The sequence below is a fragment of the Citrobacter sp. Cpo045 genome (assembly GCF_030332875.1).
In the GTDB taxonomy this organism is placed as follows: Bacteria; Pseudomonadota; Gammaproteobacteria; order Enterobacterales; family Enterobacteriaceae; genus Citrobacter; species Citrobacter portucalensis.
This window is the reverse complement of sequence record NZ_JAOWGZ010000107.1, coordinates 1-57,671: the sequence shown is the minus strand read 5'-3', so window position 1 is coordinate 57,671 and position 57,671 is coordinate 1. Positions and strand designations below refer to the sequence as shown.

Genomic DNA, 57,671 nt, shown 5'->3' with positions numbered 1-57,671 from the left:
GATGGTCATCCTGAGCAGGTGTTATATGCCTTTGGCGATGGGGAGAGTCTGGTCTTCGGCATGCAAAAAAACAAATGGGATTTGTTAGCTGTTGCCACGCTACCTGAAGGATTCACTAAGGATAAATTGCTGCAGGCGGTAGCGAATCAGCAACTGGGCTCAGCCCCCAGAATCTGGCGGGATATCACTATTGATGGCAAAAGACTGCCGATGACTTATTACACCGAGTGAGTGTGTTGCCGACATCGTTTTTGCCGGATGGCAGCGCGAACGCCTTATCCGGCCTACGACAGTTTTTCCGTAGGCCTGATAAGCGCCGTGCCATCAGGCAAGACAGTGATTAATGCACCTGGGGATCGGCAGGGGAGGCATTGCTGCGGATCTCAGCAATATCCATGGCGTTAAACAGATAGTGACTACCGCAGTAATCGCAGTGCATATCGATCTCGCCTTCTTCCGCCAGAATGCTGTCCACTTCTTCGTCCGGCAACGTTTTCAGTGCGCCTGCGCAGCGTTCGCGTGAACAGGTGCATTTGAACTCAACGTCCTGCGGATCGTAGAGAGTAACCTCTTCTTCGTGGTACAGGCGCCACAGCACTTCGTTGGCAGGCAGCGTCAGCAGCTCTTCGGCTTTGATGGTTTCGGTCAGGGCTGTCAGGTGATCGAAATCATCTGCCTGCGCGTTTTGCGCCGGCATTACCTGCAGCAGCATTCCGCCAGCAGCGGGTTTGCCATCAACGTCGCCAGTGCGGATGAACAGGCGTGTCGGCAGCTGTTCAGAACGCATGAAGTAATCTTCCAGACACGCTGCCAGCGTGTCACCTTCCAGACCGACCACGCCTTGATAACGCTCGCCTTCTTCCGGAGTAATGGTGATCACCAGGTAACCGTTGCCCACCAGCGTTTTCAGATCGGCATCTTCAGGAATATCACCCTGCATGCGGGCCACGCCGCGCATCTGCTGATTGTTGTTGCCGTTGATGACGGCCAGGCTCAGCGGACCATCACCCTGCAACTGCACAGTGATATCACCGGCAAATTTCAGCGTGGCGGTGAGCAGGCTGGTGGCAACCAGCAGCTCAGCCAGCACGTTTTTGACCGGCTGCGGGTAAGTATGATTTTCGAGGATCTGTTGCAGGGTTTCCGATACGGTCACCAGCTCGCCGCGCACGGCAAAGTTTTCAAACAGATAACGATGTAATTGGTCATGTTGCGGCATAATCATCTCTCTTGCAGGTGACAGTCACTCGCTGTCGCCGTGTTTAAATCGTAACAGGTCGCGGCGCTCTTTCTTGTCCGGTCGTCTGTCCGGGTGCGGCATGGTTAACGCGTTAAGTTTACGCGCCAGCGCCATTTTTTCGCGTTTTTCCACGCTTTCCGCGGTTTCTTCATACAGCGTAACGGCTTCCGTTGCCGGGCGACGCTGCTCGGTAATGGCCTTGATAATGACTGTTCGTTCGTCATTTCCCTGGCGAAGGGTGAGGGTGGCGTTCAGCTCGACAATCTTGCTTGGCTTACTGCGCTGGCCGTTGTAGTGCACCTTACCGCCTTCAACCATTTCGCGGGCTAGCGCACGCGTTTTGTAAAAGCGTGCAGCCCACAGCCATTTATCCAGCCTGACTTCAGCAGAGGGCTTTTCTTTCATGGCGTCTCCTTCACATCAGTGAGGGGATCAGTCGGCGGTAGTCATTCAGTGACGGATGGCGTGCGTACTGTTTTTCGGCGATGCCGGAGTCGGGATTGGTCACGCCGAGGCAGTAACGAATACCGTACAGAGCAGCGGCGTCGAGAATAGGTTCGCTGTCGTCAATAAACAGCGTCTTCTCTGCACTCATTCCCGTTTCTTCAGCCACAGCGTGCCATAACCGCTGATCCTCTTTGGGATAACCAAATGTGTGGGTGGAAAGTAATAAATCAAGGTGTGAGGCCAGACCGGTATGCTCAAGCTTCACCGCCAGATTATGCGGATGCGCGTTGGTGAGCAGAATACGGCGTTTGCCGCTGGCTTTTAAGGCATCAAGAAACGGTACGGTATCTTCGCGCAAAACGGCGCGCGGTCCCTGTTCCGTGGTCATGGCGCAAATATCCAGATCCAGGCACTCGCTCCAGTAATCAAGGCAATACCAGTTTAGCGTATGCTGCACGGCATGATACTGCTGACGAATATAGTCCTGAGCTTCCTGAGGAGAGATACCCTGCTTCGCGCCATAGGTTTCCGGCACCAGTTTTTGCCAGAAATAGTTATCGAATGCCAGGTCGAGCAGCGTGCCGTCCATATCTAACAACACGGTGTCGACATCCTGCCAGGCAATATTGATATGCATGGAAACTCCCCAGAAGAAAACATGATGCGCGACAGGGTAGCATATCCTGTCGCGCGAGCGTGTTATCGAATCAGGCTTTCCGGGTTATCAATCAGTGTTGGATTCAGACAACTTTCATAGTAGCTCTGAATTTCCGCGATGCGGGTGCGGTGACGCTGGTAGCGTCTGAATGCCTGTATGCTGTTGTAGATAGCGCATCCGAGCATGGAGAACATCAGCAGCGTCGTGCCAAGGTAGCGCCATAAACCTGAGCGGTCCGGGATACGGTGCAGTCCAATGTGCTGGGTGCCATTGGCGTCAGTCGAAATATTGGTGACGATCCCCTCCGCGCGAAACGGCGTCTGCATTAGCATCTGCGCCAGGCGCTGGAAGGCGTTCCACTGTTCCTGAGGTGGATAGTCATATAGCGAGGTCGTCGGCCACGGCTGATCGACCAGATCGCTGCCTTCATCGCTGATAATCAGGAAACCGCCAGGGGCAGGGCTATTCAGCGCCTGGGCTGCTCGCGCAGTCTCGCGTGCAATAAACGGCGCCGTAGAGGTATTTACCAGATTATCCAGTGACTCTGCGCTTACCGGACGCAGCAGCACGTTCACGCCATCCAGTTTGCCTGCGTTTGCCCGTTTCACCAGCGCGGCCCAGTCTTTACTGTTACCGAGGTTAACCAGTGCATTTTTTAAGCGCACACATTCATCTTTGGCTGCACACAGATCGGCCGTTTTCAGGACAATCTCACCAAAATCGTCCAGTAATACCATGCCGGACTTTTGGATTGCTGAGCGTAGCGATACGCTGACGCGAGAGTCATCGTCAGGTTTGGGATGCAGCTGACGGCTCACTGCCTGCGTGAGGGCGGTAGCCTTATTCACCAGGTCAGACTCAGGCAGCGGCAATGCGCGCGCGTCATTCCAGATAATTTGCGAGCAATCGAAAGGCATAAACGGCGTGGCAGGCTGCGCATTCCAGCTTCCTTGGGTATGAATGTTACACATACCCGTACCACTCAGGTGCAGCGTGTCACCCACGCGAACGCCCGCGTTTTCGAGCTGTTTAACGCTGGTGGCTTCGATAGTTTGCGCGCCCTTCATCCAGGAGAGCGTGACCTTTATCGGCATATCCAGCGGGATCCAAAACAGCAGCATCAGCAGTACCAGTAACGAGCCGCCTGCGATGACGGCGTTGCGCAGCCAGTGCTGTAACGGGAAGTTTTTCACTTCATCGTGCAGAGATAAAAAACGCCCCTGGCGGGCAACGTGGCGATCGAGATAAATATCGATATCCGTTTGCTGGCCAAGGTCTTGGGCGATGTAAGGTTGCCAGTGAGGTGGGTAGATCAGATCAATAATACCCAGCGAGATATTATTAATTTGTTCCTGGTCGTTTTCGCCAAATAACCCCCAGCGACGTGGCGTACCGCGCAGACAATGAATTTCCCGCAGGGCGCTTTTGGACGGCGGGGCGAACAATCCCCACAGACCCGCAGCTAACAGCAACACCGCGCCACCAACTGCCCACGGAACAAACGTATTCGGGATAACCAAACAGAAAAAGAACAGCAGGAATGAGGCGGTTATCAGTAACGCCTCGCGCAATCCCGAAGGGCGGCTGAGCGCATATTCTTCATGGGTTTCCTGGCGAATATTCAGCAGTTCAATCTGCTCACTTTCTTCACCACGAATGGACGCCTGGGTAGAAGCGGTGTGCTGTAACGCATAACCTCGCGCTTCCTGCATATATTCCTGCAGCGTATGGCCGTTCAACGAGATAACCAGCGGTATCGTATTGGTGTGGATTATCTCAACGCTGTTTTCGTCGTTGATGTATTGTTCCCAGAAAGGGGGAAGATGTACCTCAACGGAATCAAGATAGTAGCGCCATTTGTTAGGATCGTCGGTGGTAATGCCGTAACGTGTAATCGAACGAGTAAGCACGATGACGCTATTACTTTGGGCATTCAACGTTAATGAGACCGGTGCAGCACTGGCTCCCGTTGGACCAGGTACTTGCTGAATTTGACTAAGGCTTTCGAGATAGTTTTCGACTGCGCTGCGTTCTTCAGGTGTGAGTTTACGTTTCGAGGCGTCTGAGAAGACGCTGCTCAAGGGTAAATTTTTCTGCCTGGATTTTGATTTGAGTAGCCATCCTGCAAGCAATGAGCAGGCCAGCAAAGCAGCTAAAAAAATCAGAATGGTGCTCATGCTTTCCCCATCTTACTTAGTCTGTCAGGCGTGGTCAGTCGCACCCTGTTCAATATTCGTGATTCTGTGGTTGGCTATCGGCAAGTGTGGAGTCGAGCTTGAGCATCTTTAAGTACAGCCCAGTAAATGCGAATCATAGCAAAATCACCAAAAATGGAATATCAGCAAATTCCTGGAGTTATTTCAACCTATTGACTTTTAATTTGAAATAGGGATTAACTTTTAGTACGTTACATAAATGTAAATAAACGGCAATTCACATTGCCGAAACCGTGCGGTATATCGCACAATAACCCCAGATTTCACAGCAAAGATCCTCACAATGAGCAAATCATTACAGAAACCCACGATTTTGAAAGTGGAAACCATCGCCCAATCCCGGCTGTTTAAGGTCGAAAGCGTGGACCTTGAGTTCAGCAATGGCGTACGCCGCGTTTATGAACGTATGCGTCCATCCACGCGTGAAGCGGTAATGATTGTGCCGATTGTTGACGACCATCTGATCCTTATTCGCGAATACGCGGTCGGGACCGAGTCCTACGAACTGGGTTTTTCCAAGGGATTAATCGATCCTGGCGAAAGCGTGTTTGAGGCGGCGAATCGGGAGCTGAAAGAAGAGGTGGGGTTTGGCGCAAAAGATCTGACGTTTTTAAAGAAACTCAGCATGGCGCCATCTTATTTCTCCAGCAAGATGAACATCGTGGTGGCAGAGGACTTATATCCTGAATCGCTGGAGGGTGATGAACCTGAGCCATTACCGCAGGTGCGCTGGCCGCTGGCGCATTTGATGGACCTGCTGGAAGACCCTGATTTTCACGAAGCGCGTAATGTCAGTGCGCTGTTCCTCGTCCGTGAATGGCTGAAAGGGCAGGGACGGCTTTAATTACGATTGCCAACTGATACCTTATCCAGCCTACAAAATTCCGGAAGATCAAATAATTGTACCGAAATTGTAGGCCGGATAAGCGAAGCGCCATCCGGCAATCGATCAGAACAGTTCGTGTGTCTCACCATTATCGATAATGGTTGTCCCCACCTCATGCACCGCCTGTTGCGTCGGCTGAGTGCCTTCAATGAAGTACTCAGCGCGGCTATTGCCACCGTTCGCCAGTTGTCCTGTGCTGCGATCGATATTAACCGTCACGATACCCGGCGGTGGCGTCAGTGGCTGTTCAGGCACACCTTCCAGTACGGATTTCATGTAAGCATCCCATGCAGGCTGCGCACTCTTCGCACCGCCTTCGTAGCCGGAGATTTGGTCTTTGATCGCGCCGGAAGCCGTTGTATGACCAAGGTTGCGGCGATGGTCATCAAAGCCGATCCATACCGACGTTACTACCCCTGGTCCGTAACCGGAGAACCACGCATCTTTAGAGCTGTTGGTAGTCCCGGTTTTCCCGCCGATATCATGACGCTGTAAATCGCGACCTGCGCGCCAACCGGTTCCCATCCAGCCTGGTTCACCAAAGATATTGGTGTTCAGCGCGCTTTTAATCAGGAAGGCCAGCGGCGTGTTGATCACGTGCGGAGCGTACTCTTGTGTTCCGCTTTGCGCGACCAGTGCCTGGTTCGCCTGCTCAAGCTGCGGCATAGGCACGGCGGCATTCTGCTGTTCCTGCGAGACGGCGACATCTTCTACGTTACTGTTTTCCAGCACGTTAGATTTCTGGGTATCGCCGTAAATCACCGGAATATCGCATTCCGGGCAGGCAATTTTCGGCTTCGCTTCGAAGATAACGCCGCCCATATCGCTTTCGATCTTACTGATGAAATACGGATCGACCAGGAAGCCGCCATTAGACATCACCGCGTAACCGCGCGCCACCTGCAACGGCGTGAACGAAGCCGAACCCAGCGCCAGTGACTCGGTATGCACAATGTTCTGTGCCGGGAAACCGAAACGTTGTAGATACTCTGCCGCGTAATCCACGCCCATAGCGCGCATGGCGCGTACCATCACCACGTTTTTCGACTGACCCAGCCCCTGACGTAAGCGGATAGGACCGGCGTACTGCGGCGGGGAGTTCTTCGGCTGCCAGTCAGAACCAGCACCGGCATCCCAGCGGGAGATTGGCACGTCGTTGAGCATGCTCGCCAGCGTCAGACCTTTATCCATTGCGGCGGTATACAGGAATGGCTTGATGTTGGAGCCCACCTGGCGTAACGCCTGGGTTGCACGGTTAAACTTGCTCTGGTTGAAGTCAAAACCACCAACCAGCGCCAGCACCGCGCCGTTTTGCGGATTGATGGAGACCAGGGCGGAGTTGACATCCGGCACTTGCGCCAGCCACCAGGCATCGCCCACCTGGCGTACCCAGATTTGCTGGCCAGTCTGTACTACGTCGGTCACTTTACGCGGCGTTGGGCCTTGTTGAGTATCCGAACGGTAAGGACGCGCCCAGCGCATACCATCCATCCGTAATGACACTGATGTACCATCCGCCAGCGCGGCAATGGCTTCCTGTGGATTGGCGCTGGTAACAACCGCCGGCAGCAGGGGGCCATAAGTCGGCAGCGCTTTCAGCGTATCGGTAATTTTCTTGCTGTCCCAACTGCTTTCGCCCACTTTCCACAGCACGTTCGACGGGCCGCGGTAGCCGTGGCGCATGTCGTAATCCATCACGTTGTTACGTACTGCCTGCTGAGCTGCCTGCTGTACTTTGCGCGTAATGGTGGTGGTGATGCGATACCCGTCTTCATAGGCTTTCTCGCCATAACGGTTATACATCTCCTGGCGCACCATTTCAGACAGATACGGTGCAGAGAAAGCGATTTCCGGCGCGTGGTAGTTAGCGTCAATGGCCTCGCCGCGCGCCTGATCGTACTGGGCCTGCGTGATGTAGTTTTCGCTCAACATACGCGACAGTACAACGTTACGTCGCGCGGTTGCACGGTCCATCGAATAGAGCGGGTTGAAGGTTGACGGCGCTTTTGGCAGACCGGCAATCACCGCAATTTCACTTAAGCTGAGTTGATCCACCGTCTTACCGAAATAGACCTGCGCGGCAGCACCCACGCCATAGGCGCGATACCCCAGATAGATCTTGTTCAGATACAGTTCGAGGATCTCATCTTTACTCAGCAGTTGTTCAATGCGGATCGCCAGGAACACTTCTTTGATCTTACGCATCAGCGTACGTTCCGGGCTCAGGAAGAAGTTTCTCGCCAACTGTTGGGTAATGGTACTCGCCCCTTGCGACGCGTGACCAGAGAACAATGCGACGCTGGCCGCACGGAAGATCCCCACCGGGTCTACCCCATGGTGCTCATAAAAGCGGCTGTCTTCTGTGGCGATAAAGGCTTTAACCATTACCGGCGGCATCTGATCCAGCGTGACCGGGATTCGACGTTTCTCGCCATATTGCGCGATTAGCTCGCCGTCAGCGCTGTAAACCTGCATCGGGATCTGTAAACGCACATCTTTGAGCGTCGCGACGTCAGGTAATTGCGGCTCGATATAGCGATAAAGGCCATAAATCGAGCCTGCTCCCAGCAGGATGCAACATACTGCAAGGATTAATAAATACTTTACGAACTTCACTGGAGATTTCCCATTTAGTGGCATTTGGGCAGTTTATAAACAAACGCGCGGTAGTATAAAGGCAAGCCAGACGCATTGATATACCCGTTAAAGCGACGGGTGATAAGGAGATCATCAGCAATGGCTTTCAATATCTGGAAAATTGGTCTGCATATTCAGCAACATGAAGTGCTGGCTGTCGCTATCGTTCGCGAAGCATCAGGTTGGTATCTGCAACGCTGGTGGCGTATACCGCTGACGCCTCAGGTTATCGTCGATGGCCACATTCGCGAGCCTGAACAGCTGGTCGCCGCGCTGCTGCCGTGGAGCCGGGAGCTTCCTCGCCGACACCATATTCATCTCTCTTTTCCCGCCAACAGGACGTTACAAAAAAAGTTTCCTCGTCCGACAATGACGTTACGCGAGCCAGAGCAAACCGCATGGTTGTCTGGTTCGATGGCGCGTGAACTGGATATGGCGCCGGATGCGCTGCATTTTGATTATAGCGAAGACACGTTGAGCCCGGCGTTTAACGTCACTGCTGCGCAAAGCAAAGAGATTTCAGCGCTTCTGACGCTTATCCAAACCCTGAAGGTGCAGGTTACGGCGATTACACCGGATGCCAGCGCGTTACAGCGATTTATTCCCTTCTTGCCAGAGCATCAGCAGTGTCTGGTATGGCGTGATGACGCCCAGTGGTTATGGGCGACCCGTTCGGCATGGGGACGTAAATCAACGGGCGATATTGGCAGTATTGATGAGCTTGCCGCGACATTGTCTCTTCCCCCGACAGCCATTGCGCAATGCTCCCCTGGCGGCTTCGATCCTTTGAGCGCCGTGTCTGTACGCCAGCCGCCCATTCCAACGCAAAGTCATCACTTCGCCATTGCGCTGGGACTCGCTATGGGAGGCGCGTACCGATGATAGCGACCATTAATCTTCTGCCCTGGCGTCAGACTCGGCGTTACGCTTGCCTGCGCTTCTGGGGCATCTTATTTAGCGCTTCGCTACTGCTTAGTATTGGCGTGTTGTTGCGCTATTACAGCGTGTTGAGTGTAGAAAATCGGGCTGAATTGTTGCTGGCAGATGCCGAAAAGACGCGTGTCGAGGCCTTAATGGCGCTAAAGCCGCGTATGCAGCAGCGCCAGCAACGATGGCAACAGGTGCAGGCACGGAACAAACAGCGTGAGCAGACCCGAAGCTGGCAGTCGGTTTTGCAAGAGCTGGCGGAATTACTGCCTGAGCAGGCGTGGTTAACAAAAATGGTATGGCAGCAGGACACGCTGGAACTGACGGGAAACACGCTGAACTTTGCCGCGCTGAAGACTCTGGAAGCGCAATTACGCCAGCAGCCATTATTTCAGTTGAGCAGCCCCGGTGAAACGCAGCAGGATGCGCAGGGACGTTGGCAATTCCACTATCGACTGACACGGAGCGGCGCGCATGATAACGCTCTGTGATGTCTGGTTAGCGCAGTCGCCGCGCTTTCGACTCATCTGCTGGTGCGGCTGGATGTTGGGGCTACTCATACTGGTGACGTTATGTCTTTATCCCGTAGCGCGGGAGCGGACGATGCAACGCGAGACGCTGGTCCAGCAACGTGCAGCTATTCAGATGCAATGGCGAGATGTCTATCTGCTGGCGGCATCACCAGCAGAGCCGGAAGAGAAACTGACCCTGTTCTCTCCACTACTGTTTCAGACTTCACTTACTCGTCTTATCCACTGGCAACCCTCCGCGCAAGGCGGAGAGATGGCGCTGATATCGGCCTGGGATGCTATCCCGCAGACGTTTGTCCAGTTGGCGGATCAGGGGATGAGCGTCAGCCGATTTTCGCTTAGCGCAGAAGACACAGAGCTGCTGCTAACGCTACAGCTGGAGTGTCTGAATGACGGTTGAACGCTGGCTGTTGATATGCGTAAGCGTACTGATGCTCACCGGTATGCGTAATCCCTTCCTGCCGCCGGAGGACCGTTGCCAAATTGCTGAGCTGTCGACATGGCGTTTTCAGGGCATGGTGAGCCAGGGCACGCGACCCATCGGCATCGTTCAGGATAGCCAGAAAAAATGGCGGCGGGTTAAGCCAAATGACGTCCTGAAAAACGGTTGGACGATTACGCAGATAACGGCCCAGAACATAACCCTCGACACAGAAAAAAACTGCGAACCGCCGCGGTGGCAGTGGCAACGACAAGGAGCGGTAAATGAAGCGATGGATAGCGTGGATAGTAATAGCGCTGGCGGTCGGGATAACGAGCGCGCTGGCGACGAAACCGCAAAACGTGACGCTGGTGGTCGATGATGTGCCGGTTACTCAGGTATTGCAGGCGCTGGCTGAACAGGAACAGAAAAACCTGGTGGTTTCGCCAGATGTCAGCGGTGTGCTGTCGCTGCATTTGACGGATGTCCCCTGGAAGCAGGCATTGCAGACGGTGGTAAAAAGTGCCGGACTGGTATTACGCCAGGAGGGAAACATCCTGCATGTACATTCTGTTCAATGGCAGAGTGAAAATGCGGCCCGCCAGGACAATGAACAGGCGCGGATTCAGGCCAGTATGCCGCTGGAGCAGCGCAGCATTATTTTGCACTATGCCGATGCTGCCGAGCTGGCAAAAGCAGGAGAAAAGCTGCTCAGTGCCAAGGGAAGCATGACGGTGGATAAACGGACCAACCGCTTACTGCTGCGTGATAATAGCGTTGCGCTTAACACCCTGGAAAAGTGGGTATCGCAAATGGATTTGCCGGTGGCCCAGGTCGAACTGGCGGCGCATATCGTCACCATAAATGAAAAAAGTTTGCGCGAGCTGGGGGTGAAGTGGTCGCTGGCTGACGCACAACAATCGGGGGCGGTTGGGAATGTCACGACGCTCGCCAGCGACCTTTCTGTAGCCACCGCCACATCCCGTGTGGGATTTAATATTGGCCGCATTAACGGTCGTTTACTGGAACTGGAGTTGTCTGCGCTGGAGCAAAAACAGCAGTTGGATATCATCGCCAGCCCACGATTACTGGCATCTCATCTGCAACCTGCCAGTATTAAGCAGGGCAGTGAGATCCCTTATCAGGTCTCCAGCGGTGAAAGCGGTGCGACATCCGTCGAGTTCAAGGAAGCGGTACTGGGGATGGAGGTAACACCAACGGTGTTGCAGAAAGGGAGAATCAGGCTGAAACTGCATATCAGCCAGAATGTTCCCGGACAGGTTCTACAGCAGGCAGATGGCGAAGTGCTGGCTATCGACAAGCAGGAGATTGAAACGCAGGTCGAGGTAAAAAGCGGCGAGACGATTGCGCTTGGCGGGATTTTTTCACATAAGAATAAATCCGCAGCCGACAGCGTGCCGCTATTAGGCGACATTCCCTGGCTTGGCTCTCTTTTTCGCCATGATGGTAAAGAAGACGAACGGCGCGAATTAGTGGTCTTTATTACGCCCAGACTGGTTTCAACGGAATAACTTATGCATGAAAAGCCGTTGTTTTTGCACTGAACACGTTTCAGGGATTTGACGTGAGGGTGTATTTAGCATACAAGGAGTACCGATTTGAGCGTCGGTACTTTTCTTTACTTATGCGGCAGTGAATACGCTTTGCCTTTCCGGTGGTGTGCCATAGGCTTATTGGGTGTCATTTGACTGCGCGATACGTCGCCAGGTCTGATGTTTGCAGGGTAGCATGCCTGCCACGACCAGAAATGCGTTAGGTTTGGTGATTTATTCAGTTGCCAAACCCGCTTGAGTATTGAGATAATTTTCAGTCTGACTCTCGCAATATCTTATGAGGTTTCAGTTCATGTCCTGCTGCGCTGGGTGTCTGCGAAGCGGGTTTACCATTAACGAATAGTCTTAGTAGTACCGAAAAAATGGCAGAGAAACGCAATATCTTTCTGGTTGGGCCTATGGGTGCCGGAAAAAGCACTATTGGGCGCCAGTTAGCTCAACAACTCAATATGGAATTTTACGATTCTGATCAAGAGATTGAGAAACGAACCGGAGCTGATGTGGGCTGGGTCTTCGATGTAGAAGGTGAAGACGGCTTCCGTGATCGCGAAGAAAAAGTCATCAACGAGTTGACGGAAAAACAGGGTATTGTGCTGGCAACTGGCGGTGGCTCTGTAAAATCACGTGAAACACGTAACCGTCTTTCCGCGCGTGGCGTCGTGGTCTATCTTGAAACGACAATTGAAAAACAACTTGCACGTACTCAACGTGACAAGAAACGCCCGCTGCTGCAGGTAGAATCACCGCCTCGTGAAGTTCTGGAAGCGTTGGCTGACGAACGCAATCCTCTGTACGAAGAGATTGCTGACGTGACCATTCGCACCGACGATCAGAGCGCAAAAGTCGTAGCAAACCAGATTATTCATATGTTGGAAAGCAACTAATTCTGGCTGAATACACACTCGTCTGCGGGTACAAGTAACTAAGGTGGATGTCGCGTAATGGAGAGGATCACAGTCACTCTCGGGGAACGTAGTTACCCTATCACCATCGCGGCTGGTTTGTTCAATGAGCCAGCTTCATTCTTACCGCTGAAATCGGGCGATCAGGTTATGTTGGTGACCAACGAAACCCTGGCTCCCCTTTATCTCGATAAGGTTCGCGGCGTACTTGAACAGGCGGGTGTTAACGTTGATAGCGTTATCCTTCCCGATGGCGAGCAGTATAAAAGCCTGACGGTTCTGGATACGGTTTTCACCGCGTTACTGCAAAAACCGCATGGTCGTGATACCACGTTAGTTGCCCTTGGCGGCGGCGTGATTGGCGATCTGACCGGTTTTGCGGCAGCCAGCTATCAACGTGGTGTTCGTTTTATTCAAGTCCCGACAACTCTGTTGTCGCAGGTCGACTCCTCCGTTGGCGGCAAAACCGCCGTAAACCATCCCCTCGGTAAAAACATGATTGGCGCGTTTTACCAACCGGCCTCCGTGGTGGTGGATCTCGATTGTCTGAAAACGCTTCCTGCGCGTGAGCTGGCATCGGGGCTGGCGGAAGTGATCAAATACGGCATCATTCTTGACGGTGAATTTTTCAGCTGGCTGGAAGACAATCTGGATGCGTTACTGCGTCTGGATGGTCCGGCAATGGCGTACTGTATCCGTCGTTGTTGTGAGCTGAAAGCAGAAGTTGTCGCAGCAGACGAGCGTGAAATGGGCTTACGTGCTTTACTGAATCTGGGACACACGTTTGGCCATGCGATCGAAGCTGAAATGGGTTATGGCAATTGGTTACATGGTGAAGCAGTCGCAGCAGGTATGGTAATGGCTGCCCGTACGTCAGAACGTTTGGGTCAGTTCACCTCCGCTGATACGCAGCGCATCATTACGCTGTTACAGCGAGCAGGCTTACCGGTGAATGGGCCGCGTGAAATGTCCACCGAGGCTTATCTGCCGCACATGCTGCGAGATAAAAAAGTGTTAGCGGGAGAGATTCGTTTGGTGCTTCCGCGAGCGATAGGGAAGAGTGAAGTGCGCGGCGGAGTGTCGCACGAGGTGGTTCTTAACGCTATTGCTGATTGCCAGCAGGCGTAACAACAAGAAAGGTCAGGCTTACGTTGCGAAACGTAGGTCTTTTAGCTTCAGGTTATGTGCAAAGTCGTAAGCATTAACCTTTGAGTGGGGTGTTAAATGGATGAATTCAAACCAGAAGACGAGCTGAAACCCGATCCCAGCGATCGTCGTACTGGTCGTTCTCGTCAATCGTCTGAACGCGATAATGAGCCGCAAATCAATTTTGATGATGTTGATCTGGATGCTGACGATCGCCGTCCTGCACGTGCACGCAAAGAGCGTGAAGAAGAGCAGGACATTGAAGAAGAGTATGAATCTGATGACGATGCCGTGGATGAAGAGCGTGTAGAACGTCGTCCGCGCAAGCGTAAGAAAGCCGCCAGCAAGCCTGCCTCCCGCCAATATATGATGATGGGTGTGGGTGTTCTGGTACTGCTGCTGCTGATTATCGGCATTGGTTCTGCGCTGAAAGCCCCCTCATCTTCTTCCAATGAGCAGGCAGCATCTGGTGAGAAGAGCATCGATCTTTCTGGCAGCAATGCAACGGATCAGGCGAGCGCAACGGCTCCTGCAACGGGCACTGAGCAGACCGCTGGCAATACCCAGCAGGATGTTTCCCTGCCACCGATTTCCTCTACCCCGACTCAAGGTCAGGCACCTGCGGCAACCGAAGGCCAGCAGCGTGTTGAAGTGCAGGGCGATTTGAACAATGCTCTGACACAACCGCAGGGTCAGGAGCAGGTTAACAACGCCGTGGTTAACTCTACGCTGCCGACCGAACCTGCGACCGTTGCGCCGATGCGTAATGGTAATGCTGCGCGCCAGACGGCGAAAACGGAAACGACTGAGCGTCCTGCTGCTACGCGCCAGGAACGTAAACAGGCCGTTATTGAGCCGAAGAGCAAACCGCAAACTACGGTGAAAGCGACGCCGACAGAGCCGAAACCTGTTGCTCAGGCAAAACCAACCGTAACTGCTACCGCGCCGACCACCACAACTAAAGCACCTGTGGTAACCGCTACGCCGAAAGCGACCGCTGAGCCGAAAGCAACTGCGACGCCAACGCAGACCGCAACGCCTGCGCCAACGGCGACAGCAACAACGACAACGCCTGTTGCTGGCGGAGCGAAAAGCGCAGGTAATGTTGGAGCGTTAAAATCTGCGCCGTCCAGCCATTACACGCTGCAGCTCAGCAGTTCTTCTAACTACGACAACCTGAACGGTTGGGCGAAGAAAGAAAACCTGAAGAACTACGTGGTGTACCAGACGACGCGTAACGGTCAACCGTGGTATGTTCTGGTGACAGGCGTGTATGCGTCTAAAGAAGACGCGAAACGTGCAGTGTCTACGTTACCCGCTGATATTCAGGCGAAAAACCCGTGGGCAAAACCGCTGCATCAGGTTCAGGCCGATTTGAAGTAAGATAGGATATGTTCTGCAATGGTTTGATGTTTCGCCCAATTGCGGGACAAAGACTAAAGCGCAGGATGCTGTCGGAGCTTTCTCCACAGCCGGAGAAGGTGTAATTAGTTAGTCAGCATGAAAAAAAATCGCGCTTTTTTGAAATGGGCAGGGGGGAAATACCCCCTGCTTGATGATATCAAACGGCATTTACCTCAGGGTGAGTGCCTGATTGAACCTTTCGTGGGTGCCGGGTCGGTGTTTCTCAACACCGACTTTTCTCGTTATATTCTTGCCGATATCAACAGCGACCTTATCAGTCTCTATAACATCGTGAAGACGCGTACCGATGAGTATGTGCAGGCTTCGCGTGAGCTGTTTATGCCTGAAACCAATCAGGCTGAGGTGTACTATCGGTTCAGAGAAGAATTTAATGCCAGCGAGGATCCGTTCCGCAGAGCAGTGCTGTTCTTGTATCTGAACCGCTTTGGTTACAACGGATTGTGCCGTTATAACCTGCGCGGCGAGTTTAACGTCCCGTTTGGGCGTTATAAAAAACCTTACTTCCCGGAAGCCGAGTTGTACCATTTTGCTGAGAAAGCGCAGAATGCGGAGTTCCATTGCCTCTCCTATGAAGAGTGCATGAACCGTGCGGATAGCAACTCTGTGGTCTATTGTGACCCGCCTTATGCACCGCTTTCGGCGACGGCAAATTTCACTGCGTATCACACCAACAGCTTTAGCCCGAAAGAGCAGGCGCATTTGGCCGAGATGGCAGAAAAGCTGGTCAGTAAGCAGATCCCGGTGTTAATTTCGAACCACGATACGCCCGATACCCGTGAATGGTACCGAGCGGCGAAACATTTTCAGGTCAAAGTGCGGCGCAGCATAAGCAGCAATGGCGGCACGCGTAAAAAGGTGAACGAACTGCTGGCACTGTATAAACCAGGAGTCGTAACGCCTGCGAAGAAATAAATCTCAAGGAGAAGCGGATGAAACAGTATTTGATCGCCCCCTCAATTCTGTCGGCTGATTTTGCCCGCCTGGGTGAGGACACCGCGAGAGCGCTGACTGCCGGTGCCGATGTCGTGCACTTCGACGTCATGGACAATCACTACGTACCGAACCTGACCATCGGACCGATGGTACTGAAATCGCTGCGTAAATATGGCATCACCGCCCCGATTGATGTTCACCTGATGGTGAAACCAGTCGATCGGATTGTCCCGGACTTCGCCGCCGCTGGCGCCAGCATCATTACTTTTCATCCGGAAGCCTCCGAGCATGTCGATCGCACTTTACAGCTGATCAAAGAGCATGGCTGTAAAGCGGGCCTGGTGTTCAACCCGGCAACACCGCTGAGCTATCTGGACTACGTCATGGATAAGCTCGATGTGATCCTGCTGATGTCCGTAAACCCAGGCTTTGGCGGACAGTCCTTCATCCCACAAACGCTGGATAAGCTGCGCGAAGTGCGTCGTCGTATTGATGAATCTGGCTACGATATCCGCCTCGAAGTGGATGGTGGCGTCAAAGTGAATAACATTGGTGAAATTGCCGCGGCAGGCGCAGATATGTTTGTTGCAGGCTCCGCCATTTTCGACCAACCAGACTACAAAAAAGTCATTGATGAAATGCGCAATGAACTGGCGAAGGTAAGTCATGGATAAGTTTCAGGATATTCGGGGCGCTGCATTTGACCTCGACGGCACGCTGGTCGACAGCGCGCCGGGATTAGCCGCAGCGGTGGACATGGCGCTGTATGCGCTGGAACTGCCGGTTGCCGGAGAAGAACGCGTTATCACCTGGATTGGTAACGGTGCAGATGTACTGATGGAGCGCGCGCTGGCGTGGTCCCGTCAGGAGCGCGCAACATTACGTAAAACGATGGGTAAACCGCCCGTTGATGATGATATTCCCGCCGAGGAGCAGGTACGTATTTTGCGTAAACTGTTCGACAGATACTACGGCGATGTCGCAGAAGAGGGGACATTCCTGTTCCCTGATGTTGCCGACACGCTGGGCGCGCTGCATGCGAAAGGATTGCCGCTGGGTCTGGTGACCAACAAACCGACCCCGTTTGTCGCGCCATTGCTCGAAGCATTAGATATCGCCAAGTACTTTAGCGTGGTCATCGGTGGTGACGACGTGCAGAATAAAAAACCGCATCCGGATCCGCTGCTGCTGGTGGCAAGTAAGCTTGGCATCAAGCCTGAGCAAATGCTCTTCGTAGGGGATTCACGCAATGATATTCAGGCGGCAAAAGCTGCTGGCTGTCCGTCCGTTGGCCTGACCTATGGCTACAACTACGGCGAGTCGATCGCGCTGAGCCAGCCCGACGTTATTTACGACCGTATTAATGAACTACTGCCCGCTCTCGGGCTTCCGCATAGCGAAAATCAGGAATCAAAAAATGACTAAGCCCATCGTTTTTAGTGGCGCACAGCCCTCAGGTGAATTGACCATTGGCAACTATATGGGTGCGCTGCGTCAGTGGGTGAGCATGCAGGATGACTACCATTGCATCTACTGCATCGTTGACCAACATGCCATCACCGTTCGTCAGGATGCTCAGCAGCTGCGTAAAGCAACGCTCGATACGCTGGCGCTGTATCTGGCATGCGGTATCGATCCTGAAAAAAGCACCATTTTCGTGCAGTCTCACGTACCGGAGCATGCACAGTTAGGTTGGGCGCTGAACTGCTACACCTACTTCGGCGAACTGAGCCGTATGACCCAGTTCAAAGACAAATCCGCGCGCTATGCGGAGAACATCAACGCCGGTCTGTTTGATTATCCGGTACTGATGGCGGCAGACATCCTGTTGTATCAGACCAACCAGGTACCGGTTGGCGAAGATCAGAAACAGCATCTGGAACTGAGCCGCGATATCGCCCAGCGCTTCAACGCTCTGTATGGCGACATCTTCAAAGTGCCTGAGCCGTTCATTCCTAAATCCGGCGCGCGCGTGATGTCGCTGCTGGAGCCGACGAAGAAAATGTCCAAGTCGGATGACAACCGCAACAACGTGATCGGTCTGCTGGAAGATCCGAAATCTGTGGTTAAGAAAATCAAACGTGCGATGACCGACTCCGAAGAGCCGCCGGTTGTACGCTACGACGTGCAGAACAAAGCGGGTGTTTCCAACCTGCTGGATATTCTCTCCGCCGTCACCGGTAAGAGCATTCCGGAGCTGGAACAGCACTTCGAAGGCAAAATGTATGGTCATCTGAAAGGTGAAGTCGCAGAGGCCGTTTCCGGTATGCTGACTGAGCTTCAGGAGCGCTATCACCGTTTCCGTAACGATGAAGCTTTCCTGCAGAAAGTGATGAAAGAAGGTGCGGAAAAAGCCAGCGCCCGCGCATCTGTTACGCTGAAAGCCGTTTACGAAGCGATTGGTTTTGTCGCCAAGCCGTAATGCGCTCTGTGTTGTTAAAAAACCGGGAAGTTCCCGGTTTTTTTGTATCTGCGCAATCGCTTCTATTACTGATTCGCAGCCGGGCCACAGCCACCAATAATTTTTGAAATCGAAATTGCTGGATGCAGGAAATAATCGTAGCTGCAGTTATTTTTTGTGTTTTCGATATGACCAGTACACGCGGTTAGCGTAGCCAGAACACCAGCAATGATGGTGATTTTTGCAAATTTAAACATGTCAAAATCCTTGTTAGATATCTATTTCTAAATGGATGAAGTCCATTTTTCGCCGGATAAGATATCAACTAACATAAACTTTAAGTAGTCCAGAAAAGGACATGTCGCTTTATATATAAAACATACGGTTAGTGAATTGAATTTAAATAAAAAAGCCTGGTATTAATAAATAATACCAGGCTACGGATTTAATTAATTAGCGAAATGTTTTTCTGAAATTCAACATAAAGCCTTTATCGCTGATGTTGTCCTCTTTCCACTGGTAAGCGTCCAGATTCAGGCTGGCGTCTTCGGCGCTGTATTTCACGCCGACCGTCGCCAGGCCGTTGACGCCTCCGCCTTTTTGGTCGTCGTCTACGCTAAAGGACTGGCCTGTGGCACCTTGCAGTGACGCAGTACGCTGGCTCTTGCTGTAGCTCAGGTTCGGACCGCCTTCCAGCGTGGCGCTGGCGCTCCAGCCATTTTCAGCGGTATAGTCGAACTTCATTCCGACAATGGAATCCACAGCGGTTTCGCTGCCAGCGTTCATCGAAAGGTTAAAGTCCCCCGCACTACGCTCTTTATAGCTGCCTTCCAGCGTATGACGGAATTTCACCCCGGCGTACGGCGTGACTTTCAACGTATCGTTGAGCATGGTGAAGGTTTTCGCCCCTTCGCTGCGGAACTCAAGATACTGCTGACGTGCGTTGGAATCCGCCACCTTATTGGTGTCGCCATAAGAGACAGAACGGCTGCTGTCGAGGTTGTGTACGTCATAACGCAGGCTGTTCTTCCACGCCAGACCTTCATTAAACGCCATGCTGTGCTTCAGACCAAAGAACTGGCTGTAGCCGCCGGTCAGGCCGTTGTCGCCCGCGGTCTTCGAACCGTCACCGTCCAGGCGCGCGATGCCGTACTCCAGCGTCAGATTCTGGCTGGCGGTGAGATCCAACGACTGACGTAATGCCAGCATGTCGTACTGGGTATCGTTGCCCAACTCAGCGCGTGGGTCGCCTTTCGCTACGACGTTGAACGCCAGGCCATCTTTAATTTGCGGCGCGGCATCGGCCAGCATGGTAAAGCGGTTGCTTAGCACGCGGGCTTCACGGAACGCGGTGATAGCCTGACTGCCGCTCACCTGCTTAAGCGCGTTGTTCAGTTCAGCGGTGGAGCCAACGTTGAGGCTGGTGTACAGCTCGTTGTTGGTGTAACCGGCGTCGAGCGCCTGCGCCACGTCACTGACGGAACCATCGGTCGCCACATCGGCATAGGCGTTTTTGGTCATGGTGACGTCAACGTTGCCGCTGGCATCGGTGCTGCCCTGTGCATTCCACACCACGGAGGTGGACTGAATGGCACCTGCGTCGGACAGGTTGCTGCCCTCGACCACGTTGTCAAAGCTGACGGTGGTGTCGGCAGTACCTGCGGTAAAACCGGTGTTAATCTCCACGCCGTTCATGCTGGCATTGCTGACCATCAACTTACCGGCGCTGCCATCAGCGCTGGTGCCGACCACATAGCCCGACAGGTTGTTGGTGGCCGTTGAATCTGCACTATCGCTGGTGATAACGGTTGTCGTACCATCGGTAATGGTAGGTTCCGTGGGGGCCGTGAAGTCAACATAATGCTCTTCCGTACCGTCGCCGTTTTCGCCGCTGCCTTCAATGGTTTTACCATCCTGCTTGATAAAGCCGGAGCCGGTCACGTTGTCATCAATGTAGACTGTGCCGTTATTGACGATATGGCCGTTACTGCCCAACTGGCTGAAGGCGTAGGAGTTGCTGGCGTAAATATTGATGGTGCCGTTATTCTCGATCACCGCATCGGATTTGGCATCTGATTCCAGCTGCATCCCGACCATACCGGTTTGTGTGGTACCTTCGGTTCCCACATTGATGGTGCCGTTATTGACCATCTTCGCACTGCCGTGCGCGGACATCGCCACATTGTTAGTTTTATCAATGTTGATGGTGCCGTCGTTAATGGCTTTACTGCCGCCATTATTTTTCGAGGTAGTGACCTGCCCGTTAATGACGCCAGTGCTGCCGTTGTACAGCGTGTGCCCGCTCCCGCCGGTGGCGATATCGGCATCGCTGTTCACTGTCCCCCAGTTATTGAAGGCGCCGGACCACAGGGCGTTATCTGCCAGCGTCATCACGCCGCCTTCAAGATTATTGAGCGTACCGTTTTTATCGACGGTGCCGTTATTAATGACACCCGCGTTATTGACGGTTGCGGCAGCGGTAAATTTGAGTTTATCGACTTCGCCGCCAGCGTTGTTGTTCAGTACCGCACCACCCGATGCGCCGGTCCAGTCCGTCACGATGCCGGTATTGTTCATGGTGCTGGACCATTGCTCAACCGTGTTCATGGACCCGCTGTTGTTGATAATGGAACCTGCGACGGTGGTGCCGGTTTTCCCGGTCACGGTGCCTGTATTGTTGAAGACACCGCCATCAACGGAGACTGCCGCTGTTGTACCTTCGTTGGTATAGGTGCCGCCTGTTGCAATACTGACGCTGCTGATGCTGCCGGTGTCGGCATTGGTTAAATCGCCGTAATTTTTAACGATGACCTTGCCGCCGCTGACGGTGCCCGCGTTGCTAATGTGTACGGTTTCCGTTGCTATCGGATTGGTAATGATGGTTTCGCCGGTAAGCGTTTCGCCTGCGGCGGTAATGACATCGCCATCAGCAAAAGTAAGGGAAACGTTGCTGTCGGTTGGGTTGTAGTCGTCGCTGCCCTGGCAGTTGCTGTCATAACAGACCGTACCGTAGTTAACCACGGTACTTTTGCTATCAGTCAGGAAAGGCTTGCCGTAATTGGCATCAATATTGATGGTGCCTGTGGTGTCGTTAATCACGATGCCACCATTCAGCGCCGCCATGCCCACCAGTTGGTTATCATCGGTTTTGGTGACGCCTGCATCGGCGGTCAGGTTAATAGTGCCCTGGTTAATGGCTGTGCCGCCGTTAAGTGCCATCATACCGAAGCCCGCATTATTGACGGTAATGGTGCCTGTATTGGTGGCGGTTGCATCGCCATAACCACCGTCGGTGGTGCCTGCCACCATTGCCGAGCTGGTCAGATAGAGTTGTGATGGTGACCAGTAGCTTTTGCTGGCGACGGTATTATCGTCGTTCAGCGTCGGGACGAAGCCGTCCAGGTAAATATCTCCGGCATTGAGGGCCGTCCCTTTACTGGCGGATACGCCATAGACCCCCGCCCCCTGGAGATTTATTGTGGCGCCTGCCTCGTTGCTCACTTCGCCGTAGTTTTCCGCCAGCATGGCGTACAGCGTATTGCTGTACCAAATCAGCGGGAAGGTTCCTATTCCTCCATCGCTGCCTGGGGTTAGTGACGATACCAGCGTGATTGATCCTCCCGCTGCGTTGCTAACTATCGATCCTTGATCGGTAGCCGCAGTGATTGCATTACGGTTGTCATGACCGCTTGTGGCATAGGCGCTAATATCGCCACTATTTTTTGCCTGTGCGCCGCTGCGGGCGAATAATAGGGCGACAGCGCCGTCATCAACGATGGCTCCCTGATTATCGATCGATGAACCCTGGCCTTTTGCGGTTAATATTGCGTTGTAGGTGTAATGCTCACTGGGCAAAACTGTTTCTGTGATTTTAATTACAGAGTTTTGGTCTAACGTTAAGCTGCCGCCGTTTTGTACATTGGCCAGTGTCACTGAGCCGCCGGGGAGGGTGGTGATATTCAATGTGGACTCACCGCTTAATGTGACACTGCTAGCTCCGTCTATATTTATGCCTGTAACAGACGATACTTCGCCATCGCCATTTTCGGCGTAGTTGATATCAATACCGCCCATCAGATTGACGGTATTGCCATCACCTTTGACCGTGAGGCCGTATGTATCCAGCCACTGTCCACTTACCGTGCTCACATCGCTAACATTGATGTTAAGCGAGCCGGTTAGATCCACCTGATTGTTCGTGCCGCTGACGGTGATTCCCTGGAGGGTATCGCTGTTGCTGGCCATCTGGCTATCTGCGTCATAGTCACCGCTGATTGTGACGTTGCCGGTAATATTCAGCGTATTGTTATCACCCGCCATATCGAGGCCCTGTGCACCACGGTATAGGCCGTTGCTGTCCTCGACAGCGGTCACATTGATATCACCATCCAGCGTCGCCTGTGACGAGTCGCCACTCATTTCTGCGGCAGTACCATTCAGGCTGACGTCGATATTTCCTTTATTATTAAAGACATTTCTTTCACCATCGATCACAAAACCCACGGAGTTTGCATCGCGCACGGTCGCGTTGCCGGTGTTTTTGATTTCGTTACCCGCCCCGTCAGTGACGATACCCGTCGCGCCGTTGGTGACCAGCATGTCACCTGCCTGAGTCAGGCTATTATCATTTCCATCAATTACTGCAGCGATAGAGCCCGCGCCATCCACGGTGATATCACCCGTATTCGCGATTCGGGAATTATCGCCCGCAATGACGGTACCCGTTGCGCCCTGCGCAATGGTTTGATCTCCTTCGCCAATAACCAGCGCCTTATTTCCCGCGATGTACAGCCCGGTTGACCCCGCGCCGGTGACCGTTGAGTCGCCGGTGTTATCAATCACCGCACCATCACCGGTCATTTTGGCTCCGGTCGCGCCGTCGGTAACGTTTAGTTCGCCATCGTTAGTAATGCGCGTTTTGTCGCCGGTGATGCTGATACCGATAGAGCCTGCGCCGCTGACATCGGTGGTGCCGATATTATCGAAGGTGGCGCTGTTGCCGTTAATCAGGATGCCCGTTGCGCCACCGGAAATATCCTGCTTCCCTTCGCTGTTAATGGTTGCGTTGTCGCCGTCAATATATAGCCCGGTAGAACCTGCGCCGCTGGCGGTGGTATCGCCTTTATTGTCGATGAGGACATCATCACCGGTAATCTTTGCCCCGGTAGCGCCGTCGGCCACATAGAGTTCGCCATCGTTGATAACGTGCGAGTTGTCGCCATTGACGATGGAGCCGGTTGAACCTTGACCGCTGATGTTAGAGGTGCCGGTATTCGCCACCGTGGTTTCGTTGCCATCGATCACCATGCCGGTGCCGCCACCTGTGACGTCAATGCCACCGGAAATGCGGGTGGTGGTGCCGTTACCTGAAATCAGCGCGCCGGTTGCGCCGTCGACGTTGCTTTGTCCTGAAATCGTATTGGTGGTGTTGTCACCGGTAATGACGATGCCGACCGCACCATCGCTGACGGAGGAATCACCGCTTAACGCGTTGTTTGTCCGATCGCCGGAGATGATGACGCCAGTTTTACCTTCACCACGGGTATCAACCCCGCGATCGGCAGTATTTGAAGCGTCATCGCCAGCGACGACGGTTGTCTGGTCATCGGCAACGATCAGGTATCCCTGGTTGTCATATTTCCAGTACAGGCCGCTTCCTTGTACCGTACCTTCAATGACGGCGGCATTCTCATCGGTCACTTTCCAGTCGGAAACCAGCAGCGTTTTACCGTCTTGTAATGCGATCTGCCACCGATCATCCTGTTCGACGTAATTCCATACGGCGCCGCCGAGGTCCGTGCCGCTATCCAGCTTGATGCCGTCAAATGTCAGTGTGTTCAGGCCTTTATCGATGGTGACGCCGTTACTGAAGGTAATAACAGAGGTATCATCAGGAGGTGTAGGTGTTACATCGCCGCCATCGTCATCGGGAGGCGTGGGCGTTACATCACCGCCATCGTCATCGGGAGGTGTGGGCGTTACATCACCGCCATCATCGTCGGGAGGCGTGGGCGTTACATCACCGCTATCGTCATCGGGAGGTGTGGGCGTTACATTGCCGCTATCGTCGTCGGGAGGCGTGGGCGTTACATCGCCATTATCTGATGGGGTTGCCGGAGTATCATTATGGTGGGAATGGCCGCCGCCATTGTTATCGATACCTATCGCTACACCAGCTGTTAGCGCAGCGACACCACCTGCGACCCATCCCCAGTGATTGTCTTGTTCTGTATAATCTGCCAGGCAGCGTGCGGAGCGTTTGTTACGTTCGGCTTTTGATAATACGGATATATCAGTAGGGCAATCATTGTCATCGTCGCTACTATCTGCGGCTATCGCCGGGAGATAGTAAGTTTGCAACGCAAGAGCAATACCCACAGCAATGAGTTTTTTCCTTTGCATAATCGACATCCTTAAATAAATACGCACAAAATATGCCATTGAAGGCATAAATTTATTTCGAGGTAATTTATTATTTTGCCACTGAATGACCGTGCTTCGTCAAATTACTCAATGGTCATGTATTATTTAGGATATGAATTAGATTTATGGGTTGTACGGATATGAATAGGGTATTTTACGTGTTTTTTATAAATTAGAGCGAAGATTTATTTTGTTGGTGAATGAATTTAGTCTTTCTTAATTCAGGTTTGAGAATAAATCATGAATAATAAACGAGAAAATAAATGCCCTGAGAGTCAGGACATTTATTTGCATTCAATTAATGGTTTGAGAACCAGTTCAGCTTATCGCGAAGGCCTACCACACGACCAACAATAATTAACGCTGGGCTTTCAACCTGTTGCGCCAACTCTCCTAGCTGAGTCAGCTCTCCATTGACGACACGCTGTTTCACGGAGGTACCGTTTTCTACCAGGGCGACGGGCATATCGGGCTGCATGCCAAATTCGATCAATTTTTCCTGAATCGTAGCCGCCTGGTTCAGCCCCATGTAGAACACCAGCGTTTGTTTCTCTGCTGCCAGGTTTTCCCAGTCCAGCTCACCGCCGGTTTTCAGGTGTCCGGTAACCAGACGCACGCTCTGAGCGTAATCACGATGGGTCAGTGGAATGCCGGAATAGGCAGAACAACCGGAGGCTGCGGTAATACCCGGCACTACAGAGAATGGGATACCGGCATGGCACAGCGTTTCCAGCTCTTCGCCACCGCGGCCAAAGATGAATGGGTCGCCACCTTTCAGTCGTACCACGCGCTTGCCCTGTTGTGCTTCACGCAGCAGGATCTGGTTGATCTCTTCCTGCGGTACGCAGTGATAGCCCGCACGTTTACCGACGAACACTCGGTCTGCATCGCGGCGTACAAGGTTCATGATGTCGTCGGAAACCAGACGGTCATAGACCACGACATCCGCTTGCTGGATCTGCTGTAGCCCTTTCAGCGTCAGCAGGCCGGCATCGCCAGGACCGGCGCCAACCAGCACCACTTCACCACGGTGATCCAGCGGTTCGCTGAGCATTTGCTCAGTGGTTTCCTCGACGGCTTTCAGGTCATTGTTCGCCAACGACTGTGCCAGGCGGTCATTCACGAACAATTTTTCCCAGAAGCGGCGACGTTCACCCATGCTGGCAAACTGTTGCTTCACTCGGGAACGCAACTTGCCAGCATACTGCGCGACCTGGCCCAGATGCTGAGGCAGTACGGATTCAAGCCTTTCACGCAGCAGACGGGCAAGCACTGGCGATGTCCCGCCGGAGGAGACCGCCACCATCAGCGGTGAGCGGTCAATAATGGAAGGCATGATAAAACTGGCTGCTTTTGGCGCATCGACCACGTTGCAGAAGATACGGCGTGATTCTGCGGCGGTGCTGACGCTTTGGTTGACGGCATCGTCATCGGTGGCGGCAATAGCCAACCAGCAGGTGTCGAGCAGGGACTCATCGAACGGCCCCTCAACCAGCGTCAGCATGTTTTCATCTGCCCATACTTTGAACTGCGGAATAAACGCCAGCGCATTAACCGTTAAACGGGCGCCCGCTTCCAGCAGTAACCGCGCTTTGCGTTCTGCGACATCACCACCGCCGACGATCAAGCAGTCGCGGTTACGTAGTTGACAAAATATAGGCAAATGATCCACGACATTACCCCTTAATTATTGGCAGCAGCCTCTGGCTGATTGATTTTTGCCGGAGCCGGACGCTCCGATTTTGGCGTAGCATACCAATAACCCAATCCCATGAATACGACACCGGACAAAGTATTACCGAGTGTCACCCACAACAGGTTATGACCAATTCCTGACAGGGTATAGGCTTCGCTGTGGTGGCCGAACCAGGAGAGGGCAAACAGCGTCATGTTGGCAACGGAGTGCTCGTAGCCGGAAGCGATAAACGCCAGCAGACACCACCAGATAGCGAGGAATTTTGCTGCGCCTTCGGTACGGATTGCCATCCAGATTGCCAGACAAACCAACCAGTTACACAGTGCGCCTTTAAAGAACAAAACCATTGCAGGCGCGGTCGTTTTCGCCAGAGCAACCGAATGGACGATGCTGGTATCGACCGGCAGCAGGCTACCGCCACCCCAGCTGTAAAGCAGGGCGACAAACACTGAACCGACCAGGTTACCCAGCCAGGTTTTTGGCAGGATAGCCCACATCTGACCGTGGCTGATGGTGCCTGCTTTGACGCCGAGCGTCAGAAACATGGTGTGGCCGGTAAACAGTTCCGAACCGGCAATAATGACCAGCGTTAAGGCGATACCAAAGGTTGCACCCATCACCAGAGGACGAACGGACGGGTCGAGCAGATTACCGAGGGTGAAAATAAGAATGATGCCGAGACCCACATAGGCTCCCGCCATTGCCGAACTGATCCAGAATCCGAGCGGGTTATTAGCCGATAGGCGTGCGATGCGCGCAGCGTTAGCCGCACACTTATTAATAGTGTCTGTGAACATGTGTTGATTATCCTTGAAGTACAAACAATAAAAAGAAGTCGTAACCGTAGGCCGGACAAGGCATTTATGCCGCCATCCGGCAATGTGCCTGTGCAATTGCCTGATGGCGCTACGCTTATCAGGCCTACCATTAAAAGACCTACAAATACGTCAAAAAAGGGGAGGCGTTGCGCCTCCCAAAATTAATTAACCGCGCAGTTGCACCGTGCCGTCTTTCACTCGCGCTTCGTAATGTTTCACGGAGAACTGTTCGTCTTCCATGCACAGACCGTCGCTTAAACGAAAACGCTGTTTTTTCAGCGGGCTGGCAACCCACAATTCGCCCTGATGTTCAGCAATCAGCCCACGAGAAAGCACGCTGGACTCAAAGAACGGGTCGATGTTGCTGATCGCAAACACCTGGTCGCTGTGATACGGGCGGAAAATCGCAACCTGCTCGTTACCTAACAGGGCGCAGACGCCTGTTGCAGGCAGAATGTCATCGATTTTGCAGATGTTTTTCCACTGGCTCATGCGTTTTCCTCCACCAGAGTCACCGGGATACGCTCATAAGGCGTGGCCGGACGATGTTGTTCACGTTCAGGCACAACCTGGACATTCGGATCGCGTTTTTCGCTGTTGATAAAGTGTTTGAAGCGAACCTGCGCGGATGGGGTGTTAACGGTTTCTGTCCACTCACACACCACAGCTTCACGCAGACGGGCCATCTCTTCTTCAAGATGTTGGTTCAGGCCCAACTTGTCGTCGATGATGACGGACTTCAGATACTCGATACCGCCTTCCAGATTGTCTAACCACGGTGCGGTACGGGTCAGTTTGTCGGCAGTACGGATGTAGAACATCATGAAACGGTCAAGGTACTTGAGCAGCGTTTCGCGATCGATATCCGCTGCCAGCAGGTCTGCATGACGAGGTTTCATCCCGCCGTTACCGCAAACGTACAGGTTCCAGCCTTTCTCAGTGGCGATGATACCCACGTCTTTACCCTGAGCTTCCGCACATTCACGGGTACAGCCGGAGACGCCGAATTTCATTTTGTGCGGGGTACGAATGCCTTTGTAGCGATTTTCCAGCTCCACGCCGAAGCCCACGCTATCGCCGACGCCGTAACGGCACCAGGTGCTGCCTACGCAGGTTTTTGCCATACGCAGCGCTTTGGCATACGCGTGACCGGTTTCAAAACCGGCTTCAATCAGCTGACGCCAGATTTCCGGCAGGTCATCTTTCTGCGCGCCGAACAGGCCGATACGCTGAGAACCGGTAATTTTGGTGTACAGGTTAAATTCACGCGCGATACGGCCCACAGCTACCAGGCCTTCAGGGGTAATTTCGCCACCCGCAGAGCGCGGGATCACGGAATAAGTACCGTCTTTCTGGATGTTCGCCAGGAAGTTGTCGTTGGTGTCCTGCAACGGCGTGTGCTGCGGTTTGAGGATGTACTCATTCCAGCAGGAAGCCAGCAGGGAACCTACGGTAGGTTTACACACTTCGCAGCCGTAACCTTTCCCGTGTTTTGCCAGCAGCTCTTCGAAGGTTTTGATGCCTTCTACGCGGATGAGATGGAACAGTTCCTGACGTGAGTACGGGAAGTGTTCACACAGGTTGTTGTTAACTTCGATACCCTGTTTCGCCAGTTCGGCGTTCAGGACCTGCGTTACCAGCGGGATACACCCGCCGCAGCCGGTCCCGGCTTTGGTTTCCGCTTTCAGCGCCGCAACGGTATGGCAGCCCTTGTTGATAGCGGCAACCAGCATGCCTTTGGTGACGTCAAAACAGGAGCAAATCTGCGCGCTGTCCGGCAGTTTATCGACACCGATAGACGGCTTACCGCTGCCCGCGTGCGCTGGCAGAATCAGTGAATCCGGGTTTTCCGGCAGTTCGATGGCGTTCAGCACCAGTTGCAGCAGATTGCCGTAATCGCTGGTATCGCCTACCAGAACCGCGCCGAGCAGGGTTTTGTTATCTTCGCTAACGATCAGGCGTTTGTAGACTTCTTTGCTTTCGTCGAGATAGACGTAGCTACGGGCGCCCGGCGTGCGCGCATGCGCGTCGCCAATACCGCCGACGTCAACGCCGAGCAGCTTCAGCTTGGCGCTCAGGTCCGCGCCTTCAAAGGCGTTTTCAGTTTCGAGAATATGGTCAACGGCAACCTGCGCCATTTTATAGCCTGGAGCGACCAGACCATACACGCGGTTGTTCCAGCTGGCGCATTCGCCGATGGCATAGATGTCCGGGTCAGATGTCTGGCAAGTGTCGTTAATGACGATCCCGCCGCGTGGCGCGACGTCCAGACCGCACTGGGTGGCCAGTTTGTCGCGTGGACGAATACCGGTAGAGAAGACGATGAAATCGACTTCCAGTTCGCTACCGTCGGCAAAACGCATGGTTTTGCGCGCTTCGGTGCCTTCCTGAACGATCTCTTTGGTGTTTTTGCTGGTGTGCACACGCACGCCCATGCTTTCAATTTTGCGACGTAACTGTTCGCCACCCATATGATCCAGCTGTTCAGCCATCAGCATTGGGGCGAATTCAATCACGTGGGTTTCAACGCCGAGGCTTTTCAGCGCACCGGCGGCTTCCAGGCCCAGTAGACCACCGCCGACAACAGCACCGCGTTTGCTGCGGCGCGCGCAAGACTCAATGGCGTTGAGGTCTTCGATGGTGCGGTAAACGAAGCAGTCCTGGGTTTCCGAACCTTTAATCGGTGGGATCCACGGGTAAGAGCCCGTCGCCATGATCAGCTTATCGTAGTAAACCGTACGACCTGCGCTGGAGTGGATTACCTTCTCCTGGCGGTTAATGGTAATTGCGCGCTCGCCCACTAACACCTTAACGCCGTGCTTCTCGTAGAATCCTTCACGCACCAGAGAAAGCTCTTCGGCGGTGTGGTGGGAGAAGTAGGAAGACAGGTGTACACGGTCGTACGCTTTGCGGGGTTCTTCACAGAAGACGGTAATATCAAAATTGGCAGCGTCGGATTTATCAAGAAGATCCTCAATAAAGCGATGGCCGACCATACCATTACCGATAATAGCGAGTCTGACTTTGCTCATTTTTGCCTCGATTTCTTTTCTATTACTGCCTACCTTAACGATTCAGCAACCGCGCTTATTGATGCAAATCAAATTCGCCCTTATATACTCCTTAAGAGGTATATAACTGATTTGTCAGCATTTTTATAAGTGACGGAATTATTTGGGTTTTCGTGTTTGTATAAATAGCGTACAAATTAAGGGGTTTTTGTAAGAATTGGCCTACATGACCAATGAAAGAAGAGGAGGGTGAGAATGTGCCGGATGATGTGGATACCATCCGGCAGTGAGATTAATGCGCTGCTGGGGCGTTATGCTGGCGATGGCGCGTGACAAACCCAAGAATAAAGCACATCACGAATACAACCGCATACAAGCCGTTAGCTGTTTGCAATGCCGCCTGCGGGCCGCTGTGTGCCACGATAGGGCCGGTGACGACGAAAGTGAGCATGGTGCCGATGGTGCCGCAGGTCAGAACGAAGTTAACCAGTTTGGGTGAGGCGACCTTCGTCTGCTGGGAGCCAAGGGTAATGATGGTGGTATAAATCGCACTGGAGAAGAAGCCCAGCGTCATAATAAACCACGGCATATGCTCTGGCGTACCGGTGATAAACAGATACATCAGGACGGTAGCCAGACCCGCCAGTACGGTCAGGATGCGCTGCAAATCGAAGAAACGCAGAATAAAGCTAAATGCCCACATGCCAACCATGTAAGACATCCAGAAGTCGCTGACCAGTTTACCCGCATCGTTCAGGCTCATGCCCAGACTTTTGGCGTACTCCGGGACCCAGGAGATAAAACCCAACTGACCGAGGATGTAGCACAGTGCAGCGATCGCCAGAAACAGCACGCCAATCCCCCATTTTTCTTTTACTACCGGCGCGTCTGACTGCTGAGCGTGTTTACCCAGTGCCGGGAATTCACAACCGAAGGTCAGCAGGAAAATGGCGACGTATACGAGGCCGATGCAGGCATAGACCCAATACCATTCGATGCTGCGCGCTAACAGGAACGCGGCAACCATCGGGAAAATCATGCCGGCCATGCTGAAGAAGGAGTCAGTAAACAGCAGGCGGGAACCGCGCTGGCGACCTTCGTACATTTGAGTTACCAGGAACGTACCAATCGACATGGTAATACCGCTCACCAGGCCCAAAACAAACATGGCGGCGGAGAACAAGGCCAGGCTATGGCTGAACATCAGTCCGGCAACGGCCAGTACCATCAGGATAAAGCCGAAGCGCAACTGGGTTTTCAGTGGCACGATTTCCATTAACCATGCATTCAGAAAGATAGAGATCAGAATGCCGGCATTCAGGAAGGTGAAGGTGTTACTCATGCTGGAAACGGGCAAATGGAAGTAATCTGCGATGTTTCCCATCACCATCCCGGTGACAATTACCAACGCACCTGTCAGGGCGTAGGAGAGAAAGCTAATCCATGTGAGCTTGATGCGATTGCTGTTAGTCATGACTGGCCTGTATAGAAGTGTAAGGCGCATTGACTGCGCCGTGAGCGGGCAGATTTTAGGTGCTTTAGTGACGCATTTAAATATTTATCGGTAATAACTTGGTGCGTTACATTTTTCTATGTGATCTTGATCACATTGATACTTGCAGCCATGAGGTTACATTTGTTTCAGGTACGTAAAATTAAGTAAAGGGATGGCCTTGTCCTTGAAGGCTCTTTAGAATCAATTCACTTGCTTCATTTCTGCTCTTGTTAAGGAATTCTCATGCTCAAATCGACTCTGGCGGCTGTTGCAGCTGTTCTCGCTCTTTCTGCTCTCTCCCCCGCAGCACTGGCAGCAAAAGGTGATCCACATGTTCTGCTGACAACCTCTGCTGGTAACATTGAGCTGGAGCTGAACAGTCAGAAAGCCCCGGTTTCAGTGCAAAACTTTGTCGATTATGTCAACAGTGGTTTCTATAACAACACCACGTTCCACCGTGTGATCCCAGGCTTCATGGTGCAGGGCGGCGGTTTTACCGAGCAGATGCAGCAGAAGAAACCTAACCCGCCAATCAAGAATGAAGCCGATAACGGACTGCGTAACACTCGCGGCACGATTGCTATGGCGCGTACAGCGGATAAAGACAGCGCGACCAGCCAGTTCTTTATCAACATTGCAGATAACGCTTTCCTCGATCACGGCCAGCGCGACTTTGGCTACGCTGTTTTCGGTAAAGTTGTGAAAGGTATGGATGTCGCGGATAAGATCTCTCAGGTACAGACCCATGATGTCGGTCCATACCAGAATGTCCCGTCAAAACCGATTGTTATCCTTTCTGCTAAAGTCCTGCCGTAATCGTATCTTGCGCGGGTAGTTCTTGCCCGCGTTCACCCCTCTCTCTGCGTAACCCGAAATTGCTGCTTATACTTGTGGCAAGTGTCGGCTCATTCAGGGAGGTCACGTGAAAAAACTCACCGATAAACAAAAGTCCAGGCTGTGGGAACAACGGCGAAACACCAATTTCCAGGCCAGCCGACGGCTGGAAGGCGTAGATATTCCACGGGTTACTCTGAGTGCTGAAGACGCCCAGGCGCGTCTTGAAGAGCTGAGGAGGCACTATGAGCGATAAATTCGGTGATGGTCGCGACCCGTATTTATATCCGGGCCTGAATGTCATGCGTAACCGTCTGGGGATTCATCAGGCGCAGCGTTTAGCGCAGGCGGCTTATGAACTGACAGCGCTGCGTGCGGCGACTATCGAATTGGGGCCGCTTAAACGGGGCTTACCGCACCTGTGCGCCATTCATCGCCAGCTGTATCGGGATATTTTTGACTGGGCGGGACACCTGCGTGAAGTCGATATTTACCAGGGCGATACTCGCTTTTGCCATTTCGCCTATATCGAGAAAGAGGGCAATGCGCTGATGCAGGACCTGGAAGATGAGTCCTGGCTGGTGGGAATACCGGAAGACAAGTTTGTCGATCGTCTTGCGCACTATTATTGCGAAATCAATGTGCTGCATCCATTTCGCATTGGCAGTGGCCTGGCGCAGCGTATTTTCTTCGAACAGTTAGCGATTCATGCCGGGTATATGCTGAGCTGGGATGGCATTCCGGTTGAGGAGTGGAATCAGGCTAATCAGAGCGGGGCGATGGGTGACCTGTCTGCACTGCGGGCGATATTTCGTAAAGTGGTAAGCGAAGCCCCGGAAACTGAGTAGAATAGCGCGGTTCTTATGTACCGGAGCCGCCATGATCCTGCTTATTGATAACTATGATTCTTTTACCTGGAACCTGTACCAATACTTCTGCGAACTGGGCGCTGATGTCCTTGTCCGGCGCAACGACGAGCTGACGCTGGCGCAAATCGACGCGCTGAACCCGCAAAAAATCGTGATTTCCCCTGGGCCATGCACGCCGGATGACGCCGGTATCTCACTGGAGGTTATTCGTCATTTCGCCGGTAAGCTCCCCTTGTTGGGTGTTTGTCTTGGCCACCAGGCGATGGCGCAGGCCTTTGGCGCGAGCGTAGTTCGGGCGGCTAAAGTGATGCACGGTAAAACCTCGCCGATTACCCATACCGGGCAGGGTGTTTTTCAGGGACTCGCTAACCCATTAACGGTGACGCGCTACCACTCTCTGGTGGTTGCCCCTGAGACGCTTCCCGAGTGCTTTGAGGTGACGGCCTGGAGTGAAACGCAGGAGATTATGGGCATTCGTCACCGCGAGTGGGATATGGAAGGGGTACAGTTTCACCCGGAGAGTATTCTCAGCGAACAGGGGCATCAGCTGCTGGCTAATTTTCTCAATCGCTGATTTGTAGTTGCTATTCAGTGATTTTTTATTCATATTTTGTGATTATAATTTCACTGGCGTTTCTGCTTAACAGGGTGGTAATGACATGGCAACTGAACAAACTGCAATTACGCGCGCGACATTCGATGAAGTGATTCTGCCGATTTATGCACCGGCTGAGTTTATCCCGGTAAAAGGAAAAGGGAGTCGAGTGTGGGATCAACAGGGCAAAGAGTATGTTGATTTCGCGGGCGGCATTGCAGTGACCGCGTTAGGGCATTGCCATCCGGCATTGGTTGAGGCGTTAAAAACCCAGGGTGAAACCCTGTGGCATACCAGCAACGTATTTACCAACGAACCGGCGTTGCGCTTAGGCCGTAAAATCATTGATGCGACCTTTGCCGAGCGTGTGCTGTTCATGAACTCCGGTACTGAAGCCAACGAAACCGCCTTTAAGCTGGCGCGCCACTATGCCTGCGTGCGTCATAGCCCGTTCAAAACCAAAATCATTGCCTTCCATAATGCGTTTCACGGCCGTTCGCTGTTTACCGTATCCGTTGGTGGGCAGCCGAAATACTCCGACGGCTTTGGGCCAAAACCGGCGGATATCATCCATGTTCCGTTTAACGATCTGCATGCGGTCAAAGCGGTGATGGACGATCACACCTGCGCGGTGGTGGTTGAGCCTATTCAGGGAGAGGGCGGCGTCACTGCGGCAACGCCGGAATTCCTGCAAGGTTTGCGTGAACTTTGTGACCAGCACCAGGCGCTGTTGGTATTTGATGAAGTGCAGAGCGGGATGGGGCGTACCGGCGATTTGTTTGCCTATATGCACTACGGCGTGACGCCGGATATCCTCACCAGCGCGAAGGCGCTCGGTGGAGGCTTCCCGGTAAGTGCGGTGTTGACCACTCAGGAGATTGCCTCCGCGTTCCACGTGGGTTCGCACGGCTCCACCTACGGCGGTAACCCGCTGGCCTGCGCGGTAGCGGGGGCAGCGTTTGATATCATCAACACGCCGGACGTGCTGGGAGGCATTCAGGCCCGGCGTCAGGCGTTTGTCCAGCATTTGCACAAGATTGATCAACAGTTCGACATTTTCAGCGATATTCGCGGGATGGGGCTGCTGATTGGCGCTGAGTTGAAGCCGCAGTTTAAAGGCCGGGCGCGCGATTTCCTCTATGCCGCCGCGCACGAAGGGGTGATGGTGCTGAACGCCGGGCCGGACGTAATGCGTTTCGCGCCGTCGCTGGTAGTAGAGCAGGCGGATATCGATGAAGGGATGCAGCGCTTCGCGCAGGCGGTAGCGAAGGTGGTGGGCTGATTGCCGGATGGCGGCGCGAGCGCCTTATCCGGCCTACAGGGTAAGGTGTGATTCGTAGGCCGGATAAGCGTAGCGCATCCGGCAAATCTCTTAACCTTTCATGTCTCGTAGTCGGCGGCTCAGCCAGATCCCGTGGTGCGGTCGCTGACGCCATGCTACCGACGAAATGGTATGCATGGTGTTCAGATGCCCAAGAACCCGCTGCAGATGCTGCTCAAGGGTGCTTAACGGACCATGGGACAGCATCTCTGGCGCTTCGAGAATATTCACATCTCCCGAGCTTCCCGGCCCATCATATTCCAGCCGCTGCTGACAACGCTGGAGTGCAATTTCACAGGACTCCAGATACCGCTGCGCCAAATCCGGCGTCAGCATCGTATGTTCCCTTGCCAGCGTGGTCATCGCGTTGATGTGTTCAACGATGAACTGGCTGTGCGTGACCCACAGTTTCATGTCTGCAAGGTAGTGCGAATTAAATCCCGGCTCCTGCATTGCCTGGTTCAGCGAGTTGAACAGCGTGTTTTGTGTCTGGTTGACGCGCATGCGTTGATACGCCAGCGGCGTGGCCTGTGGATCGTTGCTGAGGATCAGACGAATGGCCTCCTGGTCGGCTTCTAACGCATCGTGGGCGTTCTTACGCAGCAGACCGCTCTGCCACTGTGGCCACAGCCAGAGCGTGCCGCCAAAGGCGATTAAGCAGCCAATGACCGTATCGACAAACCGCGGCACGATAAACTCTTCCCCGTTCAGCGTCAGCAGTTGCAGGGTGTATACCGCCGTTACCGTAAAACCGACGGTAGCCCAGCCGTAGTTTTTACGGATGATCAGATAGCTCACCAGGGTGATCAGCAGCATGGCCGCCAGCGTGAAACCTTCGGGAATATGAAAGTGCAACGTGACGCCGGCAATAACCAGTCCAACGAGCGTACCTACGGAACGGTGTAAGATGCGCACCCGGGTCGCCCCGTAGCCATTTTGCGTAACAAACAGGACTGTCATCAAAATCCAGTAAGGCTTTGGCAGGTGTAAGGCGCTGCCCATCAGGCTGGCGATACTCAACATAACGCTGATGCGTCCGGCATTGCGCAGCGCTGGGGATTTCAACGACAGGTAGTTTTTCAGGGCAGGGATCAGCGGCAACCGACGCTGCTTGTCAGCCATTAAGTCACGGGCATATAGCGGGCGCTGGGTCCGTAGCACGCGGGCAATACGGCTGAAGTGCCAGTAGCAAAATTGCCCCACCGGATTGTCCGGATGCTGCCTGGCGATTTTCTCCAGCGTGCCAATCTGCTTTTCCATCGAGAAACGGGTCGGCAAGCGGTGATACAAAATATCATCGGCCAGTACCCGAAGGCGTTCGGCGACGGTTCGCGCGTTCCAGCGAATTACCTGCTCCGCGTGGCTACGCTCAACCAGTTTTTGCACTTCTTCTGGCTGGTGGAGGCTAACGGAAATATGCTCCTGTAAATCCAGCGCCTCCTGAAAGGCACGCAGCAGGCGTTTGTATTCATTGTTGTGATGTGCCGACAGCATATGCATTTGCTGATAGCACTGGGTAATCAGATCCACCGCCTTTTGTTGGCGAACCAGCAGGGGAGGCAGCGCTTTTTCTGGGTCGGCATGCTGGGTCAGCATGCTGTACTTGGCTTCACAGTAATCGGCTAATTCACGGTACAGCAAGCTGAGCGATTCGCGGAGCGGTTGCTCGCGCCACATCCAGAACCAGAACCAGTTGAACAGGCCGTACCATAACGTGCCCAGCGCATAGATCAGCAGCGGCTCCCAGACGGGCATATTCCCGGCCAGGCTGAGCGTGAAAATCGCCGCGATAAGCGAGGCTGGCAGTAATCGCGCATGCAAGGGGCTTAGCTCGGCGGTTACGCCAAGAATCAGCGTCAGGCCGGTGAGGATCAATGGTAGCGGTATAGTTTGCGCAAGCAGTAGCTGCATGATCAAGCTGCACCCGGCAAACAGCGATGCACCAATGACTAAGCGTTTGAAAAAGCGCTTGTGCGGGGTATCAAGACCGGCAATGTTGCAGCAGGCAGGGACGAGGGAAAAGAGAAGCCCCAAATGAAGCTGACCGATGATCAGACCAACAGCCACAGGTAAACATAGCACCAGCGTTTGTCGTAGTGCGTAGTTGATCTCTGGGTGGTATATCAGTCTTCGCCACATCGGAGTAAACAAAAGTGGCGCATTACTGGGTAACGCGCCACTTCGATGGGGTTAACGCGTGCCGTAGACGACGATGGTCTTACCGTGTGCGGAGATCAGGTTCTGATCTTCCAGCATCTTCAGAATACGACCGACGGTCTCACGGGAGCAGCCAACGATCTGGCCGATTTCCTGACGGGTGATTTTAATCTGCATGCCGTCCGGGTGGGTCATCGCATCAGGCTGTTTCGCCAGATTCAGCAGAGTCTGCGCGATACGACCGGTTACGTCGAGGAAGGCAAGGTTGCCCACTTTTTCAGACGTGACCTGCAGACGACGAGCCATCTGAGAAGACAGGCGCATCAGAATATCCGGGTTGACCTGGATTAATTGGCGAAATTTTTTGTAGGAAATTTCAGCGACTTCACATGCGGTTTTGGCACGTACCCAGGCGCTACGTTCCTGACCTTCTTCGAAGAGGCCTAATTCACCAATAAAATCGCCCTGATTCAGATAAGAAAGGATCATTTCTTTCCCTTCTTCATCTTTGATCAGCACTGCCACGGAGCCTTTAACGATGTAATACAACGTTTCCGCTTTTTCACCCTGGTGAATCAGCGTGCTCTTCGATGGGTACTTATGAATATGGCAATGAGACAAGAACCATTCGAGAGTCGGGTCTGTTTGCGGTTTGCCAAGCACCATGCGCGGTTATCCTCTGTTATAAGCTGTCTCCAGAGCCAGAAAACGACGCTGCCTCTGGGTTTGCAAAAATATGCTTCCCGCTACCTGGGAAAGGGGCTGTCAAAAATATACTGCAGCCTGTAATGTGATGTCCTCTGCATACATGCAGTACGTCAATGTATTACTGTAGCATCCCGTCTGTTTTAGCATAGCTTTCGCCGTGTGTCTCCTGGTGTCTCGCTTCAGCATGACGCAGGTCGCCTTCCGTTGCGAGAATTGTTATGTGCGCGTAATCTGTCAGGAAAATTGAAACATTGGAGTTACGAAATATGCAAGCGCGTGTAAAGTGGGTTGAGGGGTTAACCTTCCTCGGTGAGTCCGCCTCTGGCCACCAAATTTTGATGGACGGTAACTCCGGTGATAAAGCGCCGAGCCCGATGGAAATGGTATTAATGGCTGCTGGCGGTTGTAGCGCAATTGATGTGGTATCGATCCTGCAAAAGGGTCGTCAGGATGTGACCAACTGCGAAGTGAAGCTGACTTCAGAGCGTCGTGATGAAGCGCCGCGCCTGTTTACCCACATCAACCTGCATTTCATCGTAACGGGTAACGATCTGAAAGATGCGTCTGTCTCCCGCGCCGTCGATCTTTCAGCGGAAAAATACTGCTCCGTGGCGTTGATGCTGGAAAAGGCGGTGAACATTACCCATTCCTATGAAGTGGTTGCTGCTGCGTGATGCCATGCCTGATGGCGTTACACTTATCAGGCCTACAGGATATAAACGCGTAGGCCGGATAAGGCATCAACCAACATCCGGCAAAAGACTACATCACTCGATCTTCTTACCTTCCATCAGTCGCTGTACCAGCGGCAGCATAATCAATTCCATCGCCAGACCCATCTTGCCGCCAGGTACGACTAACGTATTGATATGGGAAATGAATGAGCCCTGCAGCATGGCCAGCAACCACGGGAAGTCGATCCCTTCCAGGTTACGAAAATGAATCACGACAAAGCTTTCATCCAGTGATGGAATGCTCTTAGCGGCAAAGGGGTTGGAGGTATCGACGGTCGGTACGCGCTGGAAGTTAATATGCGTCCGGGAAAACTGCGGCGTGATGTAATTGATGTAATCGTCCATTGAACGCACCACCGAGTCCATCACCGCTTCACGCGAATGTCCACGCTCGCTGGTATCGCGGGTCAGCTTCTGGATCCATTCCAGGTTTACGATAGGTACCACGCCAACCAGCAGATCGACATGCCGGGCCACGTTTTGCTGCGGGGTGACGACACCGCCGTGCAGCCCTTCGTAGAACAGTACATCCGTCGGTTCAGGTAGCGGCTGCCAGGGCGTGAATGTCCCCGGAACCTGGTTCCACGGTACGGCCTCATCGTAAGTGTGCAGATATTTTCGCGACTGGCCTTTGCCCGTCTGACCGTATTCGATGAAGGTTTGTTCCAGCAAGCCGAAGTCATTAGCTTCGGGGCCAAAATAGCTGATATGCCGCCCGGCATCGCGCGCTTTGCGAATCGCCATGTCCATTTCCGGACGGGTATAGCGATGAAAACTGTCACCTTCCACCTCGGCGGCGCGCAGATTTAACTGCGCGAAAATTTTACGAAACGCGAGGCTGGTGGTGGTGGTCCCCGCGCCGCTGGATCCTGTTACCGCAATCACCGGATGTTTGGCAGACATAACAACTCCATGAAATGGTTGTAATTATAGCAAAGTCGGCCGGCGGCTACGGATTACTCGTGAATCTGCTTCCTCGGCATAATGTTGACCGTTTCATGCAGTTCAGACCACACCAGCACGGCTTCACCTGATTGTAGTTGGCGTTTGACGTCGGCGACTTTTTGTTCGAGCGAGCGTTCATGTTCACCATAATCGGTGCCTTCGCGCAAGACAAAGCTTTCAATCAAATTATCCAGCGCGTCCGGGGAGATATCTTGCCAGGGGATAATCATGATGACGCCTCCAGATACGTTGTCAGCCAGTCCGGGATTCTTGATTCCAGCCACATCTCAGGACGGCGCACCGTGCCACCTATAAATCCGACGTGGCCGCCGTGTTCAGTAAGCTGGTACTCCACCTGTGAGGGCAGATTTTCCGGTTTCGGGATCACATGATGATCCATAAACGGATCGTCTTTCGCATGGATAATCAGCGTTGGTTTGGCGATCCGATTGAGCAACGGCATGGCGCTGCACTGGCGGTAATAGTCTATAGCATCGGCGAAACCGTGAATTTTGGCGGTGATTAGATCGTCAAAATCGCGAATGCGGCGCAAAGATTTCAACTGGGCCAGACTCACCGGCAGCGAACCTGGATAAGCTTCAAGCTTCCGTGAGGCATTGGCTTTCAACAGATTGAGCAGGTAGCGCTGGTAGACCCGGGAGAAGCCCTTGTCCATATGGTAACTACAGGCTTCCAGCACGAAAGGCGCAGAAACGATAACCGCCGCATCTATCGGAATATCGTTGCCTTCTTTTGCCAGCAGGCAAGCCAGCATGTTTCCACCGAGTGAATAACCTACCGCCGCGGTCGGTACGCGACCGAACTCACGCTCCAGCCAGTGTAAAAACCAGGTGCCATCTTCTGTTTCACCGGAGTGATAAATACGGTTCAGACGATTGGGTTCGCCGCTGCAACCGCGAAAATGCATTACCACACCCAGCCAGCCGCGCTTTTGTGCTGCTTCAATCAGGCCATGTGCGTAGGGGCTGTTCAGACTGCCTTCCAGACCGTGAAAAACCACCAGGCGCGGTTTGTGTTTCGCCTGTTGCGGATCTTCGCTCCACGCCAGATCGACGAAATCACCGTCAGGCAATTCCAGACGCTGCCAGTGGGCGTCGAACTTCACCTTGCGGCGAATTAAACGCGGCAGCATCGTCTGCAGATGGCGGTTACTGATACCGCGCATCGGGCGGAATTCTCGCGAATCGTCGGTAGGTGGGGTCATTTCTGTGGACGTGATTTCAACCATAACACCGGAGCAATTAATAATCGGAAAGAATAACTATACCGCGCACAGCGCGTGCGGGTTAGCCAATATGTGATTTTGTCGCTAGTCAGTCAGCAGGTTACGCGAGAAAAGATGAAAATCGACGTTGGGTTTACGTCGCCACAGGCGGGCTTTACGCGTCCCTGTCGCCACGCTTTCTCCGGTATCTTCAAACATTCCTGACGCTTCAAAGCGACGAATCAGACTTTTACGCTGGATCGACTGGCCGAGGATCACCTCAGTGGCTTCGAGCAGTTGCCCATGGGTAAATGTTTCCGGCAAGCAGTATACGGGCAGGAGCGAGTACATCGTTTTTTGCCGTAAGCGGTGTAGCGCCGCGGTAATAATTTTCTCGTGATCAAACGCGAGTGAATAGTTTTTCAGTTCATCAACCGGCACCCAACGGGCATTACTGACGCTGGCGATATGGGGCGCGCAGTCTACCCAGGCGATTAGTGCAAACCAGGTGACCGTCAGGCTCCAGCCGCGCGGGTCACGATCAGGGCCGGAAAAGGTATCCAGTTGTTCCAGCCACGAAGGCGAAACGCCTGTTTTTTCGGTGAGTTTGCGCAGCGCGGTGGCGCGGGTTGAATCATCGTTTTCGATATCAATAAAGCCGCCGGGTAATCCCCAACGCCCTTTTTGCGGCTGGTTTGCCCGCTCGACCAGTAATACGCACAGCGCCTGCTGATGCAGGGTAAATAACACGCTATCTACCGTCACCAGAGGTGAAGGGAAGCGGCTGGCATCGTACTGATTCAGGTAGTCGGCTTCGGTGGTCATAAGGTACTCACGATGATTTGTAACGCTGACAAGTGTACCAGCCCGACACCGGGGGGCAAGGTTCGTTTTTTCTCATTGCTTATCAGTGGATTAGCTCACGGCTTAAAAATAATTCATTTTATGCTTGCTTAATATGTGTCACAGGGACATTATTAATTGTGTCGAAGGGACACAATTAAGGGGGGAGCGCGATGAACATAAAATTGACACTAACTTTGGACGACCAGACCTATGCCGTTGCCAGCGGTGTTTTTCCTGATGGTGCTGTCTGGTTAAAAGTCACCGATGCGTTGCCAACCTTTGCTCGCCTGATGCGCATCCGTGCCACGGCTATGCGCGATATGAACGATTTTATGCTGCTGGCGCAACTGGTTGAGGCGGTACGTCATCAGACCGATGTACTGGTCAGCCATCTCGACCTTCCCTGGCTGCCGTGGGCGCGTCAGGACAGACATATGGTATCGGGTGACAGCTTTGCGCTGAAAGTCTTCGCCAGTCAGCTCAATACGTTGAAATTTGACAAGGTTAACGTGCTCGACCCGCACAGCGATGCGGCGGCTGCTGCAATCGACAACTTCGTGGCGATCCCCCAGGAGGTCTGCCTGATGCAAAGCGCGTCATTATCGCGGCTGTTTCAGCAAAACGCGCTGATGCTGGTTGCTCCCGATGCGGGATCGCTGAAGAAGATTGATGCTGTAGCCAGAGTAGCCGGTGTGGAGCAGTACGCCATCCTGAGTAAAAAACGTGATGTGGCAAGCGGCAGCCTGACGGGATTTGCGTTATTGGCCGGAGACGTCAGGGGTAGGGATCTGCTGATTGTTGACGATCTGTGTGACGCAGGCGGTACGTTTATAGGCTCTGCACAGGTGTTACGTGATGCTGGCGCCCGCAGTGTCAGCCTGTATGTCACCCACGGTATCTTTTCTAAGGGCGTTGATCACCTGTTTGCAAACGGTATTGACGCTATCTACACCACCACCTCTTTAGCTGCCTCAGCGTTGGTACATCCGCAGCTTGAGCTTATCGATATTGACGCGATTTACCGCGCCTGAGGGAGAGACTGATTATGAAAATGAACCCGATTCTGGCTATCGACGGCTACAAAGTTTCTCATCGCGTACAGTATCCGCAGGGTACCCATCGCGTGTATTCCAACTTTACCCCACGCAGCGATCGCTTTTTCTCCTCGCCGTTGGCGGATGGCAAACTGGTATTCTTCGGCCTGCAGGGTTTTATGCAGTGGTTTTTAGTCGACCTGTTTAATGAGGCGTTCTTTGCCCGCCCGGAAGACGAGGTGGTCAGCGAATACAAACAGGTCATGGACAGCTATCTGGGCAAAGATGCGGTGGCGGTGGACCATATTCGTGCACTGCATCAGTTGGGCTATCTACCGCTGCACATCAAGGCGCTGGATGAAGGCAGCAAAGTCCCGATGGCGGTACCGGTTTTAACTATCATCAACACCCAACCCGAGTTTTTCTGGCTGGTGAATTACCTGGAGACCGTGCTGTCGGCGGAGCTGTGGAAGGCGTCAACAAATGCCACAATAGCTCACCACTACCGCAAAATCTGCGCTCGCTGGGCAGAGCAAACCTGTAGCGACCTGACGCACCTTGACTTCCAGTGCCATGACTTTTCATTTCGCGGTATGTCCGGATTACAGGACACCATGCAGGCGGGCAGTGGGCATTTGTTGAGCTTTAAAGGGACCGACAGTATTCCATCTCTGCTGTACGCCCGCGATTACTACACCGACGGCGAGCCCTATTTTATCGGCGCCAGCATTCCGGCTACCGAACACAGCGTGATGTGTATGGGCGAGCGCGAGCATGAGATTGAAACCTTCCGCCGCCTGATTGCCGATCTCTACCCGCAAGGATTTGTATCGATAGTCTCTGATACCTGGGACTACTGGCAGGTGCTGACGGAATATACCCGCGAACTGAAGAACATCATTCTGGCGCGTGAAGGTCGGGTGGTATTCCGTCCGGATAGCGGCAACCCGGTTGAGATCCTGTGTGGTACTGGTGCAGATGAGGATACCCGCAGCGATCGTACCGCTCAGGAGAAAGGGTCCGTGGAAGTGCTGTGGGAGATTTTTGGCGGCACGATTAACGCCAAAGGTTACAAGGTGCTCGACCCGCATGTCGGACTGATTTATGGCGACTCCATCACCCTTGAGCGAGCGAATGAGATCCTGCGGCGTCTGGAAGCGAAAGGATTTGCCAGTTCAAACGTCGTGTTTGGCGTTGGTTCTTTTACTTATCAATACAACACACGTGACACCTTTGGTTTTGCGATGAAAGCGACGTGGGGAGAAGTCGACGGCAAAGGCCGGACGATTTTTAAAGAACCGAAAACTGATAATGGTCTGAAACGTTCAGCCCGTGGTCTGCTTCGCGTCACACGTGATGAGCAAGGGGAACTGCGTCTGCATGACGAACAGACCTGGGAGCAAGAGCAGGAAGGGGAGCTGAAAACTCGTTTTCTCAACGGCAAGCTGTTTAACCGCGAGCATTTCGAAGAAATTCGCCAGCGTCTGGCGACACAGGGATAATTCAACATAAATGCCGGATGAGACGTGTTGGCGTCGGATCCGGCAATGATGACTACTCGGCCAGCATCTGCTCAAGCTGTTCCTGAGCCTCCAGCCAGGCCATTTCACACTCTTCCAGCCCGGATTTCGCACTGGCCTGCTGCTGCAAACAGGCGGTAAGTTCGGCTTTGCGACTTTGGCCGTACAGTTCGCTGTCGCCGAGTTTTTCTTCCGCCTGCGCCAGCTGTGCGTGCAGTTTCTCCATCTCTTTTTCCAGACGGGTAATCTCTTTACGCAGCGGCTGCGTCAGGGAGCGCAGTTCCGCTTCACGGCGCTTCTGGTCTTTACGCGCTTGGGCGCTGTTAACGCTCTCTTTCGCCGGTTCGTCGCCCTGGTTTTCCTGTTTCTGGACATCGCTCAGCCACTGCTGATAATCCTCCAGATCGCCATCAAACGGCTCGACTTTCTTGTCGTGTACCAGATAGAGGTCGTCGGTGGTGGAGCGGATCAGGTGACGGTCGTGCGAGACGACAACCAGCGCGCCTTCAAAATCGATCAGCGCCTCGGTCAGCGCCTGACGCATATCCAAGTCCAGGTGGTTGGTTGGTTCATCGAGCAGCAGCAGGTTAGGGCGCTGCCAGACGATCAACGCCAGTACCAGACGCGCTTTTTCGCCACCGGAGAAGCGGCGTGTCTCTTCGCTGACTTTATCGCCCTGGAAGCCGAATCCACCCAGGTAGTCACGCAGTTTCTGCTCCAGTTCCTGCGGTGCCATGCGTGCCAGATGCTGAATGGGTGATTCATCGGCGCGTAAAAACTCCAGCTGGTGCTGCGCGAAGTAGCCCAGTTTGATGCCTTTCGCCAGGCCAATCTCACCGCTGATTGGGGCCAGTTCGCCGGCCAGCAGCTTAATCAGCGTCGATTTACCCGCGCCGTTGCGACCGAGCAGGCCGATGCGGGAACCCGGCACCAGATTCAGTTTGATCGAATCGAGAATGACGCGATCGCCGTAGCCTGCGCTAACCTTTTCCATCTTCAGCAGCGGGTTTGGCAAGCTTTCCGGCTCACGGAAGCTGAAGTGGAACGGGTTGTCCACGTGCGCTGGGGCAATCAGCTCCATGCGTTCCAGCATTTTGATACGGCTCTGTGCCTGCTTCGCTTTCGTTGCTTTAGCGCGGAAACGATCGATATAGCTTTGCAGATGCGCCACGCGCTCCTGCTGGCTTTCGTACATTGCCTGTTGCTGTGCGAGGCGGGTCGCACGCTGGATTTCAAACGCGCTGTAGTTGCCGGTGTACTCGAACATGGTTTGCTGTTCGATATGAATAATTTTATCTACCACCGGATCGAGGAAGTCGCGATCGTGGGAGATCAAAATCAGCGTGCCCTGATAGCTTTTCAGCCATCTTTCCAGCCAGATCACCGCGTCGAGATCGAGGTGGTTGGTGGGTTCATCGAGCAGCAGTAGGTCTGAACGGCAAATCAGCGCCTGGGCCAGGTTGAGACGCATACGCCAGCCACCGGAGAAGTCGCTGACCGGGCGCTCAAGCTGTTCGTTGGAGAAGCCGAGGCCATGCAGCAGGCTGGCGGCGCGTGAGCGCACGGTCCAGGCGTCGATGGCATCCAGCTTGCCATGGACAGTGGCAATGGCATGTCCATCGTTACGTTCGTTGGCGTCGTTCAACTGCGCTTCCAGTTGACGATACTCGCGGTCGCCGTCAATGACGTACTCCAGCGCGGGCTGTGGCAACGCAGGCGTTTCCTGATTCACCCACGCGAGCTGCCAGTTTCCCGGATAGGTAAATCCTCCAGCGTCGGCGCTGAGTTCATTTTTCAGCAATGCCAGCAGGGTAGATTTACCGCAGCCATTTTTACCCACCAGGCCAACCTTTTGCCCAGGATTAATGGTGGCCGTGGCATTGTCCAGCAAGACGCGCACGCCACGACGAATTTGTAACGATGAGAAAACAATCATAAGGCGCCGTATGTTCAGACTATGTTAATTTATCATTATGATAATGTAATGTGCGGGCCGTTTGCCGCACCGAGGCGCAATGGTAGCCCAAAACGTCGAAAATAGACAAAAGACAAAACCGGGAGGGGGATGATGTTCCAGCCAGCGAAAGTCTTGCTGCTGTATGCCCATCCGGAATCTCAGGACTCGGTCGCGAACCGTGTTCTGCTTAAACCGGCCATGCAGCTCAGCAATGTTACCGTGCACGACCTTTACGCGCACTATCCTGATTTTTTTATCGATATTCCGCATGAACAGGCGCTGCTGCGTGAGCATGATGTGATTGTTTTTCAGCATCCGCTCTATACCTATAGCTGTCCGGCGCTGTTAAAGGAATGGCTTGACCGCGTACTGAGCCGCGGATTTGCCAGCGGTCCCGGAGGGAATCAACTGGCGGGAAAGTACTGGCGTAGCGTTATCACTACCGGAGAACCGGAAAGTGCCTACCGCTATGACGCGCTAAACCGTTATCCAATGAGCGATGTGCTGCGTCCTTTCGAGCTAACGGCCGGTATGTGCCGCATGCACTGGATGAGCCCAATTATCGTTTACTGGGCCAGACGGCAAACGAAGCAGGAGCTGGACAGCCATGCGAAAGCGTATGGTGACTGGCTGGCGAATCCGATCCCTGTGGGAGGCCGCTGATGGAAGGTTCTGATTTATTGACAGCGGGAGTGTTGTTCCTCTTCGCGGCGGTGGCCGCAGTTCCCCTGGCCTCAAAGCTGGGTATCGGTCCGGTGCTGGGTTACTTGCTGGCGGGTATTGCTATCGGCCCGTGGGGATTAGGATTTATCAGCGATGTGGATGAAATCCTGCATTTTTCCGAGCTGGGCGTAGTCTTTCTGATGTTCATCATTGGGCTGGAACTTAATCCCGCCAAACTGTGGCAACTGCGGCGTTCAATTTTTGGCGTCGGTGCCGCGCAGGTGATGCTGAGCGCGGTGGTGCTGGCCGGATTATTGATGCTCACTGCGTTCTCCTGGCAGGCGGCAGTGGTTGGCGGCATTGGTCTGGCGATGTCATCGACCGCTATGGCGCTACAGTTAATGCGCGAAAAAGGCATGAACCGCAGTGAATCCGGACAACTGGGTTTTTCGGTACTGCTGTTTCAGGATCTGGCGGTGATCCCCGCGCTGGCACTGGTTCCGCTACTGGCGGGTTCTGCTGACGAACATTTTGACTGGATCAAAGTGGGGATGAAGGTGCTGGCCTTTGCCGGCATGCTGATTGGCGGTCGCTATTTGCTGCGTCCGGTTTTCCGCTTTATTGCGGATTCTGGCGTGCGGGAAGTGTTCACCGCTGCCACGCTGCTGTTGGTGCTGGGTTCTGCTTTATTTATGGATGCGCTGGGGCTATCAATGGCGCTGGGAACGTTTATCGCGGGCGTGCTGCTGGCGGAAAGCGAATACCGACATGAGCTGGAAACGGCAATCGATCCGTTTAAAGGCCTGTTGCTCGGGCTGTTTTTTATCTCCGTTGGCATGTCGCTCAACCTCGGTGTGCTCTACACCCATATTCTGTGGGTGGCAGCGAGCGTGATAGTGCTGGTGGTCGTAAAAATGCTGGTGTTGTATGTGCTGGCGCGTCTTAACGGCATGAGAAGCTCTGAACGGATGCAATTTGCCGGGGTTTTAAGTCAGGGGGGGGAATTCGCTTTCGTGCTGTTTTCAACGGCATCCTCGCAACGGCTGTTTCAGGGCGACCAAATGGCGTTGCTGCTGGTGACCGTCACGCTGTCGATGATGACCACGCCGCTGGTGATGAAGCTGATTGATAAATGGCTCTCCCGCCAGTTTAACGGCACGGATGAGGAAGACGAAAAACCCTGGGTGGAAGATGATAAACCGCAGGTGATTGTGGTGGGATTTGGGCGTTTTGGTCAGGTTATTGGTCGCCTGTTGATGGCCAATAAAATGCGCATTACCGTTCTGGAGCGGGATATCAGCGCGGTGAATCTGATGCGTAAATATGGCTATAAGGTTTATTACGGTGATGCCACGCAGGTGGAACTGTTGCGCTCCGCAGGGGCAGAGGCGGCGCAATCTATTGTTATTACCTGTAATGAGCCTGAAGACACCATGAAACTGGTGGAACTGTGCCAACAGTATTTTCCGCATTTGCATATTCTTGCGCGAGCGCGCGGACGTGTAGAGGCGCATGAGTTATTACAGGCTGGTGTGACGCAGTTTTCCCGCGAAACGTTCTCCAGTGCGCTGGAGTTGGGGCGTAAAACGCTGGTTACACTGGGAATGCATCCGCACCAGGCTCAGCGTGCTCAGCTGCATTTTCGGCGGCTGGATATGCGCATGCTGCGGGAACTGATCCCCATGCATACAGATACGGTACAAATCTCTCGAGCCAGGGAAGCCCGGCGCGAGCTGGAGGAAATTTTCCAACGAGAGATGCAGCAAGAGCGACGTCAGCTGGATGGCTGGGATGAATTTGAGTAGAGGATAACCATGGCAATTCGTAAACGTTTTATCGCAGGTGCAAAATGTCCGTCCTGCCAGTCGCAGGATACGCTGGCGATGTGGCGCGAAAATAATATCGATATTGTTGAGTGTGTTAAGTGCGGTCATCAGATGCGGGAAGCAGATAAAGAGGCGCGCGAGCACGTTCGCAAAGAAGAGCAAGTGATCGGGATTTTTCATCCGGACTAGCGATATGGCGCAGCTTTTTTTAAGCTAGAGGGTACACGGGTGCAGAATTCCGCTACAATCTGCGCCACTATTCTTTCCATGCTCAGGAGATATCATGAAAGTAGCAAAGGACCTGGTGGTCAGCCTGGCCTATCAGGTACGTACAGAAGACGGTGTGTTGGTTGATGAGTCTCCGGTGAGTGCACCGCTGGACTACCTGCATGGTCACGGTTCCCTGATTTCTGGCCTGGAAACAGCGCTGGACGGTCATGAAGTTGGCGACAAATTCGATGTTGCTGTTGGCGCAAACGACGCATACGGTCAGTACGACGAAAACCTGGTGCAGCGCGTTCCTAAAGACGTCTTCATGGGCGTTGACGAACTGCAGGTTGGCATGCGTTTCCTGGCTGAAACTGACCAGGGTCCAGTACCGGTAGAAATTACCGAAGTGGAAGACGACCACGTTGTGGTTGACGGTAACCACATGCTGGCTGGCCAGAATCTGAAATTCAACGTAGAAGTTGTTGCTATCCGCGAAGCGACCGAAGAAGAACTGGCTCACGGCCACGTTCACGGTGCGCACGGTCACGACCACGATCATGACCACGGTCATGACGGTTGCTGCGGTGGTCACGGCCACGGTCACGACCATGGTCACGAGCACGGCGGCGAAGGCTGCTGCGGCGGTGGCGGTAAAGGTAACGGCGGCGGCTGCGGTTGCCACTGATCGGTATGATTGCCTGATGGCGCTACGCTTATCAGGCCTACCGTAGGCCGGATAAGACGTTTACGTCGTCATCCGGCACAAAAAAGCGGGGATATCCCCGCTTTTTTTACGTCTCAATAATGTGGCGGCGGGGTCTCTTCAGACTGCGACGCAATGTGGGACGGCTGCGTTGCTTTGAGCTTTTCCGTCAGCAGACGCAGATGGTCGCGCAGTTTGGCCATTTCCAGTTCATGCGCGGTCACCGTCACGTTGAGCTCTTCAATGGTGATCTCCTGAAATGCCAGGCGACTTTCCAGTTCAGCCAGGCGAGTTTCCATAGTTGTATCCTGCATGATTCACCTCTTTCTTTTTTCTCCGGCAGATCGCGGACTGCGGCGAATTCTACTTAACTTTGCTTGTTTGCACAGCACTCAATCTTCGGTAACGAAACTAATTTAAACAAAAAGAGTCTGAAAAGTGGTGATAATAGGGCGTGCCTGTATGTTGATTTGTTCTGCAACGCTTTATAGTACATTTTTATGTTAGCTAACCCTGGGGTGAGATGCCCCGGCCCTGGAGATATGGATGAAATCACTGTTTAAAGTAACGCTGCTGGCGACCACAATGGCTGTTGCTCTGCATGCCCCGATCACCTTCGCTGCTGATGCTGCGAAACCAGCCGCTACTGCTGACAGCAAAGCAGCATTCAAGAATGACGACCAAAAAGCCGCTTACGCGCTGGGCGCGTCCCTGGGTCGTTATATGGAAAACTCTCTGAAAGAGCAGGAAAAACTGGGCATCAAACTGGATAAAGATCAGTTGATCGCTGGTGTTCAGGATGCGTTTGCAGACAAGAGCAAACTGTCTGACCAGGAAATCGAACAAACTCTGCAGGCGTTTGAAGCGCGCGTGAAGAGCTCCGCTCAGGCGAAAATGGAAAAAGACGCGGCTGACAACGAAGCCAAAGGTAAAGTTTACCGCGAGAAATTTGCTAAAGAGAAAGGCGTTAAAACCTCTTCTACTGGCCTGGTCTACAAAGTAGAGAAAGAAGGTACTGGCGCTGCACCGAAAGATAGCGATACCGTGGTAGTCAACTACAAAGGTACGCTGATCGATGGTAAAGAGTTTGATAACTCCTACACCCGTGGTGAGCCGCTGTCTTTCCGTCTTGACGGTGTCATCCCTGGCTGGACTGAAGGCCTGAAAAACATCAAGAAAGGCGGCAAAATCCAGCTGGTTATCCCACCGGATCTGGCTTACGGCAAAACGGGCGTCCCGGGTATTCCGGCCAACTCTACGCTGGTCTTTGATGTTGAACTGTTAGACATCAAACCGGCACCGAAAGCTGACGCGCAGCCAGATGCTGCACCGGCAGATAAAGCTGCAGACAGCAGCAAAAAATAAGCTAACAGAAACCGCCGCCCACAGGGCGGCGGTTTTTTATTATCGACAGGATATAATTAATACTGGAAAGCGCCTTGTGCGCTGTATTACTTTAGATGCCCCTATAATAGTGATGAGCCTGCCCTGACAACATAACGACAGGCTCCTGAAAAGGAGTGCTTTTTTTCATGTCCAGGTCGCTTTTAACCAACGAAACCAGTGAGCTAGATTTGCTGGATCAACGTCCTTTCGATCAAACCGACTTCGATATCCTCAAATCCTACGAAGCGGTAGTGGACGGGTTGGCGATGCTCATTGGTTCCCATTGTGAAATCGTATTGCACTCTTTGCAGGATTTGAAATGCTCGGCCATCCGCATTGCTAACGGTGAACACACGGGCCGTAAAATTGGCTCACCGATTACCGACCTTGCGTTGCGTATGCTGCATGATATGACGGGTGCGGATAGCAGCGTGTCGAAGTGTTACTTCACACGTGCGAAAAGCGGTGTCTTGATGAAGTCGGTGACGATTGCCATTCGCAACCGTGAGCATCGCGTGATTGGTCTGCTGTGCATCAACATGAACCTTGATGTTCCTTTCTCGCAGATAATGAATACCTTTATACCACCGGAAACCCCGGAAGTGGGCTCTGCCGTCAACTTCGCTTCTTCGGTGGAAGATCTGGTTACCCAGACGCTGGAATTCACGATCGAAGAAGTGAATGCCGATCGCAATGTTTCCAACAACGCGAAGAACCGCCAGATCGTCCTGAATTTATATGAGAAAGGCATCTTCGATATTAAAGATGCCATCAATCAGGTCGCCGATCGGCTGAACATCTCCAAACATACGGTCTACCTCTATATTCGTCAGTTCAAAAGCGGCGATTTCCAGGGGCAAGACAAGTAATGCGTTTTGCCATCATGGTGACAGGGCCTGCTTATGGCACGCAGCAGGCGAGCAGCGCGTTGCAATTTGCTCATGCGCTTCTCGAAGAAGGGCATGAGTTATGCAGCGTCTTTTTCTATCGAGAAGGTGTATATAACGCCAACTTACTGACTTCACCCGCCAGTGATGAATATGATCTGGTGCGGGCTTGGCAACAGCTGAACCAACAGCATGGTGTAACGCTGAATATCTGCGTGGCGGCGGCGTTGCGTCGCGGCGTTGTTGATGAAACTGAGGCAAAGCGGCTGGGACTGGCAGGGGCTAATTTACAATCAGGTTTTAACCTCAGCGGGCTTGGATCGCTGGCTGAGGCATCCCTGACCTGCGATCGCGTGGTGCAGTTCTGATGAAACGTGTTGCTTTTGTCTTTTCTACCGTGCCGCACGGCAGCGCATCTGGCCGTGAAGGGTTAGATGCATTGCTGGCGACATCTGCATTAACGGAAGACCTCGGCGTGTTTTTTATCGGCGATGGCGTCTTTCAAATCCTCCAGGGACAACAACCGGATACTGTGCTGGCGCGAGACTATATCGCAACCTTCAAGCTATTAGGGTTGTACGATATCGATCAATGTTGGCTCTGCGCTGCCTCATTACGCGAGCGGGGCCTTCAGCAGGGGGTTAATTTTGTGGTCGATGCGACAGCGCTTGAACCGGAAGATTTACGCCGTGAGTTAGGCAACTTTGACGTCATTTTAAGGTTTTGAGACCCTCATGCTGCACACACTACATCGCTCCGCGTGGCTTACCGATTTCTCCTCTCTTCTTCGCTTGGTAGATAAAGACGATGAGCTTTTATTGCTCCAGGATGGCGTGACGGCGGCAATCGAAGGAAGCCGTTTCCTTGAAAGTCTGCAAAATGCCTCCATTAAGGTCTATGTACTGGAAGAAGACATTAAGGCTCGCGGTTTGAGTGGTCAAATTTCAGACAGTGTCGTCAGGGTTAGCTATACTGACTTCGTCAGACTTACGGTGAAGCATCCCAGCCAGATGTCCTGGTAATTGTGGGATCGTTGTATATTTCTTGACACCTTTTCGACACCGACCTAAAATTCTGCGTCCTCATATTGTATGAGGTCGTTTTATTACGTGTTTACGAAGCAAAAGCTAAAACCAGGAGCTATTTAATGGCAACAGTTAACCAGCTGGTACGCAAACCACGTGCACGCAAAGTTGCAAAAAGCAACGTGCCTGCGCTGGAAGCATGCCCGCAGAAACGTGGCGTATGTACTCGTGTATATACTACCACTCCTAAAAAACCGAACTCCGCACTGCGTAAAGTTTGCCGTGTTCGTCTGACTAACGGTTTTGAAGTGACTTCCTACATCGGTGGTGAAGGTCACAACCTGCAGGAGCACTCCGTGATCCTGATCCGTGGCGGTCGTGTAAAAGACCTCCCGGGTGTTCGTTACCACACCGTTCGTGGTGCGCTTGACTGCTCCGGCGTTAAAGACCGTAAGCAATCACGCTCCAAGTATGGCGTGAAACGTCCTAAGGCTTAATGGTTCTCCGTTAAGTAAGGCCAAACGTTTTATATTAATGTCAAACTAAACTCTTAGAGTTTTGGACAATCCTGAATTAACAACGGAGTATTTCCATGCCACGTCGTCGCGTCATTGGTCAGCGTAAAATTCTGCCGGATCCGAAGTTCGGATCAGAACTGCTGGCTAAATTTGTAAATATCCTGATGGTAGATGGTAAAAAATCTACTGCCGAAACTATCGTATACAGCGCGCTGGAGACCCTGGCTCAGCGTTCTGGTAAAAACGAACTGGAAGCTTTCGAAGTAGCTCTCGAAAACGTGCGCCCGACTGTCGAAGTTAAGTCTCGCCGCGTTGGTGGTTCTACTTATCAGGTACCAGTTGAAGTCCGTCCGGTCCGTCGTAATGCCCTGGCAATGCGTTGGATCGTTGAAGCTGCTCGTAAACGCGGTGATAAATCCATGGCTCTGCGCCTGGCGAACGAACTTTCTGATGCTGCAGAAAACAAAGGTACTGCAGTTAAGAAACGTGAAGACGTTCACCGTATGGCAGAAGCCAACAAGGCGTTCGCACACTACCGTTGGTAATCCCTTCGGAGTTTTAGTCACCAGGCGGGCGCTTCTAGTAGGCAGCCCGCTTTGGGCTACTTAAATTGAACGCCTAAAAGATAAACGAGGAATCAAATGGCTCGTACAACACCCATCGCGCGCTACCGTAACATCGGTATCAGTGCGCACATCGACGCCGGTAAAACCACTACTACCGAACGTATTCTGTTCTACACCGGTGTAAACCATAAAATCGGTGAAGTTCATGACGGCGCAGCCACCATGGACTGGATGGAGCAGGAGCAGGAACGTGGTATTACTATCACCTCCGCAGCGACTACTGCATTCTGGTCTGGTATGGCTAAGCAGTATGAACCGCATCGCGTAAACATCATCGACACCCCGGGGCACGTTGACTTCACTATCGAAGTAGAACGTTCCATGCGTGTGCTTGATGGTGCAGTAATGGTTTACTGCGCAGTTGGTGGTGTTCAGCCTCAGTCTGAAACCGTATGGCGTCAGGCAAACAAATATAAAGTTCCGCGCATTGCGTTCGTTAACAAAATGGACCGTATGGGTGCGAACTTCCTGAAAGTTGTTGGTCAGATCAAAACCCGTCTGGGCGCGAACCCTGTTCCGCTGCAGCTGGCAATTGGCGCTGAAGAAGCGTTCACCGGTGTTGTTGACCTGGTGAAAATGAAAGCCATCAACTGGAACGAAGAAGATGCAGGCGTAACCTTCACTTATGAAGATATCCCGGCTGACATGCAGGAACTGGCTGAAGAATGGCACCAGAACCTGATCGAGTCCGCTGCAGAAGCTTCAGAAGAGCTGATGGAGAAATACCTGGGTGGTGAAGAACTGACTGAAGAAGAGATCAAAAAAGCTCTGCGTCAGCGCGTTCTGAACAACGAAATCATCCTGGTAACCTGTGGTTCTGCGTTCAAGAACAAAGGTGTTCAGGCGATGCTGGATGCGGTAATTGATTACCTGCCATCCCCAGTAGACGTACCTGCGATCAACGGTATTCTGGACGACGGTAAAGATACTCCTGCTGAGCGTCATGCTAGCGATGACGAGCCGTTTGCTGCTCTGGCATTCAAAATCGCTACTGACCCGTTCGTGGGTAACCTGACCTTCTTCCGCGTGTACTCTGGTGTGGTTAACTCCGGTGACACCATCCTGAACTCCGTGAAAACTGCACGTGAACGTTTCGGCCGTATCGTACAGATGCACGCTAACAAACGTGAAGAGATCAAAGAAGTTCGCGCGGGCGATATCGCTGCTGCAATCGGTCTGAAAGACGTGACCACTGGTGACACTCTGTGTGACCCGGATCACCCGATCATTCTGGAACGTATGGAATTCCCTGAGCCGGTAATTTCCATCGCGGTAGAACCGAAAACCAAAGCTGACCAGGAAAAAATGGGTCTGGCTCTGGGCCGTCTGGCTAAAGAAGACCCGTCATTCCGCGTATGGACTGACGAAGAATCTAACCAGACCATTATCGCTGGTATGGGTGAGCTGCACCTCGACATCATCGTTGACCGTATGAAGCGTGAATTCAACGTTGAAGCGAACGTCGGTAAACCTCAGGTTGCTTACCGCGAAGCGATTCGCGCGAAAGTTACCGATATCGAAGGTAAACACGCTAAGCAGTCTGGTGGTCGCGGTCAGTACGGTCATGTTGTTATCGACATGTACCCGCTGGAGCCGGGTTCAAACCCGAAAGGCTACGAGTTCATCAACGACATCAAAGGTGGTGTAATTCCTGGCGAATACATCCCGGCCGTTGATAAAGGCATCCAGGAACAGCTGAAATCTGGCCCGCTGGCTGGTTACCCGGTTGTTGATCTGGGCGTGCGTCTGCACTTCGGTTCTTACCATGACGTTGACTCCTCTGAGCTGGCGTTTAAACTGGCCGCTTCTATCGCCTTCAAAGATGGCTTTAAGAAAGCGAAACCAGTTCTGCTTGAGCCTATCATGAAGGTTGAAGTAGAGACTCCGGAAGAGAACACCGGTGACGTAATCGGTGACTTGAGCCGCCGTCGTGGTATGCTTCGTGGTCAGGAATCCAACGTCACTGGCGTTGTTATCCATGCTGAAGTTCCGCTGTCTGAAATGTTCGGATATGCAACCCAGCTGCGTTCTCTGACCAAAGGCCGTGCTTCTTACTCCATGGAGTTCCTGAAGTACGACGATGCGCCGAACAACGTTGCTCAGGCCGTTATTGAAGCCCGTGGTAAATAATCCACAGGATTAAAACCTAAGTCCCGTGCTCTCTCCATAGGGGAGAGCACTATAGTAAGGAATATAGCCGTGTCTAAAGAAAAATTTGAACGTACAAAACCGCACGTTAACGTCGGCACCATCGGCCACGTTGACCACGGTAAAACTACCCTGACCGCTGCAATCACTACCGTACTGGCTAAAACCTACGGCGGTGCTGCTCGTGCATTCGACCAGATCGATAACGCGCCGGAAGAAAAAGCTCGTGGTATCACCATCAACACTTCTCACGTTGAATATGACACCCCGACTCGCCACTACGCACACGTAGACTGCCCGGGCCACGCCGACTATGTTAAAAACATGATCACCGGTGCTGCGCAGATGGACGGCGCGATCCTGGTTGTTGCTGCGACTGACGGCCCGATGCCGCAGACTCGTGAGCACATCCTGCTGGGTCGTCAGGTAGGCGTTCCGTACATCATCGTGTTCCTGAACAAATGCGACATGGTTGATGACGAAGAGCTGCTGGAACTGGTAGAAATGGAAGTCCGTGAACTTCTGTCTCAGTACGATTTCCCGGGCGACGACACTCCGATCGTTCGTGGTTCTGCTCTGAAAGCGCTGGAAGGCGAAGCAGAGTGGGAAGCGAAAATCATCGAACTGGCTGGCTTCCTGGATTCTTACATCCCAGAACCAGAGCGTGCGATTGACAAACCGTTCCTGCTGCCTATCGAAGACGTATTCTCCATCTCCGGTCGTGGTACCGTTGTTACCGGTCGTGTAGAGCGCGGTATCATCAAAGTTGGTGAAGAAGTTGAAATCGTTGGTATCAAAGAGACTGCTAAGTCTACCTGTACTGGCGTTGAAATGTTCCGCAAACTGCTGGACGAAGGCCGTGCTGGTGAGAACGTTGGTGTTCTGCTGCGTGGTATCAAACGTGAAGAAATCGAACGTGGTCAGGTACTGGCTAAGCCGGGCTCTATCAAGCCGCACACCAAGTTCGAATCTGAAGTGTACATTCTGTCCAAAGACGAAGGCGGCCGTCATACTCCGTTCTTCAAAGGCTACCGTCCGCAGTTCTACTTCCGTACTACTGACGTGACTGGTACCATCGAACTGCCGGAAGGCGTAGAGATGGTAATGCCGGGCGACAACATCAAAATGGTTGTTACCCTGATCCACCC

The 57,671-nt window shown here is 53.1% G+C and carries 54 protein-coding genes and 1 pseudogene (1 of these 55 running past the window's edge); 35 read left to right on the top strand and 20 right to left on the bottom strand.

Translation table 11 applies throughout. The annotated features are described in order from the left end of the window. Positions 1-231: the 3' portion of a DUF4153 domain-containing protein gene (locus OGY13_RS22170; RefSeq protein ID WP_213752611.1), read on the top strand. It extends 1,488 nt beyond the left edge of the window; the window shows 231 of its 1,719 coding nt (coding positions 1,489-1,719); its start codon lies beyond the left edge, outside the window; the stop codon is at positions 229-231. Positions 232-340: 109 nt separating this feature from the next. On the opposite strand, the gene hslO is transcribed toward OGY13_RS22170, so the two are convergent. The 4 genes from hslO to igaA form a co-directional block, all read right to left on the bottom strand. Further along, complete coding sequence (gene hslO, locus OGY13_RS22165) at positions 341-1,219, bottom strand: Hsp33 family molecular chaperone HslO (RefSeq protein ID WP_003023531.1); 879 nt, start codon at positions 1,217-1,219, stop codon at positions 341-343. A gap of 24 nt (positions 1,220-1,243) precedes the next feature. Continuing rightward, positions 1,244-1,645 carry a ribosome-associated heat shock protein Hsp15 gene (hslR, locus tag OGY13_RS22160; protein WP_003837900.1) on the bottom strand — a complete coding sequence of 134 codons (402 nt, stop codon included), beginning with the start codon at positions 1,643-1,645 and terminating at the stop codon, positions 1,244-1,246. A gap of 10 nt (positions 1,646-1,655) precedes the next feature. Beyond that, on the bottom strand, positions 1,656-2,324 hold the full coding sequence (yrfG, locus tag OGY13_RS22155) for a GMP/IMP nucleotidase (RefSeq protein WP_003023533.1): 669 nt from the start codon (positions 2,322-2,324) through the stop codon (positions 1,656-1,658). Between the two features lie 62 nt (positions 2,325-2,386). Next, positions 2,387-4,522 (bottom strand): intracellular growth attenuator protein IgaA, encoded by a 2,136-nt coding sequence (igaA, locus tag OGY13_RS22150; RefSeq protein ID WP_213752610.1) that lies wholly within the window; start codon positions 4,520-4,522, stop codon positions 2,387-2,389. 322 nt (positions 4,523-4,844) lie between these two features. Between igaA and nudE the strand changes: the two genes are divergently transcribed. Beyond that, on the top strand, positions 4,845-5,405 hold the full coding sequence (gene nudE / locus OGY13_RS22145) for an ADP compounds hydrolase NudE (protein ID WP_048236942.1): 561 nt from the start codon (positions 4,845-4,847) through the stop codon (positions 5,403-5,405). Positions 5,406-5,510: 105 nt separating this feature from the next. Here the strand turns inward: nudE and mrcA are convergent, their stop codons facing one another. Beyond that, complete coding sequence (gene mrcA, locus OGY13_RS22140) at positions 5,511-8,063, bottom strand: peptidoglycan glycosyltransferase/peptidoglycan DD-transpeptidase MrcA (RefSeq protein ID WP_162623412.1); 2,553 nt, start codon at positions 8,061-8,063, stop codon at positions 5,511-5,513. Positions 8,064-8,183: 120 nt separating this feature from the next. Here mrcA and OGY13_RS22135 point away from each other — a divergent pair, with 120 nt between their 5' ends. The 12 genes from OGY13_RS22135 (at position 8,184) to trpS (ending at position 18,364) form a co-directional block, all read left to right on the top strand. Beyond that, positions 8,184-8,966: a type IV pilus biogenesis protein PilM gene (locus tag OGY13_RS22135; protein WP_213752609.1), complete on the top strand. Its 783-nt coding sequence runs from the start codon at positions 8,184-8,186 to the stop codon at positions 8,964-8,966. Continuing rightward, positions 8,963-9,502, top strand: a complete 540-nt coding sequence (locus OGY13_RS22130; protein WP_213752608.1) for a PilN domain-containing protein — start codon at positions 8,963-8,965, stop codon at positions 9,500-9,502. Before OGY13_RS22135 ends, OGY13_RS22130 begins: the two co-directional genes overlap by 4 nt. Continuing rightward, entirely contained in the window at positions 9,486-9,941 is a 456-nt protein-coding gene (locus OGY13_RS22125; protein ID WP_213752607.1) for a HofO family protein, read from the top strand. The genes OGY13_RS22130 and OGY13_RS22125 overlap by 17 nt, the downstream gene beginning before the upstream one ends. Beyond that, the gene (locus tag OGY13_RS22120) at positions 9,931-10,344 is read left to right on the top strand and encodes a HofP DNA utilization family protein (RefSeq protein WP_048215406.1); all 414 of its coding nucleotides are present in this window, start codon (positions 9,931-9,933) and stop codon (positions 10,342-10,344) included. The genes OGY13_RS22125 and OGY13_RS22120 overlap by 11 nt, the downstream gene beginning before the upstream one ends. Beyond that, the gene (gene hofQ / locus OGY13_RS22115) at positions 10,247-11,494 is read left to right on the top strand and encodes a DNA uptake porin HofQ (protein WP_071845227.1); all 1,248 of its coding nucleotides are present in this window, start codon (positions 10,247-10,249) and stop codon (positions 11,492-11,494) included. The genes OGY13_RS22120 and hofQ overlap by 98 nt, the downstream gene beginning before the upstream one ends. 404 nt (positions 11,495-11,898) lie before the next feature. Next, positions 11,899-12,420 (top strand): shikimate kinase AroK, encoded by a 522-nt coding sequence (gene aroK, locus OGY13_RS22110; protein ID WP_003023552.1) that lies wholly within the window; start codon positions 11,899-11,901, stop codon positions 12,418-12,420. Between the two features lie 57 nt (positions 12,421-12,477). Next, complete coding sequence (aroB, locus tag OGY13_RS22105) at positions 12,478-13,566, top strand: 3-dehydroquinate synthase (RefSeq protein WP_003827681.1); 1,089 nt, start codon at positions 12,478-12,480, stop codon at positions 13,564-13,566. Between the two features lie 96 nt (positions 13,567-13,662). Continuing rightward, the gene (damX, locus tag OGY13_RS22100; RefSeq protein WP_071446675.1) at positions 13,663-14,967 is read left to right on the top strand and encodes a cell division protein DamX; all 1,305 of its coding nucleotides are present in this window, start codon (positions 13,663-13,665) and stop codon (positions 14,965-14,967) included. A gap of 117 nt (positions 14,968-15,084) precedes the next feature. Continuing rightward, positions 15,085-15,921 carry an adenine-specific DNA-methyltransferase gene (dam, locus tag OGY13_RS22095; RefSeq protein ID WP_003827684.1) on the top strand — a complete coding sequence of 279 codons (837 nt, stop codon included), beginning with the start codon at positions 15,085-15,087 and terminating at the stop codon, positions 15,919-15,921. Between the two features lie 17 nt (positions 15,922-15,938). Continuing rightward, the gene (gene rpe / locus OGY13_RS22090; protein ID WP_003023561.1) at positions 15,939-16,616 is read left to right on the top strand and encodes a ribulose-phosphate 3-epimerase; all 678 of its coding nucleotides are present in this window, start codon (positions 15,939-15,941) and stop codon (positions 16,614-16,616) included. Then, positions 16,609-17,367, top strand: coding sequence for a phosphoglycolate phosphatase (gph, locus tag OGY13_RS22085; protein ID WP_003837920.1), 759 nt, complete (start codon positions 16,609-16,611; stop codon positions 17,365-17,367). The genes rpe and gph overlap by 8 nt, the downstream gene beginning before the upstream one ends. After that, positions 17,360-18,364, top strand: a complete 1,005-nt coding sequence (trpS, locus tag OGY13_RS22080) for a tryptophan--tRNA ligase (protein WP_003827687.1) — start codon at positions 17,360-17,362, stop codon at positions 18,362-18,364. Before gph ends, trpS begins: the two co-directional genes overlap by 8 nt. A 65-nt stretch (positions 18,365-18,429) precedes the next feature. On the opposite strand, the gene OGY13_RS22075 is transcribed toward trpS, so the two are convergent. From OGY13_RS22075 to tsgA, 7 genes are all read right to left on the bottom strand, one after another. After that, entirely contained in the window at positions 18,430-18,600 is a 171-nt protein-coding gene (locus tag OGY13_RS22075) for a YhfL family protein (RefSeq protein ID WP_103284646.1), read from the bottom strand. 196 nt (positions 18,601-18,796) lie between these two features. Continuing rightward, a complete protein-coding gene (locus OGY13_RS22070) occupies positions 18,797-24,745 on the bottom strand; it encodes a pectate lyase-fold domain-containing protein (protein ID WP_213752606.1) in 5,949 nt (1,982 codons plus the stop codon). Positions 24,746-25,064: 319 nt separating this feature from the next. Further along, positions 25,065-26,438: a siroheme synthase CysG gene (gene cysG / locus OGY13_RS22065; RefSeq protein WP_213752605.1), complete on the bottom strand. Its 1,374-nt coding sequence runs from the start codon at positions 26,436-26,438 to the stop codon at positions 25,065-25,067. Positions 26,439-26,449: 11 nt separating this feature from the next. Beyond that, a complete protein-coding gene (nirC, locus tag OGY13_RS22060; protein ID WP_008786308.1) occupies positions 26,450-27,259 on the bottom strand; it encodes a nitrite transporter NirC in 810 nt (269 codons plus the stop codon). Between the two features lie 186 nt (positions 27,260-27,445). Further along, positions 27,446-27,772, bottom strand: a complete 327-nt coding sequence (gene nirD / locus OGY13_RS22055; protein ID WP_003023590.1) for a nitrite reductase small subunit NirD — start codon at positions 27,770-27,772, stop codon at positions 27,446-27,448. Continuing rightward, the gene (gene nirB / locus OGY13_RS22050; RefSeq protein WP_008786307.1) at positions 27,769-30,312 is read right to left on the bottom strand and encodes an NADPH-nitrite reductase large subunit; all 2,544 of its coding nucleotides are present in this window, start codon (positions 30,310-30,312) and stop codon (positions 27,769-27,771) included. Before nirB ends, nirD begins: the two co-directional genes overlap by 4 nt. A gap of 271 nt (positions 30,313-30,583) precedes the next feature. Then, a complete protein-coding gene (tsgA, locus tag OGY13_RS22045; RefSeq protein ID WP_048215419.1) occupies positions 30,584-31,765 on the bottom strand; it encodes an MFS transporter TsgA in 1,182 nt (393 codons plus the stop codon). A 264-nt stretch (positions 31,766-32,029) separates the two neighbouring features. On the opposite strand from tsgA, the gene ppiA reads away from it, so the two are divergent. The 5 genes from ppiA (at position 32,030) to argD (ending at position 35,366) form a co-directional block, all read left to right on the top strand. Further along, positions 32,030-32,602, top strand: a complete 573-nt coding sequence (ppiA, locus tag OGY13_RS22040; RefSeq protein WP_003023595.1) for a peptidylprolyl isomerase A — start codon at positions 32,030-32,032, stop codon at positions 32,600-32,602. 106 nt (positions 32,603-32,708) lie between these two features. Beyond that, the gene (ficA, locus tag OGY13_RS22035) at positions 32,709-32,876 is read left to right on the top strand and encodes a FicA/YhfG family antitoxin (protein WP_008786305.1); all 168 of its coding nucleotides are present in this window, start codon (positions 32,709-32,711) and stop codon (positions 32,874-32,876) included. Next, the gene (locus OGY13_RS22030) at positions 32,866-33,468 is read left to right on the top strand and encodes a putative adenosine monophosphate-protein transferase Fic (RefSeq protein ID WP_071446671.1); all 603 of its coding nucleotides are present in this window, start codon (positions 32,866-32,868) and stop codon (positions 33,466-33,468) included. Before ficA ends, OGY13_RS22030 begins: the two co-directional genes overlap by 11 nt. Before the next feature lie 31 nt (positions 33,469-33,499). After that, positions 33,500-34,063, top strand: a complete 564-nt coding sequence (gene pabA, locus OGY13_RS22025) for an aminodeoxychorismate synthase component 2 (RefSeq protein WP_032945196.1) — start codon at positions 33,500-33,502, stop codon at positions 34,061-34,063. Between the two features lie 85 nt (positions 34,064-34,148). Further along, positions 34,149-35,366 (top strand): bifunctional acetylornithine/succinyldiaminopimelate transaminase, encoded by a 1,218-nt coding sequence (gene argD / locus OGY13_RS22020; protein ID WP_008786303.1) that lies wholly within the window; start codon positions 34,149-34,151, stop codon positions 35,364-35,366. Positions 35,367-35,456: 90 nt separating this feature from the next. Here argD and OGY13_RS22015 read toward each other — a convergent pair whose 3' ends face one another. Both OGY13_RS22015 and crp read right to left on the bottom strand, forming a co-directional pair. Further along, positions 35,457-37,544 carry a YccS/YhfK family putative transporter gene (locus tag OGY13_RS22015; RefSeq protein WP_008786302.1) on the bottom strand — a complete coding sequence of 696 codons (2,088 nt, stop codon included), beginning with the start codon at positions 37,542-37,544 and terminating at the stop codon, positions 35,457-35,459. Positions 37,545-37,595: 51 nt separating this feature from the next. After that, a complete protein-coding gene (gene crp, locus OGY13_RS22010; RefSeq protein WP_000242758.1) occupies positions 37,596-38,228 on the bottom strand; it encodes a cAMP-activated global transcriptional regulator CRP in 633 nt (210 codons plus the stop codon). Between the two features lie 308 nt (positions 38,229-38,536). Here crp and OGY13_RS22005 point away from each other — a divergent pair, with 308 nt between their 5' ends. Continuing rightward, positions 38,537-38,944: an OsmC family protein gene (locus tag OGY13_RS22005; protein WP_003827750.1), complete on the top strand. Its 408-nt coding sequence runs from the start codon at positions 38,537-38,539 to the stop codon at positions 38,942-38,944. Between the two features lie 93 nt (positions 38,945-39,037). Here the strand turns inward: OGY13_RS22005 and OGY13_RS22000 are convergent, their stop codons facing one another. The 4 genes and pseudogenes from OGY13_RS22000 to OGY13_RS21985 all read right to left on the bottom strand — a co-directional run bounded on the left by OGY13_RS22000 (position 39,038) and on the right by OGY13_RS21985 (position 41,999). Next, positions 39,038-39,907, bottom strand: a complete 870-nt coding sequence (locus OGY13_RS22000; RefSeq protein ID WP_003827751.1) for a phosphoribulokinase — start codon at positions 39,905-39,907, stop codon at positions 39,038-39,040. A 53-nt stretch (positions 39,908-39,960) separates the two neighbouring features. Continuing rightward, the gene (locus OGY13_RS21995; RefSeq protein WP_003023615.1) at positions 39,961-40,179 is read right to left on the bottom strand and encodes a YheU family protein; all 219 of its coding nucleotides are present in this window, start codon (positions 40,177-40,179) and stop codon (positions 39,961-39,963) included. Next, positions 40,176-41,244: pseudogene (locus OGY13_RS21990) on the bottom strand (hydrolase). Before OGY13_RS21990 ends, OGY13_RS21995 begins: the two are co-directional and overlap by 4 nt. Before the next feature lie 35 nt (positions 41,245-41,279). Continuing rightward, positions 41,280-41,999, bottom strand: coding sequence for an NUDIX domain-containing protein (locus OGY13_RS21985; RefSeq protein ID WP_008786298.1), 720 nt, complete (start codon positions 41,997-41,999; stop codon positions 41,280-41,282). 191 nt (positions 42,000-42,190) lie between these two features. Between OGY13_RS21985 and prs the strand changes: the two genes are divergently transcribed. Next, the gene (gene prs, locus OGY13_RS21980; RefSeq protein WP_198802913.1) at positions 42,191-43,051 is read left to right on the top strand and encodes a ribose-phosphate diphosphokinase; all 861 of its coding nucleotides are present in this window, start codon (positions 42,191-42,193) and stop codon (positions 43,049-43,051) included. Between the two features lie 14 nt (positions 43,052-43,065). Beyond that, positions 43,066-44,556, top strand: a complete 1,491-nt coding sequence (locus OGY13_RS21975; RefSeq protein WP_118262822.1) for a nicotinate phosphoribosyltransferase — start codon at positions 43,066-43,068, stop codon at positions 44,554-44,556. A gap of 52 nt (positions 44,557-44,608) precedes the next feature. Here the strand turns inward: OGY13_RS21975 and OGY13_RS21970 are convergent, their stop codons facing one another. Beyond that, the gene (locus OGY13_RS21970; protein ID WP_213752604.1) at positions 44,609-46,510 is read right to left on the bottom strand and encodes an ABC transporter ATP-binding protein; all 1,902 of its coding nucleotides are present in this window, start codon (positions 46,508-46,510) and stop codon (positions 44,609-44,611) included. Positions 46,511-46,642: 132 nt separating this feature from the next. Between OGY13_RS21970 and kefG the strand changes: the two genes are divergently transcribed. The 4 genes from kefG (at position 46,643) to slyD (ending at position 49,915) form a co-directional block, all read left to right on the top strand. Next, complete coding sequence (kefG, locus tag OGY13_RS21965) at positions 46,643-47,194, top strand: glutathione-regulated potassium-efflux system ancillary protein KefG (RefSeq protein WP_003023629.1); 552 nt, start codon at positions 46,643-46,645, stop codon at positions 47,192-47,194. Further along, on the top strand, positions 47,194-48,999 hold the full coding sequence (gene kefB, locus OGY13_RS21960; protein ID WP_003827759.1) for a glutathione-regulated potassium-efflux system protein KefB: 1,806 nt from the start codon (positions 47,194-47,196) through the stop codon (positions 48,997-48,999). Before kefG ends, kefB begins: the two co-directional genes overlap by 1 nt. A 9-nt stretch (positions 49,000-49,008) precedes the next feature. Next, positions 49,009-49,209 (top strand): YheV family putative zinc ribbon protein, encoded by a 201-nt coding sequence (locus OGY13_RS21955; protein WP_003023632.1) that lies wholly within the window; start codon positions 49,009-49,011, stop codon positions 49,207-49,209. Positions 49,210-49,303: 94 nt separating this feature from the next. Beyond that, positions 49,304-49,915, top strand: coding sequence for a peptidylprolyl isomerase (gene slyD / locus OGY13_RS21950; RefSeq protein WP_008786294.1), 612 nt, complete (start codon positions 49,304-49,306; stop codon positions 49,913-49,915). Between the two features lie 113 nt (positions 49,916-50,028). Here slyD and OGY13_RS21945 read toward each other — a convergent pair whose 3' ends face one another. Then, positions 50,029-50,247, bottom strand: a complete 219-nt coding sequence (locus tag OGY13_RS21945) for a protein SlyX (protein WP_003023639.1) — start codon at positions 50,245-50,247, stop codon at positions 50,029-50,031. 232 nt (positions 50,248-50,479) lie between these two features. Between OGY13_RS21945 and fkpA the strand changes: the two genes are divergently transcribed. From fkpA to tuf, 9 genes are all read left to right on the top strand, one after another. After that, a complete protein-coding gene (fkpA, locus tag OGY13_RS21940) occupies positions 50,480-51,298 on the top strand; it encodes an FKBP-type peptidyl-prolyl cis-trans isomerase (protein ID WP_003827768.1) in 819 nt (272 codons plus the stop codon). Positions 51,299-51,465: 167 nt separating this feature from the next. Further along, on the top strand, positions 51,466-52,188 hold the full coding sequence (locus OGY13_RS21935; protein ID WP_003023643.1) for a helix-turn-helix transcriptional regulator: 723 nt from the start codon (positions 51,466-51,468) through the stop codon (positions 52,186-52,188). Beyond that, on the top strand, positions 52,188-52,574 hold the full coding sequence (tusD, locus tag OGY13_RS21930) for a sulfurtransferase complex subunit TusD (RefSeq protein ID WP_008786293.1): 387 nt from the start codon (positions 52,188-52,190) through the stop codon (positions 52,572-52,574). Before OGY13_RS21935 ends, tusD begins: the two co-directional genes overlap by 1 nt. After that, complete coding sequence (gene tusC, locus OGY13_RS21925) at positions 52,574-52,933, top strand: sulfurtransferase complex subunit TusC (RefSeq protein ID WP_213752603.1); 360 nt, start codon at positions 52,574-52,576, stop codon at positions 52,931-52,933. The genes tusD and tusC overlap by 1 nt, the downstream gene beginning before the upstream one ends. A 7-nt stretch (positions 52,934-52,940) precedes the next feature. Continuing rightward, entirely contained in the window at positions 52,941-53,228 is a 288-nt protein-coding gene (gene tusB / locus OGY13_RS21920) for a sulfurtransferase complex subunit TusB (protein WP_008786292.1), read from the top strand. Between the two features lie 125 nt (positions 53,229-53,353). Further along, positions 53,354-53,728 carry a 30S ribosomal protein S12 gene (rpsL, locus tag OGY13_RS21915; RefSeq protein WP_003023654.1) on the top strand — a complete coding sequence of 125 codons (375 nt, stop codon included), beginning with the start codon at positions 53,354-53,356 and terminating at the stop codon, positions 53,726-53,728. 95 nt (positions 53,729-53,823) lie between these two features. After that, positions 53,824-54,294: a 30S ribosomal protein S7 gene (gene rpsG / locus OGY13_RS21910; protein WP_003023657.1), complete on the top strand. Its 471-nt coding sequence runs from the start codon at positions 53,824-53,826 to the stop codon at positions 54,292-54,294. A 96-nt stretch (positions 54,295-54,390) separates the two neighbouring features. Further along, positions 54,391-56,505 carry an elongation factor G gene (gene fusA / locus OGY13_RS21905; protein WP_003023659.1) on the top strand — a complete coding sequence of 705 codons (2,115 nt, stop codon included), beginning with the start codon at positions 54,391-54,393 and terminating at the stop codon, positions 56,503-56,505. A 69-nt stretch (positions 56,506-56,574) separates the two neighbouring features. Next, positions 56,575-57,671 (top strand): elongation factor Tu (gene tuf, locus OGY13_RS21900; protein WP_118262821.1); only part of this gene is annotated, 1,097 nt, incomplete at its 3' end.

Excerpts from the sequence above, each read along its gene's own strand:
- rpe (WP_003023561.1), top strand. The coding sequence starts at position 15,939 with ATGAAACAGTATTTGATCGCCCCCTCAATTCTGTCGGCTGATTTTGCC.
- igaA (WP_213752610.1), bottom strand. The coding sequence starts at position 4,522 with ATGAGCACCATTCTGATTTTTTTAGCTGCTTTGCTGGCCTGCTCATTG.
- OGY13_RS22005 (WP_003827750.1), top strand. The coding sequence starts at position 38,537 with ATGCAAGCGCGTGTAAAGTGGGTTGAGGGGTTAACCTTCCTCGGTGAG.
- aroB (WP_003827681.1), top strand. The coding sequence starts at position 12,478 with ATGGAGAGGATCACAGTCACTCTCGGGGAACGTAGTTACCCTATCACC.
- yrfG (WP_003023533.1), bottom strand. The coding sequence starts at position 2,324 with ATGCATATCAATATTGCCTGGCAGGATGTCGACACCGTGTTGTTAGAT.
- nirD (WP_003023590.1), bottom strand. The coding sequence starts at position 27,772 with ATGAGCCAGTGGAAAAACATCTGCAAAATCGATGACATTCTGCCTGCA.
- rpsL (WP_003023654.1), top strand. The coding sequence starts at position 53,354 with ATGGCAACAGTTAACCAGCTGGTACGCAAACCACGTGCACGCAAAGTT.
- ppiA (WP_003023595.1), top strand. The coding sequence starts at position 32,030 with ATGCTCAAATCGACTCTGGCGGCTGTTGCAGCTGTTCTCGCTCTTTCT.
- nirB (WP_008786307.1), bottom strand. The coding sequence starts at position 30,312 with ATGAGCAAAGTCAGACTCGCTATTATCGGTAATGGTATGGTCGGCCAT.
- hofQ (WP_071845227.1), top strand. The coding sequence starts at position 10,247 with ATGAAGCGATGGATAGCGTGGATAGTAATAGCGCTGGCGGTCGGGATA.
- pabA (WP_032945196.1), top strand. The coding sequence starts at position 33,500 with ATGATCCTGCTTATTGATAACTATGATTCTTTTACCTGGAACCTGTAC.
- OGY13_RS21945 (WP_003023639.1), bottom strand. The coding sequence starts at position 50,247 with ATGCAGGATACAACTATGGAAACTCGCCTGGCTGAACTGGAAAGTCGC.
- tusD (WP_008786293.1), top strand. The coding sequence starts at position 52,188 with ATGCGTTTTGCCATCATGGTGACAGGGCCTGCTTATGGCACGCAGCAG.
- damX (WP_071446675.1), top strand. The coding sequence starts at position 13,663 with ATGGATGAATTCAAACCAGAAGACGAGCTGAAACCCGATCCCAGCGAT.
- kefB (WP_003827759.1), top strand. The coding sequence starts at position 47,194 with ATGGAAGGTTCTGATTTATTGACAGCGGGAGTGTTGTTCCTCTTCGCG.
- OGY13_RS22125 (WP_213752607.1), top strand. The coding sequence starts at position 9,486 with ATGATAACGCTCTGTGATGTCTGGTTAGCGCAGTCGCCGCGCTTTCGA.
- gph (WP_003837920.1), top strand. The coding sequence starts at position 16,609 with ATGGATAAGTTTCAGGATATTCGGGGCGCTGCATTTGACCTCGACGGC.
- nirC (WP_008786308.1), bottom strand. The coding sequence starts at position 27,259 with ATGTTCACAGACACTATTAATAAGTGTGCGGCTAACGCTGCGCGCATC.
- slyD (WP_008786294.1), top strand. The coding sequence starts at position 49,304 with ATGAAAGTAGCAAAGGACCTGGTGGTCAGCCTGGCCTATCAGGTACGT.
- OGY13_RS22130 (WP_213752608.1), top strand. The coding sequence starts at position 8,963 with ATGATAGCGACCATTAATCTTCTGCCCTGGCGTCAGACTCGGCGTTAC.
- OGY13_RS21985 (WP_008786298.1), bottom strand. The coding sequence starts at position 41,999 with ATGACCACCGAAGCCGACTACCTGAATCAGTACGATGCCAGCCGCTTC.
- OGY13_RS22120 (WP_048215406.1), top strand. The coding sequence starts at position 9,931 with ATGACGGTTGAACGCTGGCTGTTGATATGCGTAAGCGTACTGATGCTC.
- tusB (WP_008786292.1), top strand. The coding sequence starts at position 52,941 with ATGCTGCACACACTACATCGCTCCGCGTGGCTTACCGATTTCTCCTCT.
- OGY13_RS22015 (WP_008786302.1), bottom strand. The coding sequence starts at position 37,544 with ATGTGGCGAAGACTGATATACCACCCAGAGATCAACTACGCACTACGA.
- aroK (WP_003023552.1), top strand. The coding sequence starts at position 11,899 with ATGGCAGAGAAACGCAATATCTTTCTGGTTGGGCCTATGGGTGCCGGA.
- OGY13_RS22135 (WP_213752609.1), top strand. The coding sequence starts at position 8,184 with ATGGCTTTCAATATCTGGAAAATTGGTCTGCATATTCAGCAACATGAA.
- crp (WP_000242758.1), bottom strand. The coding sequence starts at position 38,228 with ATGGTGCTTGGCAAACCGCAAACAGACCCGACTCTCGAATGGTTCTTG.
- OGY13_RS21955 (WP_003023632.1), top strand. The coding sequence starts at position 49,009 with ATGGCAATTCGTAAACGTTTTATCGCAGGTGCAAAATGTCCGTCCTGC.
- nudE (WP_048236942.1), top strand. The coding sequence starts at position 4,845 with ATGAGCAAATCATTACAGAAACCCACGATTTTGAAAGTGGAAACCATC.
- tusC (WP_213752603.1), top strand. The coding sequence starts at position 52,574 with ATGAAACGTGTTGCTTTTGTCTTTTCTACCGTGCCGCACGGCAGCGCA.
- tsgA (WP_048215419.1), bottom strand. The coding sequence starts at position 31,765 with ATGACTAACAGCAATCGCATCAAGCTCACATGGATTAGCTTTCTCTCC.
- hslR (WP_003837900.1), bottom strand. The coding sequence starts at position 1,645 with ATGAAAGAAAAGCCCTCTGCTGAAGTCAGGCTGGATAAATGGCTGTGG.
- OGY13_RS22070 (WP_213752606.1), bottom strand. The coding sequence starts at position 24,745 with ATGCAAAGGAAAAAACTCATTGCTGTGGGTATTGCTCTTGCGTTGCAA.
- rpsG (WP_003023657.1), top strand. The coding sequence starts at position 53,824 with ATGCCACGTCGTCGCGTCATTGGTCAGCGTAAAATTCTGCCGGATCCG.
- OGY13_RS22030 (WP_071446671.1), top strand. The coding sequence starts at position 32,866 with ATGAGCGATAAATTCGGTGATGGTCGCGACCCGTATTTATATCCGGGC.
- OGY13_RS21935 (WP_003023643.1), top strand. The coding sequence starts at position 51,466 with ATGTCCAGGTCGCTTTTAACCAACGAAACCAGTGAGCTAGATTTGCTG.
- OGY13_RS21995 (WP_003023615.1), bottom strand. The coding sequence starts at position 40,179 with ATGATTATCCCCTGGCAAGATATCTCCCCGGACGCGCTGGATAATTTG.
- hslO (WP_003023531.1), bottom strand. The coding sequence starts at position 1,219 with ATGCCGCAACATGACCAATTACATCGTTATCTGTTTGAAAACTTTGCC.
- fusA (WP_003023659.1), top strand. The coding sequence starts at position 54,391 with ATGGCTCGTACAACACCCATCGCGCGCTACCGTAACATCGGTATCAGT.
- prs (WP_198802913.1), top strand. The coding sequence starts at position 42,191 with ATGAACATAAAATTGACACTAACTTTGGACGACCAGACCTATGCCGTT.
- trpS (WP_003827687.1), top strand. The coding sequence starts at position 17,360 with ATGACTAAGCCCATCGTTTTTAGTGGCGCACAGCCCTCAGGTGAATTG.
- OGY13_RS21970 (WP_213752604.1), bottom strand. The coding sequence starts at position 46,510 with ATGATTGTTTTCTCATCGTTACAAATTCGTCGTGGCGTGCGCGTCTTG.
- argD (WP_008786303.1), top strand. The coding sequence starts at position 34,149 with ATGGCAACTGAACAAACTGCAATTACGCGCGCGACATTCGATGAAGTG.
- OGY13_RS22000 (WP_003827751.1), bottom strand. The coding sequence starts at position 39,907 with ATGTCTGCCAAACATCCGGTGATTGCGGTAACAGGATCCAGCGGCGCG.
- dam (WP_003827684.1), top strand. The coding sequence starts at position 15,085 with ATGAAAAAAAATCGCGCTTTTTTGAAATGGGCAGGGGGGAAATACCCC.
- OGY13_RS21975 (WP_118262822.1), top strand. The coding sequence starts at position 43,066 with ATGAAAATGAACCCGATTCTGGCTATCGACGGCTACAAAGTTTCTCAT.
- OGY13_RS22075 (WP_103284646.1), bottom strand. The coding sequence starts at position 18,600 with ATGTTTAAATTTGCAAAAATCACCATCATTGCTGGTGTTCTGGCTACG.
- kefG (WP_003023629.1), top strand. The coding sequence starts at position 46,643 with ATGTTCCAGCCAGCGAAAGTCTTGCTGCTGTATGCCCATCCGGAATCT.
- fkpA (WP_003827768.1), top strand. The coding sequence starts at position 50,480 with ATGAAATCACTGTTTAAAGTAACGCTGCTGGCGACCACAATGGCTGTT.